This window comes from Pseudomonas sp. NFACC41-3, from assembly GCF_900109505.1.
In the GTDB taxonomy this organism is placed as follows: Bacteria; Pseudomonadota; Gammaproteobacteria; order Pseudomonadales; family Pseudomonadaceae; genus Aquipseudomonas; species Aquipseudomonas chlororaphis.
Genome location: NZ_FOAE01000002.1, coordinates 900818 through 956205 on the forward strand (window position 1 = coordinate 900818; position 55388 = coordinate 956205).

The following is a 55388-nucleotide window of genomic DNA, read 5'->3' on the forward strand; positions in this document are numbered from 1 at the left end:
AGGGGCTTACCCCTCGCGCAGTACTGTCAGTGGGCTGGCATTCAATGCCCGGCGTGTCCCGTAGACACCGGCACCGCCGATCAGCAGGGCACCGATAACAGGCAGGAGCAACAGCCAAGGATGTGGATGCCAGGGCAGGTCGAAGGCAAACCGATACAGCACCAGGCTCACCAGTTCCGATCCCAATGCGGCCAGTAGCCCGCTGACGGCTCCCTGCAGCCCGAACTCGATACGCCGGGCCCTGACCAGTAATTGTCGTTCCGCCCCCAGCGCCCGTAGCAGGGCGCCCTGACGAATACGCTCGTCCAGGGTGGCCTGCAGTCCGGAAAACAGCACGGCCATGCCGGCGGCGAGTACAAACAGCAGCACGTATTCCACGGCCAGGGTGACCTGGGCCAGGATACTGCGCAGTTGTTCGAGCAGAGCCTCCACTTGCAGGATGGTCACTGCCGGAAACACCCTGGACAACTCGACCACCTGCTGGTCATGACCCGCAGCCAGATAGAAGCTGGTCAGGTAAGTGGCGGGCAGATCCTGCAGCGTGCCCGGCTGAAAGATCATGAAGAAGTTGGGCTGGAAGTTATCCCAGTTGATTTCCCGCAGGCTGGTCACCCTGGCCTCGCGATTGACCCCTGCGACGCTGAATGTCATCTGGTCGCCGAGTTTGAGTTTCAGGCTTTCGGCCACCTGGGCCTCGACCGAGACGCCAGGCAAATCCCCTTCGGGCTGTTGTGCCCACCACGAACCGCTGGTGATCTTATTGCCCGCTGGCAGATCCGCGGCCCAGGTCAGGCTCAAATCGCGCTGCACGGCGCGATCGCCACTGGAGTCCTTGCTGACGATTTCCCGGACCGGTTCGCCGTTGATGCTGATCAGCCGCCCTGGCACTACCGGATACAGCGGCGCGGAAGGGGCGGAAAGCGCCACCAGCTTGTCGATGAAAGCTTGTTTGTCCGCGGGCAGGATATTCAGCGCGAAATAGTTCGGTGCGTTCTTTGGCAACTGGTTTTGCCAGGTGTCGAGCAACTCTCCACGTAACAGCGCAATCAAGGCCATCGACAGCAGAATCAAGCCGAAGGCCAGGGATTGCCCGGCAGCAGCCAAAGGATGCCGCAGCAGCTGGCCCAGCCCCAGGCGCCATGGCAGCGACGCCTTGGCCAGCAAGCGACGCAGACTCTGCAGGGCCAGCAGCAGTAATCCGCCCAGAACCAGGGCGGCAATGACGCCACCGCCGAGCAAGGCGAAGGTCAGCAGCAGATCCAGGCTCAGGCGCCACATGATCAGGCCCAGGGCCAGCAAGGCGGCGCCATACACCATCCAGGTGCTTGGGGGGATCGGCAGCAGGTCACGGCGCAACACCCGCAAGGGTGGGACACGCCCCAGCGCCGCCAGTGGCGGCAAGGCGAAACCGCCAAGTGCCACCAGGCCGGTGCCGATACCGGCGACAGCGGGAAGCAGCCCGCCAGGAGGCACATCGGTTGGTAGCAGGTCATGCAGCAGGTAAAACAGCCCAAGCTGGGCGAGCCAGCCGAGCAGCGCGCCGACGATGCTGGCCAGGATGCCGAGCAGGGCCAGTTGCAGGGTGAACAGCAGCATGGTTTCCCGGCGAGACAGGCCCAGGCAGCGCAGCAGCGCGCTGGCGTCGAAACGGCGGGAAGCGAAGCGCGCAGCGGACAGGGCAACCGCCACGCCTGCCAGCAGCACCGCCACCAGGCTGGCCATGTTCAAGTAGCGTTCGGCCTTGCCCAGGGCTCCGCCGATCTGGCGGTTGCCATCTCGGGCATCCTGCAGGCGCTGATTGGCCGCCAGGCCTGGCTTGATCAATTGGCGATAGGTTTCCAGGGCGCTCCCGGGACCGCGCCAGAGTTCCTTGTAACTGACCCGGCTGCCCGGTTGCACCACGCCGGTGGCGTTCAGGTCGCTCAGGTTGATCAGCACTCTGGGGGTCAGGCTATAGAAGTTGCCGGCGCGGTCCGGTTCGTAAGTCAGTACCCGGCTCAGGCGTAGGGTTTTCATCCCGACGTCGATGCTGTCGCCGATTTTCAGGTCCAGCGCGGTCAACAGTCGGGCTTCGACCCAGGCTTCACCCGATTGCGGACCACCGCCGGTTTCTTCCGTCGCGTAAGGGGCCGGGGCGCTTTTCAGTTCGCCACGCAGCGGGTAGGCATCGTCCGCGGCCTTGATACTGGAAAGCTGGATGCCATTATCGGTGGCGATCACACTGGAGAACTCCACCACCTGCGCATGTTGCAGGCCCAGTTCCCGACCGCTCTGTATCTGTTCGGGCCTTGCCGGAGAGCTGCTTTCAAGCAGCAGGTCCGCGCCGAGAAACTCCGTGGCGCGCAACAGCATTGCGCCGTTGAGGCGCGCACCGAAATAGCCGATGGCGGTGCTGGCGGCTACGGCCACCACCAGGGCGAAGAACAATACCCGCAGTTCTCCGGCGCGGGCGTCGCGCAGAAGTTGGCGAACGGCAAGGCTGAACAGGCGCAACAGCGGCAGGCGTGCCATCAAGGCTCCAGGGGGGCGACCAGCAGGCCGGCTTCAAGGCGGATCAGGCGCCGGCAACGATGGGCCAGGCGTTCATCGTGAGTGACCAGGACCAGCGTCGTGCCGCTTTCCTTGTTCAGATCGAACAGCAGGTCGCTGATGCGCTCGCCGGTGTGGCTGTCGAGGTTGCCGGTCGGCTCGTCGGCGAACAGCACGTCAGGTTCGGCGGCGAAGGCGCGGGCGATGGCCACCCGCTGTTGCTCGCCGCCGGAGAGCTGGCGAGGCGAGTGACTCAGGCGTTGCCCGAGCCCGACGCGCTGGAGCAGTTCGGTCGCACGCTCGCGGGCATCCCGGCGGCCGTCCAGCTCCATGGGCAACATGACGTTCTCCAGGGCATTGAGGCTGTCGAGCAGTTGGAACGACTGGAAGACGAAGCCCACATGCTCGGCGCGGATTCGGGCGCGCTGGTCTTCGTCCAAGGTGCTCAGGCTGCGACCGGCCAGGGTGACCTCGCCGCTGCTGGGCAGGTCGAGCCCGGCCAGCAGGCCGAGCAGGGTGGATTTTCCGGAGCCGGAACTGCCGACGATGGCCAGGCTGTCGCCTTTGTTCAGTTCCAGGCTGAGTTCGTGCAGGATGGTCAGTTCACCTTCCGCGCTGGGAACCACTTTGCTAAGGTTCCGCGCAGTGAGAATGCTTGCGCCCATGGAGAATCCGATGCGTGTGTGGTTTTTGAGTGCTGGCCTGGCCTTGATGTGCATGGCCCAGAACGCAGCGGCGGGTACAGTCCTGATCGTTGGCGATAGTATCAGCGCGGCTTTCGGCCTGGATACCCGGCAGGGGTGGGTGGCACTGCTCGAGCAACGGCTCAAGAGCGAAGGTTTCAACGATAAGGTGGTCAATGCTTCCATCAGTGGAGACACCAGCGCAGGTGGCCAGGCGCGGCTGCCGGCGCTGCTTGCAGAGCACAAGCCGGAGCTGGTGATTCTCGAGTTGGGCGGCAACGATGGCCTGCGTGGGCAACAGCCCACGCAATTGCAACAAAATCTTGCTTCGATGATCGACAGCTCCAAGGCCAGTGGTGCCAAGGTGCTGTTGCTTGGCATGCAGCTGCCACCCAATTACGGCGTGCGTTATACCCAGGCGTTTGCCGAGGTGTACAGCAAGCTCGCGAATGAAAAAAACGTAGCGCTGGTGCCATTTTTTCTGGAAGGGGTCGGCGGCAATCCCGAGCTGATGCAGGCCGATGGCATCCACCCTGCGGTCACCGCTCAGGGCAAGTTGCTGGAAAATGTCTGGCCGACGCTAAAACCGCTGCTTTGACGCTTTTCTACCGGCAGTGTTTCGGCTAATGTGGCGCCCCCGATTTGGAGCCCCCGATGCCGCGTCCCGCCTGGTCCCTGTTTGCCTACCAACTGATCGAGCCTGACGAACAGCTCGACCTGTTCGCCTGCCAGGAAGTCCGGGTGCACCTGGTGACGCGTCAGCTGGAGCTGGGCGGCTCTGCCGATCGCACGTTGTGCGGCACCTTGCTGCCCGCGCAACCGCGCTGGTCGAGTGTCGACCGGACCATTTTCCAGGACCAGCGCCTGTGTCCGTTGTGCCGGGCGATCCTCGAATCGCAAAAGCGCGGCACGCCACCGATCTGGCCAGAGTTGCGTTTCGAACTGTAAGGCAGCAAGTTCTCGCCCGGCTCCCTCCTTGCTGATGCAGCTGTCGCTCCCGCAGTCACGGGGGCGGGTGTACAATCACTTTTTTTACTCGTTGATCATGCGAAGGATTTTCCGGATGTTGCCGCGCTTTCCTGTCGTCACCCGTTGCCTGACGCTTGCCGCCTTCTGTGTGGCCGGCCCCGTTGCCGCATTGGAACTGCCTCTACCTCCACCGGGCGAAGATATCGTCGGTCAGGTACAGGTGATCAAGGCTAAGTACGAAGACACCTTTGCCGACCTGGGCACAACCTACGACCTGGGCTATTACGAGATGGTCGCGGCCAACCCGGGAGTGGATCCCTGGTTGCCGGGTGCGGGCACCGAAGTGGTGTTGCCGACGCGTTTCATCCTGCCGCCGGGACCTCGTGAAGGCATCGTGATCAACCTGGCTGAATATCGCCTGTACTACTACCCGAAAGGGCGGAACGTGGTGTACACCTTCCCCCTGGGTATCGGGCGGGAAGGCTGGGGGTCGCCGATCGCCCATACCAGCATTGTCGCGAAGACGCCGAACCCGACCTGGACTCCGCCAGCCTCGATCAAGGCCGAGCACGCCGCCGACGGTGACCCGCTGCCAAACGTGGTGCCGGCGGGGCCGGACAACCCGTTGGGACCATTCAAGTTCACCCTGGGCACGCCGGGCTACCTGATCCACGGTTCGAACAAGAAGTTCGGGATCGGCATGCGCACCAGCCACGGCTGCTTCCGGATGTTCAACAACAACGTCCTGGAAATGGCGAGCATGGTGCCGGTGGGGACATCGGTGCGCATCCTCAACGATCCGTACAAGTTCGGTATCAGCGCTGGCAAAGTTTATCTGGAAGCTCATACGCCGCTCGATGACAAGGGCAATCCGTCGGTCGTGGACAAGCACACCGCGGTGATCAACGCCTTGCTCAAGCGTGAAGACCTGGCCAATAACCTGCGGATGAATTGGGATGTAGTGCGCGACGTGGTGGCGGCCGAAGATGGTTTGCCAGTAGAGATCGCCATACCGACCAATGCACCGGTGGTATCGGCGGTGCCTATCGATATGCAGCAGTAACGGCTGGAACAGCAACCCGTCGATGCTTTCGGGCGTCGACGGGTTTTTTATTGCCACAAGAAGATCCGGGCAATAAAAAAGCCGACCCAATAAATGGGTCGGCTCGATAACAATCCCGAGGGATTATTACTTGCGGCTAGCTTTTTCCAGCATACGCAGAGCGCGCTCGTTAGCTTCGTCAGCAGTCTGTTGTGCTTTTTGAGCAGCAGCCAGAGCTTCATCAGCTTTACGGTAGGCTTCGTCTGCACGAGCCTGGGCACGAGCTGCTGCGTCTTCAGTTGCAGTCAGACGAGCTTCGGTTTCTTTGGATACGCTGCTGCAACCGGTAGCCAGAACTGCGGCCAGAGCCAGAGCAGAGAATTTCAGAACGTTGTTCATCGTGTTCCCCTTCAAGGACTTTCTATTAAGTAGCTATCTCATCCGAGTGATGAAATGGCCGGCGTACATACTACCCATTACTTGTAGTAAGTAAACTGACGTAGCGCAAGAAGCAAAAAAAATTCTAGGCGTTGAATCTTTTTCGAGCAACTTTTTATCGATCTGTATAAAAAATACGCAACCTTGTCACCCTGTTGGGAGGTTGCGCTTGTTAACCGAATCTGCCGTAGAGTCCCTTTGCACGGCGCTTGCGGAGTGTAGGCTCAAGTCTATCTATATCGACTCGTCTACACTTTTGTTCAGAATCTGTGGGGCGCCTCACGCATCTTTGTCCATGTTGAGGTGACTTTAAATGGGTGGGCTCGTCTTAAATCTCAACATCCGGCGATGTTCAGGTTGTTGATCCTCAGGCGGTTTGATCGAGCGTTTTGCATGTAGCTGGGAACAGGTCCGGGGAAGTATCGACAGCAAACTGGCCTGATGCCAGTATCTTGAACACAAGCGCCCTTGAGCATTGGTGCCAATGGTGCCTACTATTTGAAACGTGCTCGGTCATGCGAGAGCGGCAAGCTCTCCTCGGTGTCCAGACAGGCACGGGGTGGCGTAGTTGTTCCTTCGCCGGAAAAACATCGGTAAGGTAGGGGTCAGAATCCAAGACCCGCGAGGAGTAGTGATGAGCGAGGCGTTGTCCATCCACCATGACCAGGCTGGTCATCAATTCGAGACCAATGTGGACGGTCATCGTGCCTACCTGACCTATATGGACCTGGGTAAGCAGACCCTGGATATTTATCGGACGTTCGTGCCTAACGCGCTGCGTGGTCGTGGTATTGCCGCGGCACTGACCGAGCAGGCGTTGGAATATGCTGACCGTATGGGTTACACGGTAATTCCGTCGTGCTCATATGTGGAGCGCTATATGGAGCGCCATCAGCGCCACGCCGCGAAACTCTGAGCGGGGACGCCAAAAAAAAACGCCGGGCTTGGCCCGGCGTTTTTGTGTCTGCGATACGGGGTCAGGTACGAACCCGTTTTGGCAGGACGTCCTTGAGCTTGGCGTGCATGCTGCGCAAGGTTTTCTCGGTGCTTTCCCAATCGATGCAGGCATCGGTGATCGACACGCCGTATTGCAGTTCGGCCAGGTCCTTGGGAATTGCCTGGCAGCCCCAGTTCAGATGGCTTTCGACCATCAGGCCGATGATCGACTGGTTGCCTTCGAGAATCTGGTTGGCCACGTTCTCCATCACCAGCGGCTGCAAGGCCGGGTCCTTGTTGGAGTTGGCGTGACTGCAGTCGACCATGATGTTCGGCTTGATCTTTGCCTTGTTCAGCGCCTGCTCGCAGAGGGCGACGCTGACCGAATCATAGTTCGGCTTGCCATTGCCGCCGCGCAGAACCACGTGACCGTAGGCATTACCCTTGGTGGTGACGATGGATACGCCGCCTTCCTGGTTGATGCCGAGGAAGCGGTGAGGGCTGGAAACCGATTGCAGGGCGTTGATGGCAACGGTCAGGCCGCCGTCGGTGCCGTTCTTGAAACCTACCGCCGAGGACAGGCCGGAAGCCATCTCGCGGTGGGTCTGGGATTCGGTGGTACGCGCACCAATCGCCGACCAACTGATCAGGTCCTGCAGGTATTGCGGGGAGATCGGGTCCAGCGCTTCGGTGGCGGTCGGCAAGCCCATCTCGGCCAGGTCCAGCAGCAACTGGCGACCGATGTGCAGGCCGTCCTGGATCTTGAACGAGTCGTCCAGGTACGGGTCGTTGATCAAGCCTTTCCAGCCAACGGTAGTCCGTGGTTTCTCGAAGTACACGCGCATCACCAGATAAAGGGTGTCGGAGACTTCGGCGGCCAGGACTTTCAGGCGCTCGGCATACTCGTGAGCCGCCTTGATGTCGTGGATCGAGCACGGGCCGATGACGACGAACAGGCGGTGGTCGGTGCCGTCGAGAATATTGCGGATCACTTCGCGACCCTTGGTCACGGTGCGCAGGGCGGCGTCGCTCAGCGGGATGTCACGCTTGAGCTGGTCGGGAGTGATCAGGGTTTCGTTGGAGGCGACGTTAAGGTCGTTGATCGGTAAATCAGCCATCGTGTTACTCGTCAGGTCACGGGTGCCGGCCGCCAGCGATCCCCGCGCGGCGGTGCACAGCGGATTTAAGCGCGTCGGGGAGCCGAACCTTAGCGCGTTACACCGGGGCTCGACAATGGGCAGAGGCGGGTTTAATCCAGCGCTGGCTGCATAAAAGCCTGGTGAACCCGGTCATGGGAGAATTCGGCGGCGTGCTGTTCGACCCATTGCTGGGCCAGGGTTTCGATCTGTCGCTGCTCAGCCTGGGGCTCATGCAGGTGGCAATAGTGGGCGATCTGGCACACCTGCTCACTCATTCGGGCATGGAACAGGGTCTGTTCGTCGATGAAGGCGATCCCCACCAGATAGCCATGCTTGCGTCGCAGGCACCAGGCCACATAGCCGTTGTAGCGGGCGTTTTCACCCAGAGTGGGGATGCAGATTTCCAGTGCGGTGCCGCAACGCCAGGCGCGGTGATAATTGCAAGCCATGCCGCCGAGGCTGATAGTGTGCAACCGTTGACGCGAAATGCATGCGTGCTCGCGTAAGGTCATCTCAACCGGAACATCGTCAGGATGAGGAATGAAACGTCCCATGAACGCAGACTCCGAGTGTCGGCTATGTGACATTGTTTCCCCCAGTATAGTGGTCGAATTGGAGCTGACTGATTTCGATATCGATCAGCGGTTGTTGGCGATGAGCGGTGTTTCGCTGGTGATATTCACCAGCGCCGGCTGCGCCAGCTGTCGCTGGGCCAGGCAGCAGTTGCCCGGCTTCGATCTGCCGATCGAGCGGTTGTGCTGGGTCGATGCGGGAAACAATGGCGGCGCGGTCGAGCGTTATCAGGTGTTTCACTTGCCGGCACTGTTCGTGGTGCGCGACGGTGAGTTTTATGGGGCCTTGCAGTCGCGCCTGACACCCGGCGAGCTCAGCGAGCGACTGGCACAGGCGCTGAACCGAATTCCAGAGGAGTTGCCTTGATGGAAGCAGTCCACACGCCGCGAATCGGCATTATCGGTACCGGAGCGATCGGTGGTTTCTACGGGATGCTGCTGGTGCGAGCCGGCCTGGATGTGCATTTCCTGTTGCGCAGCGAGTTCGCCGCGGTCACCGAGCGGGGGTTGCAACTGCATAGCGCGGTGCATGGTGAGCTGACCCTGAACCCGGTCCAGGCCTATGCCAGTGCCGAAGACATGCCGCCCTGCGATTGGCTGCTGGTGGGAGCCAAAACCACCAGCAACGCCGAGCTGGCTCCGGCGATTCTTCGCGCGGCGGCTCCCGGCGCCAAGGTGCTGTTGCTGCAGAATGGCCTGGATGTGGAGGACGGCCTGCGCGACCTGCTTCCCGACTCGCTGCATCTGTTGGGCGGCCTGTGTTTTATCTGCGTGCACCGTGCCGGCCCCGGGGTGATCGAGCATCAGGCGCTGGGCGCGGTGAACCTGGGTTATCACAGTGGCCCGGCAGCGCAGGACGACTCGCAGCGCCAGGCGATAGTGGAAGAGGGGGCTGCGCTGTTCCGCAAGGCCGGTATCGGCTCCCAGGCCATGGCTAACCTGCAGCAGGCGCGCTGGCAGAAACTGGTGTGGAACGTGCCCTATAACGGTTTGTCGGTATTGCTCAACGCCAGCACCACGCCGCTGATGGCCGATGCCGACAGCCGAGAGCTGATTCAGGCCTTGATGCGTGAAGTGGTGCAAGGCGCCCTGGCCTGTGGTCACAGCATGCCGGACGGCTATGCTGAGCACTTGTTCAAGGTGACCGAAGGCATGCCGGACTATTGGCCGAGCATGTACCACGACTACCAGCACAAGCGTGCGCTGGAGTTGTCGGCCATCTATGCCGCGCCACTGGCCGCGGCCAAGGCGGTGGGATGCGCACTGCCGAAAATGGAAGCCTTGTATCAGGCGTTGAGTTTTATCGACCGGCATAACGGTTGATCGCAGCATCGAGGGGAGGGGATATGGCAAAGGGCTTGGGCGGTAAACTGGTGGTGGCGATTTCATCGCGAGCCCTGTTCGATCTCAGCGAGAGCCATAAGGTCTATCTGGCCGAGGGGGTCGAGGCCTACCGCAAGTATCAGATCGATCACGAGGAGGAATCCCTCGAACCGGGCGATGCTTTTCCCCTGGTGAAAAAGCTCTTGAGCCTCAATGCCAGCCTCGGCCGGGCGCGGGTCGAGGTGGTGCTGGTTTCGCGTAACAGTGCCGACACGGGCCTGCGGGTCTTCAACTCGATTCAGCATTACGGTCTGGATATTTCCCGGGCCGCGTTTGTTGGTGGGCGCAGCCCTTATCCCTACCTCGCGGCCTTTGGCTGCGACCTGTTTCTTTCCACCCACGCCGAAGATGTGCGCAGCGCACTGGACGCCGGGTTCGCCGCGGCGACCATTCTTTCCGGTGGCGCCCGACGCGCCGCCAGCGCCGAACTGCGGATCGCTTTCGACGGTGACGCCGTGCTGTTTTCTGATGAGTCGGAACGGGTCTATCAGCTCGGTGGCCTGGAAGCCTTTCAGGCCAAGGAACGCGAGTCCGCCCGCGAGCCGTTGCGTGGGGGGCCGTTCAAAGGCTTCCTCGCCGCGCTCAATCTGTTGCAGCGCGAATTCCCCGACGATGGTTGTCCGATCCGCACCGCCCTGGTGACGGCGCGTTCGGCACCGGCCCATGAGCGAGTGATCCGCACCCTGCGCGAATGGGATATCCGCCTGGACGAATCGTTGTTCCTGGGCGGTCTGGAGAAGGCCGCCTTTCTCGAAGCCTTCGCCGCCGATGTGTTCTTCGACGATCAGGCGGGTCATTGCGAACTGGCTCGCGAAGTGGTCGCCACCGGTCACGTACCCCACGGTATCAGCAACGAAACCAAGGTTTAGCTCAATGTTCACGGGCTTGCGCGGGACGTCGTAGTCGCCTTGGCACTGCTAAGCTGAATCAATCTCCGCCATATTGGCAGTCGAGGAGGTCATATGATTCGTTCGATGCTGTATGCCACTGACCTCGGTCTGTATGCGCCCTACGTGATGCAACATGCCCTGGAGCTGGCTCGAACATTCAATGCCGAATTGCACGTGGTTCATGCGGTGGAGCCCATGGGACTGTTTGCCGAGTCGGTGTTACAGAGTTATCTCGACGAACAGGCCCTGAATGAGTTTCACAGTCAGGGGCTGAGTACGGTGATGGCGAATATCGAGCAACGGGTGCTCGACAGCTTTCGCGAAGAGTTGGGGGAGGGTATGCAGGATCTCGCGCTGATTCAGTCGGTCAGGGTCTTTCAGGGGGACCCCTCGCACGTCATTCTCGAGCAGGCGTCGAAACTCTCTGTGGATTTGTTGATCGTAGGAAGTCACAGCCATGGGGCGGGCGGTGAAACTCCATTGGGCAGGACGGCAGCCAGGGTACTGCAACTGGCCAAGGTTCCGGTTTACCTGGTGCCCTTGGTACAGCGTCGGCGTCTCGGAGATATCTGACGCGGTTGTTGGAATTTTCTTAAGAAAAGTTCTAGATTTATTCTTCGAACCATTAATATAGTTATATACCGTCGCTGATGCCCGTGGCGTCTACCTGCTTTGAGGGATTCATATGAAGCTTCAACAATTGCGCTACATCTGGGAAGTGGCGCACCACGACCTCAACGTCTCTGCTACAGCCCAAAGCCTTTATACGTCGCAACCGGGTATCAGCAAGCAGATCCGCCTGCTCGAGGACGAGCTGGGGGTCGAGGTATTCGCTCGCAGCGGCAAGCACCTGACTCGCGTCACCCCGGCTGGCGAACGCATCATCACCACCGCTGGCGAGATCCTGCGCAAGGTCGAAAGCATCAAGCAGATCGCCCAGGAATTCTCCAACGAGAAGAAAGGCACCCTGTCGATCGCCACCACCCATACCCAGGCCCGTTATGCCTTGCCGCCGGTGATCAGCAGCTTTATCAAGCAGTACCCGGATGTGGCGTTGCACATGCATCAGGGCTCGCCGATGCAGATCGCCGAAATGGCTGCCGATGGCACCGTCGACTTCGCCATCGCCACCGAAGCGCTGGAGCTGTTCGGCGATCTGGTGATGATGCCATGCTACCGCTGGAACCGTTGCGTAGTGGTACCGCAGGGCCACCCGCTGACCAAGCTGCCGAAGCTGACCCTGGAAACCCTCGCCGAATACCCGATCGTGACTTACGTGTTCGGTTTTACCGGCCGCTCCAAGCTCGACGAAGCCTTCAGCCATCGCGGCCTGACGCCGAAGGTGGTGTTCACCGCCGCCGACGCCGACGTGATCAAGACTTACGTACGCCTGGGCCTGGGTGTGGGCATCGTTGCCAAGATGGCGGTCGATACCAAGCTCGACAGTGACCTGGTGGTACTGGATGCCAGCGAACTGTTCGAGTCGAGCATCACCAAGATCGGGTTCCGTCGTGGCACTTTCCTGCGTGGCTTCATGTGCGACTTCATCGAGAAGTTCGCGCCGCACCTGACGCGCGAAGTGATGGCCAAGGCCATTCAGTGCCACAACAAGCAGGAGCTCGAAGAGCTGTTCGACGGCGTCGAACTGCCTGTCCACTAAGTCGGGCTTACTTGACCTCGGTGACAGCGAACTGTTGCCGAGCGCCCGCGACGACGATCTCCAGTTCATCCCCCTCGAACTTGCCCAGCAGGCCTTTGCCCAGCGGTGAACGAGGGGTGATGACGGTCACCGGTTGCCCCACCACCTCTACCTTCAGTCCTGCCCCATCCGGCGCCAGGAACAGCCATTGTTCGTGGCCGTTTTCGTCTTCGAGGCCCAGCAACGCGCCAACCTGGATACCGACCTGCTCATCGTACGGGCGCAGGGTCAGGTTCTGGCAGAGCGCCAACGCCTGCCGGATTTCCTCGACGCGCCTGGCCTGGCCGGCGGCGAGATAGGAGGCCTCGAGCCCCAGGGTGTCGTACTTGTTTTCGGCAATGTTCTCTTCGTGAGTCGCCGCCTCATAGGCGGTCTGCGCCGCACGCTGGGCGATCTCCAGATCGCCACGGAGTTTGTCGAGAATCAGCTGGTGGACCGTAGACTTGTTCATGATCAATTGCAGAATTGCAGGACGTTGGCCCGGCTCTTTTCGCTCGGCGCCGTCTGGTCCTGTTGCAACCAGAACTGGCATTTCGGGTTGGACTGGTTGCGCAGGTTGCTGCGCGCATTATCCAGGGCCTGCTGCTGTTCGTTTTTACGCAGGTTTTCCTGGTACTGCTCGAACATGCGGTTGGGCGCTGCTGATTCCGCACTGGGCGGTTTTGCCAACTGTTGCACGGCCTGGGCGACGGGCGCCAATGGCTGGTCGAACAGAAAACGCCAGGCCAGCCAGCAGGTCAGGGCGATCGCCAGAAAACCCAGCCACAATCCCAGGGCAATACTGCCGCTGAGTTGAAGTGCGTTTACGCTGATACGTAATGATCGACGGGATGTCGGGCGATAGGGCATGGCAGCCTCCTGGCAGGCGGTGTCGGCAAGCTGCGATTGTCGCACGAAGATTATCGGCGTTGGCTCTTCTGTCTGTGGCCATTTATACGGACAATCGGCGCCTTTGCCAAATGGAGCCCGGAATGAAAGCCTCCTGGGATATTTTCTGCAGCGTTGTCGACAACTACGGCGATATCGGCGTGACCTGGCGGCTGGCCCGGCAACTGGTGGCCGAGCATCAGTGCGCGGTGCGGCTGTGGGTGGATGACCTGCGGGCCTTCGAGCGTTTGTGTCCGCCCATCGATATCGCCTTGCCTCAGCAATGGCAGGAAGGCGTCGATGTGCGTCACTGGCCAACCGAGTGGTCGCCGGTGGCGGCTGCCGATGTGGTGATCGCGGCCTTTGCCTGCCAGTTGCCAGCGGCTTATATGGAGGCGATGGCCGAACGTGAACATACCCCTTTGTGGCTGAACCTCGATTACCTCAGCGCCGAGGCCTGGGTGACCGGCTGCCACGGTCTGCCCTCGGTGAAGTTCAAGGGCGTGCAGAAGTACTTCTTTTTCCCTGGGTTCCAAGCCGGCACCGGTGGGCTGCTACGTGAGGCTGGATTGCTGGAGCGGCGCAGGGCATTTCAGCAGGACCCCCTGGCCCGGCAACGCTTCCTGGAAGGGCTCGGCGTATTTGCTGCACCTGGCGCGCGATTGATGTCGCTGTTCGCCTATGAGAACGCCGGCCTGGCCAGTTGGCTGCACGCGCTGGCTGCCGACTCGCGGGCTACCCATCTACTGGTTCCCGAGGGGCGGATCCTCGGTGACGTACAACACTGGCTGGGTGTCGAGGCGCTGGCGGCGGGTGCGGTGCAGGTCCGTGGGGCCTTGACGGTGCAGGTGCTGCCGTTCGTCCGACAGGAGGAATACGACCAGCTCCTGTGGTCCTGCGATTTCAACGCGGTACGCGGCGAGGACTCGTTCGTGCGCGCGCAGTGGGCCGGCCGGCCGATGCTCTGGCACATTTATCAACAGGACGAAGACATCCATCTGGACAAGCTCGACGCCTTTCTCGAGCTTTATACGCGGGGGCTGTCACCAGAGGCCAAGGCGGCGCTGATCGACCTGTGGCGGGCCTGGAATGCCGGAGGCGAGATGGCACAAGGCTGGAAAAAGCTGCTCGAACACTGGCCTGAAGTGGCTGCTCACGCCGAAAAGTGGTGTCTGGAACAGGGCTCGCAGCCCGATCTTGCTGCGGCGCTGGTGCAGTTTTACCTAAATTGGATATGATACGCGGCCTAGATTTTTGTAAATCCCATCCAAATTCGGATATTCGCAATGAAAACTGGTAAAGAACTCAAACCCGGTACCGTGATCCGTATCGACAACGATCCTTGGCTGGTTCAGAAAGCTGAATTCACCAAGTCCGGTCGTAACAGCGCGATCATGAAGACCAAGCTGAAGAACCTGCTGACCGGTTACAAGACCGAAACCGTTTACGGTGCGGACGACAAACTGGACGACGTGATCCTGGATCGCAAAGAAGCGACCCTGTCGTTCATCAGCGGCGACACCTACACGTTCATGGACACCACCGACTACACCATGTACGAGCTGAACGCTGAAGACATCGAAGCCGTTCTGCCGTTCATCGAAGAAGGCATGACCGACGTTTGCGAAGCCGTGTTCTTCGAAGACCGTCTGGTTTCCGTTGACCTGCCGACCACCATCGTGCGCCAGGTTGACTACACCGAAGGTTCCGCTCGCGGTGACACTTCCGGCAAGGTGATGAAGCCTGCCAAACTGAAGAACGGTACCGAGCTGTCGGTTGCTGACTTCATCGAAATCGGCGACATGATCGAGATCGATACTCGCGAAGGCGGTTCCTACAAAGGCCGCGCCAAGGTTTAAGCTTCTGCTTGAATCCTTAGCCACAAAAAAGCCCGACCATCGAGTCGGGCTTTTTTGTGGTTGAAGGTCCGGATGGCAAACTTACTTCAGGTGTTGCTTGAGCTCTTCGCTGGCCTGCAGCAGAGCCGAACGCACCGCGGGTACCTGGCTGACCACGTTGAGCAGGCCGTAGTCGTGGATCATCCCGTTGTAGCGCACCGAGGTCACGGTCACGCCGGCTTCGTCCAGCTTGCGGGCATAGGCTTCGCCTTCGTCGCGCAGTACGTCGGCGCCGGCCGTCTGGATCAGCGCGGGTGGCAGGCCCTTGAGCTGGGCGCTCGTGGCGCGCAGCGGCGAGGCGTAGATCTCGTTACGCTGCCGGGCATCGGTGGTGTAGTTGTCCCAGAACCACTTCATCATGTTTTTGCTGAGGAAGTGTCCCTCGGCATACTGGTTGTATGACGCCGTTTCGAAATTCGCGTCGGTTACCGGCCACAACAACAGCTGGAACCGGATCGCCGGCGTGCCCTTGTCCTTGGCCATCAGGCTGACCACTGCTGCCATGTTGCCGCCGACGCTGTTGCCGGCAACCGCCAGGCGCTTGCCGTCGACGTTGATTTCCCGGCCATGCTCGGCCACCCATTGGGTCGCCGCGTAAGCCTGATTGATCGCCACCGGGTAATGCGCTTCTGGAGACGGCGTGTAATTGACGAACACCGCCGCCGCCCCGGAGCCCACCACCAGGTCCCGCACCAGCCGTTCGTGGGTCGGGAAGTCTCCCAGCACCCAGCCGCCGCCGTGGAAGAACATGAACACCGGCAACGTGCCTTTCACCCCGGCCGGCCTGACGATGGTCAGGCTGATGGCCTGGCCGTCGACGTCGATGGTCTTCTGGCTGATATCCGCCTTGGGCAGCGTCAGCTTGACCCCGGCCTGGGCACCGACCAGCACGGCCCGGGCCTCTTTGGGTGTCATCTGTTCCATCGGCTTGCCGCTGCCGGCGTTCAAGGCGTCGAGGAACGCCTGGGTGTTGTGTTCGACCCCGCCTTCGACCCCGCCTTCGGCGAACGCCGTGTTGATGGACAGGGCGAGAAGGCTGCCGGTCAAGACCTTGCTGAAAGTGTTCATGTTCGTCTCCTGGGCGGTGCGGGCGCTGGCGCGCAGCTGGGTTAGACAGTCACGTGCAGACGTACGTCGACGTTGCCGCGGGTGGCGTTGGAGTAAGGGCAGACCTGGTGAGCCGCTTCGACCAGGGACTGCGCGTCGCTCTGTTCAAGACCTGGCAGGCTGATATGCAGGTCGATATCCAGGCCGAAGCCGCCAGGAATCTGGCCGATGCCGACGTGCGCAGTGATCGAAGCGTTGTCCGGGATCTTGCGCTTGCTTTGGCTGGCGACGAATTTCAGGGCGCCGATAAAGCAGGCGGAGTAGCCGGCGGCGAAGAGTTGCTCAGGGTTGGTCGCCTGGCCGCCGGCACCACCGAGTTCTTTGGGGGTGGAGAGTTTGACGTCGAGGATGTTGTCGCTGGAGACGGCGCGACCATCACGGCCACCGGTTGCGGTTGCGACTGCGGTATAGAGAGTTTGCATGGTGTGAGCCTCTTGGGTTTCGAATTTTTGCGCTAAATATTTGCGCGCTAAGTAAGTGCGAAGTAAATGTATCGCTCAAATATTTAGTGCGCAATATAAATTTTTGAAAAAAACTCGAAAATGCTTGCCAGCAGTCCATATTTTTTGGCTAAGCGAATGATTTAAATAATATTTTTATCGAGAAATTTTTTTCGTCGATACGCTGTTAGCGACATCGAAACAGAGAGAATCGCGAGCAAGCGCTCCTGCAGAAGGGCAGGGCGTGCTCGCGAGCGCGCCGTTAAAGGCTGTCTTGCAGATGGCCGCGCAGGTTCAGCAGGTCGGCCTGCAGTTTGCGCAGCTGCTCCAGGGTCAGGCCGCTGGAGCCGAGGATGCATTGGGGAATGCCTCGCGCCCGGTCATACAGGGCCCGGCCTTGCTCGGTCAGCTCGATGATCACCACTCGTTCGTCTTCGCGGCTGCGGGTCCGGCTCAGCAATCCCTCGGCTTCCAGGCGCTTGAGCAAGGGCGTCAATGAACCGGGATCGGTCAGCAGGCGGCTGCTGATCTCGCCGACGGTCAGGCCGTCCTGCTCCCAGAGCACCATCATTGCCAGGTACTGGGGATACGTCAGGCCCAGCTCCTGCAGCAGTGGTTTATAGACTTTGGTCATCAGCAACGAAGTCGAGTGAAGGGCGAAACACAACTGGTTATTCAGCAGCAGATCGTCGCATTTTTCCGGGGTGGAGCCTTTGGTGTTCATGGTCGGGCCTTGATCGATACTCGCCCTGAATCTAGCGGGCGAATCTTTAATGCGCCAGATAATTCTCACGAGCGCTCAGCCCATGGCGCTCTGCAGGGCCAGATCCCAGGGCGGAATCGGACTGAAGCGAGTCTTCAGGTATTCCAGCAACAGGCGGCTGCGAGCGTTGGTGTGCTGTTCCAGGCGCAAGGCGTAGATACCGGCGCTTTCCGGTTTGGGCAGGCCGGTTTCGCAGAACAGCGGCAACAGTTCCCCACGCAGCAGGTATTCGCTGGCCAGCCAGGTTGGCAGGTGGGCAATGCCCAGCCCGGCCAGGGCTCCGGATAGCAGGGCCTCGGCATTGTTGGCGCTCATGCGGATGCGTTGTGGGCGATGAGTCTGCAACTGCCCGTCCAGTTCGAAGCGCCAGGCGAACAGTGGGGCCAGGCCGTCCCAGTCCAGGCCGTCGTGCTGGCTCAGTTCGGCGGGATGCACCGGGGTGCCGCGCAGCTTGAGGTAGGCCGGGCTGGCGCAGGCGATGCGCACGATGCTCGCCAGTGAGGTTGCCACCATGCGGGTATCGACTCTTTGCCCGGCGCGCAGCACCAGATCGACCTTGCCCAGGTGCGAGCCCTGCATGTCGACGAAGCTGTCGATCAGGTGCAACTGCACATCCAGCCCCGGATAGAGCATCAGGAAATCGGCGATCGCTGGCGCCAGGTGTCGCCGGCCGAACGCCGCGGGAGCGTCGATGCGGATCAGGCCTTCCGGCGCGTGGCTCAAGGACACGGCTTCCGCCCGGGCCAGTTGCAGTTCGGCGACGATGCGCCGGGCGCGTTCGGCAAAGGCCTGGCCAGCCGCTGTCGCCACCACCGCGTGGGTGGTGCGCATGAACAGCTTGCTGCCGACCGCGCTTTCCAGGCTGTCGATACGCCGGGCCACCGCCGAAGGGGTCAAGGGATGCCGGCGCGCGGCGGCGGAAAAACTCCCGGCTTCCAGCACATCGAGGAACAGGCCGAGCTGGTCGGTGAGGACGTTGGGGTTCATGGTGGGTATTTGCTTGTGCGAATTTGGCAAAGCCATTGTGCGTTGCTGTGCGTTTCCGCACCAGAGCCGACTGCGTAGCATGCAAGGCTTGAGTGAGGAGAGCGGCGGTGATCGATTTAGCGATGTATGTGGTATTGGGCGCGGCGCTGGGCACGGTGGGCGGCTTGTTCGGGATCGGTGGAGGGCTGATTGCGATTCCGGTGCTGGGTGTGCTGTTCGGGCTGGACCAGCAGATCGCCCAAGGCACGGCGTTGGTGATGGTGGTGCCGAACGTGATGCTCGCGCTGTGGCGTTATCACCAGCGCAACCGGATCGAGGCACGGCATGCGCTGCCATTGGCCTTGATGGGCTTCTGTTTTGCCTGGCTCGGTTCGATCTGGGCGGTGGGCATCGATGCCCAGGTCATGCGGGTTGGCTTCGTTGCGTTCCTGGTGGCCTTGTCGGCCTACAACCTGTTGCGCATGTTCCTGGCCAATGCCCCGGCTTCGGCGCAGATGCGCTATCCCTGGCCGTGGCTCGGTGTGCTGGGTGCGGCTTCCGGGGCCATGGGCGGGTTGTTCGGCGTCGGCGGCGCGGTGGTTGCCACCCCGGTGCTGACCAGCGTGTTCGGCACCACACAGGTGGTCGCCCAAGGGCTGTCGCTGGCCCTGGCCCTGCCCAGCACCGGGGTGACCCTGGTGACCTACGGGGTGCATCAGGAGGTGGACTGGATGATCGGCCTGCCGCTGGCGGCGGGTGGGCTGCTGAGCATCAGTTGGGGGGTGAAAATCGCCCACGCGCTGCCCGAGCGAATGCTGCGCGGGCTGTTCTGCGGCTTCCTGGTGATCTGCGCGGTGATGCTCGCCTTTAAAGTTTGAAGCCTTCGACTATGTGCTCGGCCAGGCATTCGGTGATGGGCGAAGGCGTGTTGAGGTTGCGCACCAGCATGATGCTGGCCTCGGGCAGCAGGGGCAGATCTTCGGCGGCGCCCAGAATGCGCATGTCCGGGGTGATCAGGCTTTCCAGCTGCGCGGTGATCGCCAGGCCGGCGCTGACCACGGCCATCAGTGCCGACAGGCTGGAGCTGTTATAGGCGATGCGATAGTCGCGACCGGCGGCGTCCAGCGCATTGCAGGCCCACTGCCTGCAGAAGCAATCGCTGTTGAACATCGCCAGGGGCAGCGGCGTCTGTTCGTGGGGGCAGAACCCCTGGGCCTCGGCCCAGACGAAACGCTCCTTGCGCAGCAACTGGCCGATTTCGCTGCCCGGCTCGCGGGTGACGATAGACAGGTCCAGATCCTGGCGCAGCAGCAGTTGCTTGGACGACTCGCAATGCACCTCGATCTGGATCAAGGGGTAGGCCTGGGCAAAGCGCGACAGGATCCCCGGCAGAAAACGCATCACGTAATCGTCCGGCGTACCGATGCGCACGGTGCCGACCATGTGCGGCTCGCGCAGGGTGTTGAACACCTCGCTGTGCAGTTTCAGGATGCGCCGTGCGTAACCCAGCAGCACCTGGCCTTCGGCGGTCAGGCGTACTTGCCGGCCCTCACGCTGGAACAATTGGCGCTGCAGCACGTCTTCCTCGAGCCGCTTCATCTGCATGCTCACCGCGGACTGGGTGCGATTGACCTGCTCCCCGGCCTTGGTGAAACCGCCCTGGTCGGCGATGGCGACGAAGGTGCGCAGGACCTCGGTATCAATGCTTGGGTAGCTGGACAATTCATCAAACTCCGAGATGTATTGCATAAGAAACATTCGTTGGATTGATCTTAGCCCTGGGTGGAGACTTGAGCCATCCCCACTGGAGGGCAAGACGATGAAAGGTCAAAAAGGTTTTGTATTGGCTCACAGGTTGGCATGGCATGGTGTTTCCTTGCGGCATTTGCTGCAGAGGATTGTCCGCTGGCATGAGCTGCATCGTGAACGCAATATGCTGGCGGGCATGAGTGATGAGGCGCTGAAGGATATCGGCCTCAGTCGCGCGGATGTGGAGCGGGAGACCGTGCGGCCGTTCTGGGACGATCCGATGCACAAGTGAATGTCAAAGCGCTACACAAGCCACTTCTCACTGAGGTAGTTTGCGGGCAGACAAGGAGATTGCCATGCCCGCAGAACTGTCCTTTTCCCTTAAGCAGGCTCGGCGTCTGGCGCTGGCCGCCCAGGGTTTTTCCGGGCGGCCAGCGCCTGCGACGATCAGGCCCGCACAGCTCAATCGCCTGATCGCGCGCCTGGGCATCCTGCAGATCGATTCGGTCAACGCCCTGGTGCGCTCGCACTACCTGCCGCTGTTTTCCCGTCTTGGCGACTATCCCGCGCAACTGCTGGACCAGGCTGCCTGGAGCCAGGGCCGGCAACGCACGCTGTTCGAATACTGGGGCCACGAAGCCTCGTTGCTGCCGCTGTCGCTGTACCCGCTGATGCGCTGGCGCATGCAGCGGGCCAGCCAGGGGCAGGGGATCTACCAGCAGTTGGCGCGTTTTGGCCAGGAGCAGCAGGCGACTATCCGCCGGGTGCTGGCCGCGGTCGAGGAGCAGGGCGCCCTCGGGGCGGGCAGCCTGTCGACCCGCGAGGAACGCGCCGGCCCCTGGTGGGACTGGAGTGCGGAGAAGCATGCGCTGGAATGGCTGTTCGCCACCGGTGAGGTGACGGTCGCTGGCCGGCGTGGGTTCGAGCGCTTGTACGACTTGCCGGAGCGGGTGATCCCTTCGAGCATCCTGCAGCATTCGCCGCTCAGCGAGGCCGACGCCCAGCGCGGTTTGCTGCTGCATGCCGCTAGCGCCCTGGGCGTGGCCACCGAGAAGGATCTGCGCGACTACTTTCGCCTGGAGCCGGCAGACAGCCGGGCGCGCCTGGCGGAATTGCTGGAAGGCGGCGAACTGCTGGCCTGCGAGGTGGCGGGCTGGAAGCAAGCGGCGTATTGCCTGCCAGAGGCCAAGGTGCCGCGCAGCGTGCCGGCCAGCGCCTTGCTGTCTCCCTTCGATTCGCTGATCTGGGAACGCAGTCGTACCGAGCGCCTGTTCGATTTCCGCTATCGCCTGGAGATCTACACCCCGCAGCACAAACGGGTGTACGGCTATTACGTGCTGCCGTTTCTGCACCACGAACGGATCGCCGCGCGGGTCGACCTGCGGGCAGAAAGGGCGCAGGGGCGCCTGGCGGTGCATGCCGTGCATGAGGAGGATCAGGGGTTGGACGAGCAGGGGATGCAGGCACTGGCGAGCAGCTTGCGGAGCATGGCCGACTGGCTGGGGCTGGCCGACGTCCAGCTCAATTGCCCGAGGGCCAGCGCTCAGCGCTTGCGCGTGTTTCTTTGACCAGCATCGATCATCCAGTTTCCCCTGGATGATCAATGCTAGGAGTTCAACGCTTGACCTGTTTCAAGGTCTCGGCAATCAGGAACGCCAGCTCCAGCGACTGATCGGCGTTCATCCGTGGGTCGCAATGGGTGTGGTAGCGATCCGACAAAGCATCTTCGGTAATCGGCCGCGCGCCACCGATGCACTCGGTGACGTTCTGCCCGGTCATCTCGATGTGGATACCGCCGGCATAACTGCCCTCGGCTTCGTGGACCTGGAAGAACTGCTTCACCTCATTGAGGATCTGCGCGAAATCGCGGGTCTTGTAACCGCTGCTGGCCTTGATGGTGTTGCCATGCATCGGGTCGGAACTCCACAGCACCTTCTTGCCTTCGCCTTCCACCGCGCGGATCAGCTGCGGCAGGTGGTCGCCGACCTTGTTCACACCCATGCGCACGATCAGGTTCAGGCGGCCCGGATCGTTGTCCGGGTTGAGGATGTCGATCAGGCGGATCAGCTCCTCGGTGTTCATGCTCGGGCCCACCTTGACCCCGATCGGGTTATTCACCCCGCGCAGGAATTCGACGTGGGCGCCGTCGAGCTGGCGGGTGCGATCGCCGATCCACAGCATGTGCGCCGAGCAGTCGTAATAGTCGTTGGTCAGGCTGTCGCGACGGACGAAGGCCTCCTCATAGTTCAGCAGCAGTGCCTCGTGGGCGGTGAAGAAGCTGGTCTCGCGCAGTTGCGGCGAGCTGTCCATGCCGCAGGCGCGCATGAAGGCCAGGGTTTCGTCGATGCGGTCGGCCAGTTGGCTGTACTTCTCGGCCAGGGCGGAGTTGGCGATGAAGTCCAGGTTCCATTTGTGCACCTGGTGCAGGTCGGCAAAACCGCCCTGGGCAAAGGCGCGCAGCAGGTTCAGGGTGGCGGTGGCCTGGTGATAGGACTGCAGCAGGCGGTCCGGGTCCGGCACCCGGCTTTTCGCATCGAAACCGATGCCGTTGACGATATCGCCGCGGTAGGCCGGCAGGGTCACGCCATTGATGGTTTCGTCATTGGCCGAGCGCGGCTTGGCGAACTGGCCGGCCATGCGCCCGACCTTAACCACCGGGCAACCGGCGGCGAAAGTCATGACGATCGCCATCTGCAGCAGGACCTTGAAGGTGTCGCGGATCTTCGCCGCCGAGAACTCGGCGAAGCTCTCGGCGCAATCGCCGCCCTGCAGCAGAAAGGCACGGCCCTGGGTCACTTCGGCAAACTGGCGGCGCAACTCCCGGGCTTCGCCGGCAAACACCAGTGGCGGGTAGCTGGCCAGGGTCTGCTCGACCTGCAACAGGTGTGCGGCGTCGGGGTAGACGGGTTGTTGCTGGATCGGCAGGGCGCGCCAGCTGTCAGGGCTCCAGGGTTGGCTCATCACGGACTCGGGTGTTTTTAAGGTCGGACAGGCATGTTATCAGCAATTAGTGCGTGACCTGTTCCCGCCGGTTCGCGGACAATCGCGCCTTTCCCGCTCGGCGCCGAGCGGCCGGTTTATCGCGACGGCGAGGTTGAGCCCCGTCGCGGCTAGGAGAAGAGATGACTGAGGAGCGCGTCGAGCGCCTGCTCGCCGAAGTGCACGATGAGTTCGGCATGATTCGGGTACTGGAAGTGGCGGATTACCGCTTCCTCGAATTTGGCGATGCCATCGAGCAGAGCTGCGTGTTTACCGCCGACCCGAGCTGGCTGGAGTACGACTACACCCGCGCCATGCTGATCGGCGCGCTGTGCCATGAGCAGCCCGAGAGCGCGCTGTTTCTCGGCCTGGGCGCCGGCACCCTGACTCAGGCCTGCCTCAAGTTCCTGCCGCTGGACGATGTCGAGGCCATCGAGTTGCGCCCCGACGTGCCGCGCCTGGCTATCGAGTACCTGGGGCTGGATGACGATCCGCGTCTGTATATCCGGGTCGGCGATGCGCTCGAACTGCTGGACAGCGCCGAGTCGGCGGACCTGATTTTCGTCGACCTGTACACCGATGTCGGGCCGGGCGTCGGGCACCTGGCCTGGGGTTTCCTGGAAAACTGCCAGAAGCGCCTCAACCCGGGCGGCTGGCTGGTGATCAACCAGTGGGCCACCGACGATGGCAAGCCACTCGGTGCAGCCTTGCTGCGCGGGCTTTACCACCGGCATTACTGGGAGCTGCCGGTGAAGGAGGGCAACGTGATTCTGATCGTGCCGTCCGACCTGGAGCAGGGGCTGGACATGGACGGCCTGAGCGCCCGGGCCGAGGCGCTGGCGCCACGCCTGGGCTATTCGTTGCAGCCGTTGATCAAGTGCATCCGGCCGGCGACCTGAGTCGGCTGGTCGAGCGTATCTGTAGGCGCGAGGCTTGCCTGCGATAGGGCCTCGCATTCACCACGGGTTCAGACCGCTCAACATCCCTTGAACACCCCCGGGCGCTTCTCGACCATCGCTCGCACACCCTCCTTGGCGTCCTCGCTGTTCAACAGCGCCTTCACCAGCGGCGGCAGCCCCTGCGCTGCCGCGCTTTCTCCTTCGAGCCGGGCTTGTCGGGCCGACATCAGGGTCGCCTGAACCCCCAGCGGCGCCTGACAGGCGATCCGTTCGGCAAGGGCCAGGGCGCGGGGCAGCAGGTCTTCGCTGGCCATCACCTCCTGCACCAGCCCCAGGCGCAGGGCTTCATGGGCGTCGAATTCGTCGCCGGTGAGCAACCAGCGCATGGCATTGCCCCAGCCGGCGATCTGATGCAGGCGCAGGGTGGCGCCGCCAAAGGGAAAGATGCCGCGTTGCACTTCCAGCTGGGCGAAGCGGGTATTGCTGGCGCACAGGTTGATATCCGCCGCCAGCATCAGCTCGATGCCTATGGTCAGGCAGTAGCCCTGTACCGCGACTATCACCGGTTTGCTGACCCGTGGCCCGGCGAAGACACCCCAGGGATCGCAACCGCCGGCCGGCGCCTGCCAGCCTTCGGCGAGCTTCGCCCCGACGTTGGCCAGGTCCAGCCCCGCGGTGAAGTGCTCGCCATGGCCGAACACCACGGCGACCCGGGCCTCGCTGCTGGCCTCGAACTCGCCGTAGGCCAGGCTGAGTTGATCGAGCAGCTGCAGGTCGAAGGCATTGCGCTTGGCGACCCGGTCCAGGCCGATGAGGAAGAGATGACCACGCTGTTCACGGCTGACGCGACTGCAACTGGGCTGGCTCATGGGGCATTTCCTCGGACGGTAAAGAGTGTCTCGGACCGACGGTATCGGCCGGCAAGATGAACCGTTTAAGCGTCATCCCCCGACAGGCGTGGGCCTGTGCAAAATAGACCTTTGCCGGATTATCCGCAAAGCCTGTGACAACTAGGCATTCAGCGGGTTTTTCCGATAAAAAAAACTCCCTTTTTTGAGTAATTCCGGTATAGTGCGCGCCGGCCTTTAACCGGGCCTCGTTTAGGTGATGCAATTCCCCGAAGTCAGCTTCGGCTGCTTGTCCGCTGCGCGGACTATCCTTGACGTTCATTTCTTTCAATCGTTTTCGCAAATCCCCGCCGACAAAGCTGCCAGGGTGACTCTTGAGTCTTACACGGCATGCGCAGCTTTGGAGCATGGGTCTTTGCGGATGCACTTAGAGGCAGACCCATGACCCAGGAAATCGGCGGCTTCGCCGCTCTTGAACTTCATCCCAATATTGTCGCTGCAGTAGTCGCTACCGGCTATGAAGAGCCTTCGGCCATTCAGCAGCAGTCGATCCCGATCATCCTCGCCGGTCACGATATGATTGGTCAGGCGCAAACCGGTACCGGTAAGACCGCCGCGTTCGCCCTGCCTATCCTGCACCGCATTGATCCGTCCAAGCGCGAGCCGCAAGCTCTGATCCTGGCCCCAACCCGTGAGTTGGCGCTGCAAGTTGCAACCGCTTTCGAAACCTACGCCAAGCAAATGCCGGGCGTAACTGTTGTGGCTGTCTACGGCGGCGCGCCGATGGGCCCACAACTGAAAGCAATCCGTAATGGCGCACAGATCGTTGTCGCCACTCCGGGCCGTCTGTGCGACCACCTGCGTCGCGACGAAAAAGTCCTGGCTACCGTGAACCACCTGGTTCTCGACGAAGCCGACGAAATGCTGAAACTGGGCTTCATGGATGACCTGGAAGTCATCTTCAAGGCCATGCCGGAAACCCGTCAGACCGTACTGTTCTCGGCCACCCTGCCGCAGTCGATCCGCGCGATCGCCGAGCGTCACCTGAAGGACCCGAAACACGTCAAGATCCAGAGCAAGACCCAGACCGTTACCGCGATCGAACAGGCTCACCTGTTGGTTCACGCTGACCAGAAGACTTCTGCCGTTCTCAGCCTGCTGGAAGTGGAAGATTTCGACGCCCTGATCATGTTCGTGCGCACCAAGCAAGCGACCCTGGACCTGGCCAGTGCCCTGGAAGCCAAAGGCTACAAGGCCGCTGCGCTGAACGGCGACATCGCCCAGAACCAGCGTGAGCGTGTGATCGACTCCCTCAAGGATGGCCGCCTGGACATCGTTGTGGCGACCGACGTTGCTGCCCGTGGCCTGGACGTACCGCGCATCACCCACGTATTCAACGTGGACATGCCGTACGACCCGGAATCCTACGTGCACCGTATCGGCCGTACCGGCCGTGCCGGTCGCGAAGGTCGTGCGCTGCTGCTGGTGACTCCACGCGAGCGCCGCATGCTGCAAGTGATCGAGCGTGTAACCGGTCAGAAGGTTGCCGAGGTTCGCCTGCCGGACGCTCAAGCCGTTCTCGACGCGCGCATCAAGAAGCTGACCAACAGCCTGTCGCCGCTGGTCGCTGACGCTGAATCGACCCACGGTGATCTGCTCGATCGCCTGACCGCCGATATCGGTTGCAGCCCGCGTGCCCTGGCCGCTGCCCTGCTGCGCAAGGCCACCAACGGTCAGGCGCTGAACCTGGCAGCTATCGAGAAGGAACGCCCACTGGTGCCGAACAGCGCGCCACGTGGCGACCGTCCTGAGCGCTCCGGCGATCGTCCTGATCGCGGTGAGCGTGAGCGTCGCGCGCCGATGCCTCTGGCTGAAGGTCGTGCCCGTTGCCGTACCGCGCTGGGCGCGCGTGACGGTATCGCGGCCAAGAACCTGCTGGGCGCCATCCTCAATGAAGGCGGCCTGGCCCGCGAAGCCATCGGTCGCATCCAGGTGCGTGACAGCTTCAGCCTGGTCGAGCTGCCGGAGGACGGTCTGGAGCGTCTGCTGACCAAGCTGAAGGACACTCGCGTGGCCGGCAAGCAGTTGAAGCTGCGTCGCTATCGCGAAGACTGATCAGTGCTGAGCTGATTGGTTGAACGAAAAAATCCCCGCCTGGTGCGGGGATTTTTTTTGCCTGGGGGTTGGATCAGTTGTCGCATCGTGATGCGCCAGGCCCGGCAGTGGCATCAGCCGAAGCGATAGATATCCATGCCCAGCGCGCCCATGGTGAAGCCTTGATGGGCGATGCTGAAGTCGCCACCGGCGCTTCTGGCGAAGTACAGCGGCAGCAGGTGTTCATCGCTGGGGTGGCTGCGCACGGCATTCGGTGCCTGGCGACGGTAGTCGTGCAGCGCGGCTTCGTCGTTGGCGGCGAGCTTCTCGATCATCCAGTCGCGGAACGCCTTGGCCCAGGGCTCGATGCTTTCCGGGCCGGCGTGCCAATCCAGTTCGCGCAGGTTGTGGGTAATGCTGCCCGAGCCGATCAATAGCACCCCTTGTTGCCGCAGGCTGGACAGGGCATGGCCGACCTGGGTCTGCAGGGCTGGTCCAAGGCGACTGGGCAGGGAAACCTGAACCACCGGAATATCCGCCTGTGGGTACATCAGCGACAGCGGCACCCAGACCCCATGGTCGAACGGGCGCTGGTCGTCGAGCTGCGCCGGCAGGCCGTCGGCCCTGAGCAGCTGCGCCACCTGTTCCGCCAGCTCAGGCTGGCCGGGGGCGGGGTATTGCACGGCGAACAGCGCGGCGGGAAAGCCGCCGAAGTCATGCCAGGTTTGCGGTTGCGGGTTGCTGCTGACCCGCAGGTCCTGGCTTTCCCAGTGGGCCGACACCACCACTATGGCCTTGGGGCGCGGCAGCTCGGCGGCCAGGCGGGCGAGGGCCGGGCCGCTGGCGCCGGGTTCCAGGGCGAGCATCGGTGATCCGTGGGAGATGAACAGGCTAGGGAGCATGAATAAGGTCCTGAGCGTTAAGATGCACCATCTTCAATCAGACATTGATCTAAATCTAATATAAGTTTTTGTGGTTTTTGATCGAATTTCAGGGTGATTTATGCAGCCGGAGTTTTGGCACAAACGGTGGGAACAGAATCAGATCGGCTTCCATTTGTCCGAGGTTAATCCTTACCTGCAACGCTACTGGCCCCAGCTGGAGCTGGCGTCGGGTTCGCGGGTGCTGGTGCCGCTGTGCGGCAAGAGTCTGGACCTGAGCTGGCTGGCCAGCCAGGGTCATCAAGTGCTGGGTATCGAGTTGTCGGAGAAGGTCATCCAGAACTTTTTCAGCGAGCAGCAGGTGCAGCCGCAGGTCAGCCTTCGAGGTGGATTCAAGGTCTATGAGTACGGCCCGATCCAGCTCTGGTGCGGCGACTTCTTTGCCCTGCAGGCCACGGATGTCGCCGACTGCCAGGCTTTGTACGACCGCGCGGCGTTGATCGCCTTGCCGCCGCAGATGCGTGAGCGGTATGCGGCGCATCTGCAGTCCATCCTGCCCCAGGGCTGCCAGGGGCTGCTGATCACTCTGGATTACGACCAGACGCTGATGGCGGGGCCGCCTTTCGCCGTGCTCGATGACGAGGTCAAGGCCTTGCTCGGTAAGCGCTGGCAGCTGCGGGTCGAGGAGGTGCGGGACATTCTTGGCGAGAGCTGGAAGTTTCTCCAGGGCGGCGTGACCCGCCTCGAAGAACGGGTCTATCGCTTGCTGGCGCGCTGAGCCTCGGCCTTTTTCCAGGCCATGAAAAAGGGCGACTTGCGTCGCCCTTTTTTGTGTTTGCCAGCGTTATCAGCCGCGACGACGGCTCAGGGCGTCGATACGCTCTTCCAGCGGAGGGTGGCTCATGAACATGCGAGCCAGGCCTTGTTTGAGGCCACCGTTGATGCCGAAGGCATTCAGGGTGTCGGGCATGTGCACCGGCAGGCCCTGTTCCGAGCGCAGGCGTTGCAGGGCGCCGATCATGGCCGCGGTACCGGCCAGTTGCGCACCGGCTTCGTCGGCACGGAATTCGCGCTTGCGCGAGAACCACATGACGATGGCGCTGGCCAGGATGCCCAGGACCAGTTCGGCGAAGATGGTCGCGATGTAATAGGCGATACCCTGGCCTTCTTCGTTCTTGAAGATCACCTTGTCGACGAAGTTGCCGATGATGCGCGCGAAGAACATCACGAAGGTGTTCACCACACCCTGGATCAGCGCCAGGGTGACCATGTCGCCGTTGGCCACGTGACCGATCTCGTGGGCCAGCACGGCTTTCACTTCATCGGGCGAGAAACGCTCGAGCAGGCCCTGGCTGACCGCAACCAGCGCGTCGTTCTTGTTCCAGCCGGTGGCGAAGGCGTTGGCCTCGTAGGCCGGGAAAATACCGACTTCGGGCATCTTGATCCCGGCTTCGCGGGACAGTTGCTCGACGGTTTGCAGCAGCCATTGCTCATGACGAGTACGAGGCTGGGTAATGATCTGGGTGCTGGTGCTCATTTTCGCCATCCACTTGGAGATGAACAGCGAGAACAGGGAACCGGCGAAACCAAAGACCGCACAGAAAACCAGCAGCTGATTGAGGTTGAGATCAACCCCATTGGCCGCCATGAACCCGTTGAAGCCGAAAAGGCTCAGGGTGATGCTGGCAATCAGCACGACCGCCAGGTTAGTGGCCAAGAACAGCAGGATGCGCATCATGGTTGTAGAAATCTCCTCATGCTAAAGATGTAGCGTTCTGCGGGGTATATAAGGTGCGGCACCGGCCTATTCAACCGGGTGACTATTTCAAACTGTGTCCTGCAGGCTGATTTTAGACGCTTGCATGAGCTTTCTGTCGCAGTTGGGCAGCCACCGGAAGCCGAGCCGCACTTCAGAGGCATGCAACCACTGGGCACAAGGCGCAAGGCAAAGATACAGAAGGGTAGGCGTAGCAGGGAGTACAGAAGTGTTGCTGAATTAATCGCAGTGCGACCGGGGCGGCCGCACTGCGTCGCAAGGCTTACTGGCGATACGACTTGAGGAAGCTGCCGATACGGCCGATCGCCTGCTCCAGGTCATCGACCCGCGGCAGGGTCACGACGCGGAAGTGGTCCGGCCATGGCCAGTTGAAAGCGGTGCCCTGAACCACCAGCAGTTTCTCCGAGAGCAGCAGGTCCAGGACAAACTTCTCGTCGTTGTGGATCGGGCAGACTTTCGGGTCGATTTTCGGGAAGGCGTACAGCGCGCCCATGGGCTTGACGCAGCTGACGCCGGGGATGTCGTTGAGCAGTTCCCAGGTGCGGTTGCGCTGTTCCAGCAAGCGGCCTGGGGGCAGCACCAGGTCGTTGATGCTCTGATAGCCGCCCAGCGCCGTTTGAATGGCGTGCTGGCTCGGCACGTTGGCGCACAGGCGCATGTTGGCCAGCATGTCGATGCCTTCGATGTAGCTCTGGGCGTGGTGCTTGGGACCGGAAATGGCCACCCAGCCGGAACGGAAACCGGCCACCCGGTAGGACTTGGACAGGCCGTTGAAGGTCAGGCACAGCAGGTCAGGCGCCAGGGAGGCGGTGCAGACGTGCACGGCATCATCGTAGAGGATCTTGTCGTAGATCTCGTCGGAGAACACCACCAGGTTGTGCTGGCGTGCCAGTTCGAGCATGTCCAGCAACACTGCCTTGGGGTACACCGCGCCGGTCGGGTTGTTCGGGTTGATGATCACCAGGGCCTTGGTGTTCGGGGTGATCTTGGCCTTGATGTCGGCGATGTCCGGCCACCAGTTGGCCTGCTCGTCGCACAGGTAGTGCACCGGGTTGCCGCCGGCCAGGCTCACGGCCGCGGTCCACAGCGGATAGTCCGGGGCCGGGACCAGCACTTCGTCACCGTTGTTGAGCAGGGCCTGCATGGCCATGACGATCAGTTCGGAAACGCCGTTGCCCAGGTAGATGTCTTCGATGCCGACGCCTTCCACCTGCTTTTGCTGGTAGTACTGCATGACGGCCTTGCGCGCGCTGAACAGGCCCTTGGAGTCGCTGTAGCCCTGTGCGGTCGGCAGGTTGCGGATCACGTCCTGGAGGATTTCGTCCGGCGCTTCGAAACCAAAAGGCGCCGGGTTGCCGATGTTCAGCTTGAGGATGCGATGGCCTTCCTCTTCCAGGCGTTTGGCGTGCTTGAGCACTGGGCCGCGAATGTCATAACAGACGTTGGCGAGCTTGTTCGATTTGCTGACCTGCATGGCGATGTGTTCCCGAAAATGAACGATCCAGACGGTGAGTGAGCTACCGTACTGGGAATCCTGCGTTTGCACACAGGCCTGAAGCCTGGGTTCGCGGCGGCAAAATCCGTTTGAACCCGTGTAACACGGCTGCCAGACTGGCGTCTAACGAGGCGCAATCATACGTGCCGCCCGATCCGTGGAAAAGATACAGATCGGGCTTTTTCAGTTGCAGAGGAAGGACCATGGAAAAGCTGGAAAAAACCCTTGAAGAATGGCGTGCCATGCTCGATCCGGAGCAGTACAACGTGTGTCGCCTCAAAGGCACCGAACGACCGTTCTCGGGCAAGTACAACGCCACCAAGACCGACGGTGTGTATCACTGCATCTGTTGCAATGCGCCGTTGTTCGACTCCAGGGCCAAATTCGATTCCGGTTGCGGCTGGCCGAGCTTCTACGAGCCGATCGGCGAGAGCGCCATGGTCGAGATCCGTGACTTGAGCCACGGCATGATCCGTACCGAAGTGGTCTGCGCCAAATGCGATGCGCACCTGGGGCATGTGTTCCCGGACGGTCCGCCGCCGACCGGCCTGCGCTACTGCATCAACTCGGTGTGCCTGGACCTGGTTCCACGCTGACCGGAGCGGGCGGCCAAGGCGATTTTTCGGAATCGCTTTTCGATTTATTAAATTGCACACAATTTAATTGAGTACTACTTTTATCGGACCTTTCATTTTTCGGAGTCCGCGCCATGAGTGACACATTGCTGAACATTCCGTGTACCACCATCAAGGGCGAGCAAAAGACCCTGGCCGACTTTGCCGGCAAGGCCGTGCTGGTGGTCAACACTGCGAGCAAGTGCGGTTTCACCCCACAGTACAAGGGCCTGGAAGAACTGTGGCAGACCTACAAGGACCGGGGCCTGGTGGTGCTGGGCTTTCCCTGCAACCAGTTCGGCAAGCAGGAGCCGGGCAACGAAGGGGCCATTTCCGAGTTCTGCGAGCTGAACTACGGCGTCAGCTTTCCGCTGTTCAAGAAGATCGACGTCAATGGCGCCGAGGCGCATCCGCTGTTCGTGCAGCTGAAAAAACGCGCGCCGGGGGTACTGGGTTCCCAGGGTATCAAGTGGAACTTCACCAAGTTCCTGATCGGCAAGGACGGAGCGCTGGTCAAGCGTTTCGCCCCGGCCACCAAGCCTCAGGACCTGACCGGCGAGATCGAAGCCTTGCTCAAATGACCGACCTGTTCGCCGATTCGCTGAAACTCGACAGCCAGCTGTGCTTCAAGCTGTACGCCGCCTCGCGGGCCGTGGTGCGGGGCTACAAGCCGATGCTCGACCAGTTGGGGCTGACCTACCCGCAGTACCTGGTGATGCTGGTGCTCTGGGAATGGCAGGCCACGCCCCCCGAGCTGCCGACGGTCAAGGCGCTGGGGGAACGCCTGGCGCTGGATTCCGGGACCCTGACGCCGTTGCTCAAGCGCCTTGAACAGCTGCAACTGGTGCAGCGCCAGCGTTCGCCCCGGGACGAGCGCGAGGTGCACCTGAGCCTGACCGCGGCCGGCCTGGCGCTGCGCGATCAGGTGCCGCCGCTCAAGGCCGCGCTGTTGTGCGACAGCGGGGTCGACCTCGACGGCCTGAGCGAATTGCGCCATGGCCTGGACCGGCTGCTGGCCCAGGTCAAAGCGCTGTCGTAGTCGGCACCCAGAGGTCCAGCAGGGCAATCAGCTCTTCACGGCGGAAGGGCTTGGACAGGTAGTCGCTCATGCCCGCCGCTCGGCAGCGTTCGCGCTCCTCGGGCATGGCATTGGCGGTCAGGGCGACGATCGGCAGGTCCGGCCAGCGGCCGCTGCGGCGGATCTGTCGGCTGGCCTCGTAGCCATCCATCACCGGCATGTTGCAGTCCATCAGCACCAGGTCGAAATGCTGGTGCTCCAGCACGTCCAGGGCCTCGGCACCCTGGGAGGCGACCGTCACCTCGCAGCCGAGCTTGCTCAACATACCTTTGGCCACCAGTTGGTTCACCGGGTTGTCCTCCACCAGCAGGATGAAGGCGCGGCGCAGGGGCGCCAGGGTTTCCAGCTGGGTTTCGTTGATCACCGCGGTTTCGGCCAGCAGGGCCCGGCGCAGGGTCTGATACAGGGCGTTGCGCGCCAATGGCCGCGCCTGTTGCTGCAACGGCGCCAGGGCGCTGGCTTCTTCGCTGGGCAGGAAACTGCCGTAGGCGGTGACCAGCAGAATCGGCGCGCTGATACTCGGGCGCAGGCCGAACAGGCATTCCGGGCAGTCGGTGATCAGCAGGTCCGGCTTCTGCCCGAGCAGTGACTCATCGAGATCGCAGCGCCGATACTCCAGCCCCCAGAACGGTAACTGCACGCTCAACAACTCGGCCAGGCCGCTGCCTTCGGAGGTAATGGCCAGTATCTGGCCGTGCAGCGGCGGCGGTGGGCTGGCTGGCGTGTGGCAGGGCAGCGGCAGGTCGGCACAGAACTGGCTGCCGAAACCCACTTCCGAGCTGATGCTCAGGCGCCCCTGCATGGCTTCGCAGAGGTTGTAGGTCAGGGCCAGGCCCAGGCCGGTGCCACCGTATTGCCGGGTGATCCCGGCACCGGCCTGGGTATAGGGCTGGAAGATCTTCACCTGGGCCTCGCGAGCGATCCCGATACCGGTGTCGCAGACTTCGATCCTGACCCCGTCCTCGAACGTACGCAGGCGCACATCGACACGGCCGAAGCGGGTGAACTTGAGGGCATTGGACAGCAGGTTGCTGACGATCTGCCGCACGCGCGTGGGGTCGCCGAGGACCAGGGCCGGAAACTCCGGCTCGATCAGGCAGGCCAGCTCGACGCTCGGCGCGGCGTTCTGCGACAGCAGGTTGGCGGTGTCTTCCACCAGTACCCCGAGATCGAAGGGGATGCGCTCCAGCTCCAGCTGGCCGGCGTCGAACTTGGACATGTCGAGAATGTCGTTGAGCAACTCCACCAGCACTTTGCCGGAGTCGTGGGCGATCGACAGTTGCTGGCGTTGTTCGGCGTTCAGCGGGCTGTCCAGCGACAGGGCGATCATGCCCAGCAGGCCGTTGAGCGGCGTGCGGATTTCATGGCTCATGTTGGCCAGGAAGGCGGCACGCGCCTGGGCCATGTCGAGGGCGGTGCTACGGGCGACTTCCAGTTCTTCGTTGGACTGGCTCAGCCGGTCGTTGATCGCCTTGAGCTCGGTGGTGCGCGCCGAGACGATGTTTTCCAGCTGCCCGAGATAGTCGGTCAGGCGGTTTTCGGCATTGCGCCGTTGCTGGATCTCGGTGGCCATGTTGTCGAACTGCTGGTTGGCGACCTTGACCAGCACGCCGATCTCGTCCTGTTCGTGGCTGGGCGGGAAGTCCAGCCGGCTCTGGTCGGGGCTGCGCGGGTCGCGCCCGCTGAGTTCGCGAATGACGCCGACCAGGGGTTTGGTCAGCATCACGTAGAACAGCGCCAGCAGCAGCCCGGTGAGGATCAGGCTGCGCACGAAACCGTTGATCAGGGTGATTTCCGCACGGCGCAGGAAGCGGCTGCCGAACGAGTAGGTGTCGACTTCCAGGTGCAGGACGCCGAGGGATTCCGAGGGCAGGTGATCGAGGTACAGGCGGTCCTGGAACTCGCGCTTGGCGCCGAACAGGAAGTCGCTGAGCATCCGGTAGGAGCTTTGCTGGGCCGGCCGGGTGACGTTGGCCAGCAAAGTGTCGTTGTTGTCGATCAGCCGGGCGCGGATGATCGCCGGCGAGCGCAGCAGGCCGAGGGTCAGCTCCTGGGCGAGCTCGGCGTCGATGTTGTAGGCGATACGCGAGGCCGGATTGTGGCTGATTTCCAGGAGCGCGTTGATTTCCCGGTTGATGGAGGCATCTTCACTGGCATAATCGATGCCGATTTGCAGCAGACTGAGCGCCGTCCCCAGGACAAAACCGACCAGCACAGTGAGCCTGGCTTGCTTGTAAGACAGGCGGTTGGTGAACTTGATGTCCATGGGGTGTTGAACCAATTTCCGTTTCCCTTCGCTGGGCAAGCATAGCTGATCGTCAGTGTGTGCCGGCAGGGCCCGGCGCCGTTCGCCTGCGGTAGACCAGGCATGCGCAAGGTCGTTGCGTCTGCGTGCCACATCATTACTGGGAACCTGCCCGAGGAGAAGTCGTGGAATCTCGATTGAATGCTTTTCTTGAGCGCGCCGATGCGGTTCTGGCGCGTATCGAGCCGCTGTTGCCCGCGCCGCGACAAGCCATCGACTGGACCCAATGTCTGGCCGCGCGCTGGCAGCGTGAAGGCCGCAGCGGTTTCCTGCTGCCGCTGGAGGTCAGCCTGGACATGCGCCTGTCCGACCTGATCGGGGTCGACAACCAGCGCGACCAGCTGGGGCGCAATACCCGGCAGTTTCTCGACGGCCTGCCGGCCAACCACGCCTTGCTGTGGGGCTCGCGCGGCACCGGTAAATCGTCGCTGGTTCGCGCGCTGCTGGCCGAGCATGCCCAGCATGGCCTGCGCCTGATCGAGATCGAGCGCGATCACCTGGCCGACCTGCCGCGGGTGGTGGAGCAACTGATCAAGCTGCCGCAGCGTTTCGTGCTGTTCTGCGACGACCTGTCGTTCGAGTCGGGCGAGGGCGACTACCGGGTACTCAAGAGCGTGCTCGACGGCTCGCTGGAGCAGGCCCCGGACAATGTGCTGCTGTACGCCACGTCCAACCGCCGGCACCTGGTTCCGGAGAAGGAAAGCGACAACGAGAACTGGAAGCGCGTCGATGGCGAGTTGCACCCGAGCGAAGCGGTGGAAGACAAGATTGCCTTGTCGGACCGTTTTGGCCTGTGGTTGTCGTTCTACCCCTTTACCCAGGAGCACTACCTGAACGTGGTCGAGCACTGGATCGGTGAGTTGGGAGGCAAGGCCGGTCTGCAATGGCAGCGTGACGAAGCCCTGGACATCCTCGCCGTGCGCTGGGCCACCGGCCGTGGCAATCGCAATGGTCGCTGCGCGTATCAGTTCGCGCGCTACTGGGTAGGTTTGAAGTTGTTGGAGCAAAAAGCATGATCGATCTGCAGAACACCGGCAAAGGCCTGGACGGCTATGCCTTGCTGTGCGCCCAGCTGGAATCGTTGCTGGCCGACGAGCGCGATTTCATTGCCAACGCCGCGCAATTCTCGGCGTTTCTGTTCAACCAGCTGGATGACTTGAACTGGGCCGGGTTCTACCTCAATCGCAACGAGGAACTGGTGCTCGGCCCGTTCCAGGGCCAGATCGCCTGTGTGCGCATTCCCTTCGGTCGTGGTGTGTGCGGCGCGGCCGCGGCGAGCCTGCAGACCCAGCGGGTCGAGGATGTGCACGCGTTCCCCGGGCATATCGCCTGCGACAGCGCTTCCAATAGTGAACTGGTGGTGCCCCTGGTCAAAGAAGGGCGGTTGATCGGCGTGCTGGACCTGGACAGCCCGAAAATCGCCCGCTTCACCCTCGAGGACCAGGCCGGCATCGAGCGCCTGGCGGCGATCTTCCTGCGCCTGACCGACTGCTGAGCCTCGTCAGTCCCTGAGCCCGGCCTTGCCCAGCACGGCCTCGGGGTCTACCCCGTCGATCTGCTGCGGTTCCATGAAGCGGTCGGCGTACTGCTGGTAGATCCCGGTCTGGATGAACAGCTCGAACAGTTCCGGATCGATATGGGCAGTGCGGCACATGGTTGCCATGATGCCCAGCGCTTCGCTCAGAGTCTTGCCCTTCTTGTAGGGGCGATCCGCCGCCGTTAGCGCTTCGAAGATATCGGCGATTGCCATCATCCGCGCCGGTAGGCTCATCTGCTCCCGTTTCAGCTGCTTGGGATAACCGCTGCCATCCATTTTCTCGTGATGGCCGCCGGCGATCTCGGGAATGCTGCTCAAGTGGCTGGGGAAGGGCAGGTGGTTGAGCATCAGGATGGTCTGCACCATGTGATGGTTGATCACGTAGCGCTCTTCCCGGGTCAGCGTGCCTTTGCCGATTTTCAGGTTGTACAGCTCGCCACGGTTGTACTTGTAGGGCGGCACATCGAGCTTGAAGCCCCAGGGGTTGTCCGCCGGGATCAGCTCGGCGGGGTTGCGTTCGATCAGATGCTCGGGCTTGTCGGCCAGCAGCTGTTCGGTGACCGGCAGGGTCGGTGCCGGTGTGCATTGCTGGCGGTGGTTTTCTTCCCATGACACGCCCAGGCGGTCGTCCAGGGTGCGGCTCCAGGTGCGCCGGGCAATGCTTTCCAGTCGTTGCAGATCGGCCTCGGCCATGGCTTCGTTACCGAGGTTGCAGCGGGCGATAAAGGCAAAGTCGTCGTCCAGTTCTGCCAGGCCGGCATCGCGGATCGCCGCCAGCGAAGCGTCATCGCCACCCTGGGCGCGGGCCTGCCAATAGTCGATCCAGAGATCGCGCTTGAGCACCTCGACGCGGGTGCGGATTTCATGGATGCGGTCGTTCAGGGTTTCCAGCTTGGTGGCCTTGTCGACCACGTACTCGGGGGTGGTGATCTTGCCGCAATCGTGCAACCAGGCGGCGATATGCAAGGCCTCCCACTCATCTTCGCTGGGCTGGTAGGCGCTGAACGCCGGCTGCTGGCTGGCCGCGGCGGCCTGGGCCAGCATCAGCGTCAGCGCCGGCACTCGCTGGCAATGCCCGCCGGTGTAAGGGCTCTTGGCGTCGATCGCCCCGGCCAGCAGCTGGATGAAGGCGTCGAGCAATTGTCTTTGCCGGTTCTGCAGGCGCTGGCTGTCGATGCTGACCGCCGCGGCGCCGGAAACCGCCTGCAGGAACGCGACGCGGTCCGGGCCGAGTTTTTCCAGGTCGGCTTCCTGGCCGCTGTCGGCCAGCAGTAGCACAAGGATGCCGACGGTTTCGTTGTGGCGATTGTGCAGGCGGATACCGATCAGGTGCACGCTGGGGCAGTTCATCGCCAGCAGCACGCCTTGCAGGTCGGCCGCCTGCTCGAACCCCAGGGTCGTGACCAGGCTCTCGCCGTTCGCCAGTTGCCGCAGCCATGCGGGGCTTGCCTCGTGCTGGATGTCCTGGCTGCGTACATCGAACGCCTGCAAGTCCTGGACAACATCGGCGATGATCAGGCCGTGGGGCTTGAGGTTCATGCCATCGTTTTCGCGCAGGTAGATCAGCCCGGCCTGGGCCTGGCCGATCTTCATGGTTTCAACCAGCACCCGTTGCAGCAACGGGTCGAAGCGGGTTTCCGCGGAAAGGCTGGCGGTGATCTCGAAAAAGCTGGCCAGGGTTTCCTTCATGCGGGCCATCGACACGCTTAACTGGTCGATTTCCAGCACGGGCGAGCGGCGCGTCAGCGGGTAATCGAAATCGAAACTGCGGATGGCATCGGCTTCCTGCACCAGGGCGCGCAGCGGCCTGACCAGCACGCGCGAGGTCAACCAGCCGAGCGGCAGGCACAGCAGCAGAATGCCCAAGGTGATGAGCGCGCCTTGCCAGCGCATGCGATAGGCGTCCGCCAGCAGCTCGTCCTCGGGCACCAGCAGCGCCAGCTGTAACCCACCGGGTCCACCTTCCTGCAGGTGCCGGCTGGCAACTATCCATTGGCGATCCTTGAGTTGCAGGCGATTGCCCTGGGCCTTGCCTTGCAGCAACGCGTCGAGAGCCGGGTTCAGGTCATTGGCGCGGATCAGCCGGGCGCTCTGTTCTTCGACGATCAGGCGACGGCTGTCCGGGTAGGCCACGGCATGGCCATTGCCATCCACCAGGGCGATTTCGGTGCTGGGCGTGACCCGATGCTTGGCCAGGGTCGCCGAGAGTTGTTCCAGGGTCAGGTCGGCCCCGATCACCGCATGGTTGCCGCTGCGGCGGGCGAGGGTGGTGCCGACGTTGCGGGTCGAAAAAAAGACGTAGGGCTCGGTGGTGATCTGATCGGTGTCGTCCTTGGCGCCCGCAAACCAGTTGCGGGCGCTCGGGTCGTAGGATTCCTGGGGATTGTCGCGGCGGCTGACGGGGCCGAGGCTGGCGTCGTAGAACAGCGACTGCGAATGCAGTTGCCCGGTGTGGCGGTCACGTTCGATGCTCCAGACTTCGTAGGCCGCGGCTTCAGGGGCCTGGCGAGCTTGTTTCAAAGCCTGGGTGCGCAAGGGCCGGACCATGAAAAAATCCCCATCGGCATAACCCACATAGAGTGAGGCCAGGTCGGGGTTGTCCTTGAGCGATTGGCTGAAAGGCCCAAGCAGCGCCAGGCGTTGCTCAAGGTCGCCGGCCTGGATGGCCGGGTTGCCCACCAGCAGGCTGAGCAGATGGCGAATCGGTTCGTAGGTCGCTTTCAGGTCCAGTTGCACGTCCTGTTCGATGCGCTGGAACAGTTTTTCACTGCTGGAAAGGATGATGCGGGTGGTCTGCTGGTAATTAAAAACGCCCAGCACCACACCGGTCAGCAGAAGCAGGCAGGTGAACATCACGCTGATATGCACATGGAGAGGAAATCGGCGTTTATCGAACGACAGCGTGCTTGGCATTGCAGCTCTCTCCAGGGGGCGCGTGATGCGCAACTCAACGTTTGAGCATAGTTAAGGCAGGTGCATTGCGCTCAGGGGAAGCAGCTCCGGGGGGCGTTGCGAATTGCATTGCCATGAGGCGTTTGGGGCCGACTGACAGAATAGTGGCTTTTTGATATTTGTCTGGCAACTAGCCGCCCCACAAGTTGCTGCGCTGGTGATGGGGATCAGGTCGTGGCCGGGCTGTGCTGTTGATCGATTTGCCACAGCAGGGCCCGTTCGAGCTTGAGCATGGCCTGTTCCAGGGCGGTTCTGCGCTGCAGCAAGGTTTGTCTGTCCGCGTCTTGCAAAACAGCCTGCTCAAGGGCTTCGCACTGCGCTTCAAGGTCTTTTGCCTGCACCATCAGGGCCGAGCCCTTGATCTTGTGGGCGAGTTCCGCCAGTGCCTGGAGCGGGGGCTCGCAGGGCAGGGCCATCAGTTGCTGGCGGTCCCGGTAGCTGCAATGCAGTAGTTCGGTAAGGATGCGCAGGGCGAACTGCGGTTTGCCGCGGGACAGGGTGCGCAGCGCCTTCAGGCTGAACACGCCATTCCAGGGCCGCGGTTGCAGGCCCGCCAGTTTATGGCTGAGGGTCGCCAGGCCGACAGGTTTGAACAGGCAGTCGTCGATGCCGGCCTGTTCGCACTGCTGCCTTTCGCGCGGCCTGGGGCTGGCGGTCACCCCCAATACCCGGCAAGCCGCACGGGACTCCAGGCGTTCATGCTCGCGGATGGCGCGGACCAGGTCGTAGCCGTGCATGCCCGGCATGTTGCAATCGACGATGAGCAAGTCGAAGAACCCCTTGCACCAGAGCTCGAAGCCTTGCTCGACGTCTTCGGCGGTGCGGCAACGGTGCCCGAGAAAGTGCAGTTGTTCGCTCAGCAGCAGGCGGTCCGCAGCATGGTCATCGATCACCAGTACGTTCAAGGCCCGGGTGGCAGGGGCAATGAGTGGCTCGACGAGGGGCGCGGGTTTTCGCGCTGGCTGACAGGCCAGCGGCAACAGGACCCGGACTTCCGTGCCTATGCCCGGCTGGCTGGTCAGTTGCAGCGTGCCCTGCATGAGCTCGCAGAGGTGGCGGCAAATGGTCAGGCCCAGCCCGGCGCCGTCAGGTCTGGATGGGGTGCGAGCCTGGGCCTGGAAGAAGGGTTCGAACAGCCTGTGCTGATCCTGCTCGTCGATGCCGATGCCGCTGTCCGTCACTTGCAGCATCAGCCGCACCTGTTGCGGCTGCGTGGCCGCTTGCAGGTCGAGATGGATTTTGACCTGACCCTGTTCGGTGAACTTGATCGCGTTGTGCAGCAGGTTGCCCAGAACCTGCTTGAAACGCAGTGGGTCGAGCAGCACATCGACCGGCTCGACGCTGGAGTGGAAGGTCGGTAGCAGCTTGAGGTGTTTCTTCCAGGCCTGGCTGTCGAACTCCCTGACGATGGATTCGACAAGGGCGCGCGGCTCGAGCCATTCGGGCGCCAGGTCCAGGCACCCCGATTCGATGCGGGCGATATCGAGGGTGTCGTCGACCAGGTCCTGCATCGCCCGGGCCGCGCGATAAGCCATTTCAATGACCGGACGATCCTGGGACTGGCTGTCGGTGCGCTGCCGCAGCAGTTCCAGCGCACCGATCAGGGCATTCATGGAGCGGCGCAGTTCGTGGCAGGTACTGGCCAGGAAAGCGCTTTTCGCCAGGCTGGCCGCTTCGGCCTGTTGTAGGGCGGCCTTGAGGCCGTCGCTGAGCCGATGGCGTTCGCTGATATCGACCCAGCCGCCGATGATGCCCTGGACCTCGCCGTTCGCGTCCCGGTAGGGCAGGACCCAGTGCTGGACGGTCAGCTCCTCTCCGTTCAGGCGCAGTGGCCGGTCACGCAACAGCGGGCTGTCTTGCGCCATGACGCGCTGGTAGTCGGAGTGATAGGCGCGGGCCTGCTCGGGATCGTCCAAAAGTCCCTGCAACAGGCTTTTGCCGATGACCTCTTCGCGCCGGGCGGCGAAGCTTTCCAGGTAGCTGGCATTGCAGCTTTGCAGCAGGCCCTGGCGGTCGCGCACGTAAGTCGGATGAGGCACGCCGTCGATCCAGACCTGCATGAATGCAAGCTGATGCCTGAAGTCATGGGTGGCCTGTTGCTGCTGGGTCAGTCGCCGGTGCAGCCAGGCATTCCAACCCAGGGACGCCAGCAGCGGCACGCCGAGCCCCAGGCCTGTGAGCAGGAGCAACCCGCGATGGCCGTTATCGAGAGGCGGGGCGGCGGCCGATTCAAGACAAGGCGCGGTGTCAGGGCACTGAGGGAGGGATGTCTTTGCCAACTCTGGTTGCCCGGCCTCGACCAGGCCAAACAACAGAAACAGCGAAACTGCCGTGGCCGTCAGGGTTAAATAATAAAGAATGGGTTTGAACATCCTGTTTCTCACACCAGTTCGTGACGTTGTGCCAACTCGATAAGTTCCGCCATGGAAGTCGCGCGAAGTTTGTGCATGATTCTTTTTTTATAGGTACTGACGGTCTTGCCACTGAGAAATATGCTGTTGGCTATTTGCGTACTGGTGCTGCCCTTGGCAAAAAGTTGCAACACCATCAATTCCCGATCGCTGAGCAACATCAAGCGGCTCAGTTCGTTGTTTGTCGTTTCATCCTGACGCGGCGTTTGCAGGGCATGGCTCGGAAAGTAGTTGTAGCCGCACAACACCGCCTTCATGGCGCTGAGCACTTCGCTCAGGTCTTCCTGCTTGCACACATAGCCGCAGGCCCCGGCCTGCATGCAGCGCGCGGCGAACAGGGCCGGCGATTGTGCCGTCAGCACCAGCACCCGCAAGGACTTGTCCAGGGCGCCGAAACGCAGCAGCAGTTCCAGCCCGTCGAGCTTGGGGATGCTGATATCGAGCACGATCAGGTCCGGCATGCTGTCGCGAACCATTTGCAGGGCATCGACACCGTTATCGGTTTCGCCGACGACTTTATAACCCTCATGTTCCAGCAACATGCGGATGGCCAGTCGGATAACGGGATGGTCGTCGATGATGAAAACAGAACTCATGGTCAAACCCGTGGAAATAAATACAGGTCTGGACCTTAGCGCAGGCAGGACAGTGGATATATGCGGGTTAAGGCGGGGTTGGGGACAATAAGGCAGTTCTTACATGAAAGACGGTTTCGGATTACAGCGGTTTTTCAGTTGAAAGTAGGAATGAGTATCCAGCCATGTAAAAGGTAAGGAGATATTGGCGGTTTAGTGCACTTTTTCGCAGGGCAATAAAGGGCGCTGAGAAGAGAAGGGAGCCGGGCAAGGCTGCCCCCCGTTCATGGGGGGCAGCCGCTTACGGAGCGCTTGCCTCAGGGCGCTTTCTGATCGATGCCGGCCTGCAGCAGCTGGCTGTCGCTATGGCCGCCGACGCGCAGCGGCCCCAGGTTGAACGCCTGGTCATTGCGGGTGGCGTCGTCCTGCTTGCGGGTCAGCTCATCCTTGGCGCCGAGGACCAGGTTGACCGGCGACTTCGACAGGTTGAGCCCGACGTCGGCGCGGTAATCCGTGCCCGCCAGCGCGGTGCTCTTGACGGTCGAGCCGCCGAGGTCGACCTTGCCTTCGCTGGCGCCGATCCGCGCGCCGCTCAGCTGGGTTTCACCCGACACCTGCAGGTTGACCCCGCGGCGGCCGCTGATGCCAGAAGCCTCTGCCACGCTGTCCTTGCTCTGACGGCTGACATTCAGGTTCAGGGTCGGCGTGTAGGAGGTGTTGCCGCTCTTGTCGCCGAACAGCACGCCTTGCGCGGTGTTGGTCAGCTTGCTGCCAGCGCCGGTTTTCTCGCTGACGGCGTAGCTGTCGCTGGTTTTCGGCCAGACCCGTTCCTTGAGGCTGGAGAAGCGATCGCCCAAGGCTTCGGTTTTGTCGGCGAGGTAGCTCTTGGCTTTGTCCACGCCGCGACCGAAGGCGCCCTTGGGTTCCGGGTTGACGTCATAGCTGCCGCTGCGGGTGAATTTCTCGCCCAGGCGTTCCTTGGCGATTTCGGCCTTGTTCACCAGGTTGTCCTTGGCCGCAGTCAGGCGCTCGGTGCCTTTGTCGACGACGTTTTCCAGTTTCTCGCGGTGCTTGTCGAAACCGCCTTCGGCCTTGGCCTGCAGCTTGTCCTTGAGCGGGCCGGTCTGTTTGGTCAGCTTGTCGACCACGCCAGGCTGGTTCTTCTCCGCGTCCAGGCGGGCGTCGAGGTTGACCGTGGTGCTGCTGAGCTGGTCCTTGCGGCTCTCTACCTTGAGATCGCCACCGATCCGCCCATCGACCTGATTGGCGTCGATGCGCGCCCCTGCCAGATGGGTGTCGCCGTTGCTATTGAGCGTCACCTGGTCGGCCTTGATCAGGCTGTTGTGCTGGGTGCTGCTGTGCAGTTGCTCGACGTCGATCTTGGCCCGGGCATGGATACCGCGATCGGTTTTCGGCGAGTCGTGTTCTCCAGCGTCGGCGCGGGTGGTCTTGCCGCCATTGCCGCCGGCGCCCAGGGTCAGGCCCCAGTTGTTGTGGGCCTGGGTGGACTGCGTCGACTCCTGGTAGATCCCGCCCTGGTCGGCGCTGAGGGTGACACCCTTGGCCTCGACCTGAGTGCCCTGCAGATGTAGCGCGGTAGTGCTGTCGGAGCCGCTGGCGAGTGTTACCTGGCCATTGCTGTGCAGTTGCCCGCCGGTCTGGTTCTGGTCCTGTTCCGAGACCCGGCCGATGTTGAAGTTGGCGCTCAGGTTGGCGCTCTTGCCGCTGCTCTGCTCGCTGCTGGTCTTGCTGGCGCCGCCCGTCAGGCCGCCACCGAGGTTGCTGCCCTGGCTGCTGTGGGTGTCGACCGCGGCCTGCAGGTCGAGTTTGCCGCCGGCGTTCAGGTTGATGTCGCCGGTCTTGGCGGTCTTGCTGCCGATGGTGGTGCCCTGGAGGATCAGGTCGCCGCCGCTGGTCAACTCGACCGGGCCCTTGCCCTGGATAGCCGCGACCCGCGCCTGGCTGTCCTGCTGATCCAGGCGCTTGTGGTCCAGTTGTACGCCGGCGCCGAGGTTGAGGTTATTGCCGTTGGCGCCCGGTGCGCTGCCGACGGTGAGCGAGGCATCGCCGCGCAGGCTGGAGTCGCTGCTGCTCTGCCGGTCATTGGCCTGGTTCAGCGCCAGTTCGCCGCCGCTGTGCAGCTTGACGCCGGCGTCGCCGCCATCGAACCGGCTGCCTTCGTACTGGCCATCGCCGTTCAGCGCGATATCCACGCCCTGTTTGCCGACATAGCTGCCGACCACCGCCTTGCTGCTGTCGCTGCGCTTGTCGCTGCTGCCGCCAGCGCCGCTGCCACGCACGTTCACGTCCTCGCCGGTGGTGGTGTAGACCCGCACGCCGGCCTTGGCGTCCAGCGCCTGCTCGCTGCTGCTGTGGGTATCGCTGGCGGCCTTGGCCACCTGGCTGCCGGCGTCGATCTTCAGCGCGCCTTGAGTCGCCTCGTAGCGGCTGCCTTCATCCTGCAGCTGGCCGGCGACCTTGACCTCGACCTGGCCACCCGTGAACTGGCTGACCACCGCGGTGCTGCCTTGCTCGGTGCGCTGTTTGTTCTGGTGGCCGACTTCCACATCCAGGCCAACATTGGGTTGTTCCAGGGCATCGAGCAGGCCCGGTTGATGGAACTTGCGCTGGGCCACGCCTTCGATGGCTTTTTCCACCGGGCGGGTCAGGCCCTTGTGTTCGACGTTGGCGCCGATATCGGCGCTCCAGGTGTTTTCCTTGTGGCTGGTGGACTCGCTGTCGCGCGCCGCGCGGTTGTCGACCTGCTCGGCCTTCACCAGCAGCTTGTCGCCGGCCTTGACCTGGGCACCCTCGGTCACCAGGGTGTTGCCGGCCTTGATGGTCAGGTTGCCGCTGGCGGCGATGCCGGTGGTGTTGGCGGTGCTGCTGTCATGGGTGTCCTGGGTGCTGCTGTGGGCGAACTCCACACCGTTGCCCGCGCGGTCCAGGCCGCCGGTGTAGTAGAAACCGCCGCCGGTGGTGCGGGTGTCGGTGCTTTCGGTCTTGCTGTCGTGATCGGCCAGCAACTCGACCTGCTGGCCGCTGAGGCTGGCATCGCCTTGGGTGGCTTTCAGGTCGCCGCCCTTGATGCTCAGGTTGCCCTTGGCAGCGACTTCCAGGCTGCCGCCGCTGAGGCTCGAACCCTGTTGTTGGGTGTCGCTGGTCTTGACCGTTTTCTGCTGGTCTTCGTAACGCACGCCGGCACGGTATTGCCGGGTGCCCGGGGCATTCTCCTTGGCGTAGGCGTCGAAGCCACGGGTGTGGGTCGTTTTTTCGCTCTGCGTAGTGTCCTGCGCCGAGTCGATCTTGATGTCGCCGTCGGCCTTGGCTTCGAGCTTGCCGGTCGCGGTCACTTGCGCGCCGCTGATGGCGATGTCCTGGGTGCTTTTAAGCTCGAGGTTGCTGTCCGAGCGCAGGTCGCTGGTGACGGTGGTGCTGTCTTTGCGGTTCTGCCGGCTTTCGTCCTTGGTGATGCCGAAGAACTTGCTGTCCTTGCTGTAGCTGTTGTCGTGGGAGCGGTCCTGCACGCCGTCGATGATCAGCGAGCCGTTTTCGCTGATCACGCTGGCCTGCTTGCCGCCACGGGCCTGGCTGCCGCTGATGCGGACTTCGTCGGCCTTGACGATCAGGTCGCCCTTGGCGTTGACCTTGCTGCCCTTGTTCAGGGTCTTGCCCTTGTCGCCGTCGCCGTTCTTGCCGAAGAAACTACCGCCGACCAGGTCGCCGGAGTAGGACTTGTCGTTGTTGCTCTGGGTGCGGCTGGCGCTGGTGATGTCCACCTGGCGCCCGGTCAGCTGGATATTGTTGCTGGCCAGTTCGGCGCCCTGCAGTTGCAGCTGCTTGCGACTGGTCAGTTGTAACTGTTCTTTGGCCTCCAACTGGCTGGTGATACTGCGCTGTTCGCTGCTGGACTTGTCCCAGTCGGCTTTCCACAGGTGCTTGCGGTGCCGGCCCTGGTCGCGTTGTTCGTGGGTTTCGGTGGCGGCGGTCAGTCGCAGGTCAGCACCGCTGTCGACTGTCAGGTTGTTTTTGGCCTTGATCTGGCTGGCCTGGATTTCGGTGTTGGCGCGGGCCTTGAGCTCGGCATCGCGGCGGGCGGTCAGTTGGTTGCCGTGTTGACGGCTGTCGCTGTCGGTCAGGGTGCGGTCGTAGGTTTCCCAGGTGATGCCGATGGTGCTGTTGTGCCACTGCTCGCGCTTTTCCTGGAGCTTGCGGCTTTCGATGGCGCTCAGGGTGAGGTTGCGCCCGGCGTCGAGCTTGATGTCGCGAGCGCTGACATCGGTGGCGGCGAGGCTCAGGTCCTGGCCGCTGCGCAACTGCACGTCGCCCTGGCTGCTGTGCACGCCGGCACGGGTGGCGTCGAGGCTGTCGGGCCTGGCCTGGCCGCTGATGTGCAGGTCGCCGGCGGACGCGATATCCACCCCGTCGCGACCTTTGACCTGCACCGCGCCGACCCGCACGCCCGCGCCTTCGGCGGTGCTGACAATGTTGATGCGCCCGGCCTGCATGGCGCCGAACAGGCTGGCGTCGATGCGCTGCTCCTGGGTGTTAGCGGCCGGGTCGGTGCTCAGCACCTTGCCGCTGGCCGGGTCCACGCGGTTGCGCCCGACGGTGAGGTTGAGCTGGTCGCCGGCAGTAAGGTCGCCCTGGCTGTCGATGCGCGGGGCGATCAGGTTGATGCTGCCCTTGGCGTTGCTCAAGCCTCGGCCCTCGACCGTCAACTGACCCTTGGCGTCGCGGGTGCTCAGGGCTTGCAGCTTGCCGTCGTTGAGCTCGGGGCGGCCGACCAGCAGGCTGGCGTTCGGCGTATTGATGAAGCTGCCGCCGTTGACCGAGATGCCGTTGGGGTTGGCCAGCACATAGTCGGCGGCGCGGCCGAAGATCTCCTGGGCGCCGTTGAGCGCCGAGGCGTTGCGGCTGATCACCTCGTTGAGAATCACGCTGGCGTCCTGGCCGTGGAACTGCGGGTTGGCAGCCAGCTGCCCGGCCAGTTGCGAGGCGCCGGCTTGCAGGGCGTTGTTCAGCACCACGCCCTGGCGATCGACGTTGTAGTCGAGGAACTGGTTATGGGAGAGCCCGGCGCCGTTGGGCGCGACGATGTTGACGATAGGCACGCCGTTCTGGTTCTGCAGCTGCGGGATACCGCCCGGGCCCGGGGCCACGGTGATGCCGCCGGCCAGCGCCTGCGGCAGATGGGAGACCAGAAGCAGGCTGGCGATGGCCAGGCGCAGTTTGCCCCTGGGGGACAGGTGAAACACAGATGTGTTGTCGGGCATAAGAAGTTCTCTATGTGTGGGCCGAGTGGCAGTGCGCGTTGTTCGTTGCAACGCTGCTGTGGTGTTCAGGCTCGGCTGTTTTTTTCAGGCTGATGCACGGTTCGCGGAACCTCAGATCTGCACACTCAGGCGGGTCAGCCAGGTGGGCGATTCATGGTGAAAACGCTCGGGTGTTTCCAGGCTGTGCTGGTAGTCGACGTCGACTTGCAGGTTCTTCCAGCTCAGGTTCAGGCCGATGCTGGCGCTGCTCAGGCGCTCGCTGCTGGCGCCTTCTTGCGCCTTGATCCGGCCGTGGTCGAAGGCCAGGCGCGGGGTCAGCTTGACCGGCAGATCGTTCTGCAACGGCAGGCGCAGGGTGTTGCGCCAGATCCCGCCGATGGCGCCCGAGGCGCTGTTTTCGCGATAGCCGCGCACGGCGGAGTCGTCGGTGCCTAGCAGTTGTTCGATGGCCGGCAGCGGGTCGGGGCTGTACTGCAGCGACAGCTGGCTCTGCCACTGCCAGGGCTGGCTGCCGAGGCGGCCATTGCGCCATTGGCTGAGGCTGGCGCGGTACTTGCGGAACTGCGCCTGCGGCAGGTTTTTCTGCACCTGTTGCGAGTCGCGGTCGGCGCCGAACCAGGTCAGGCCCTGGGCATAATTGACGTCGAGGTTCCACACCGCGCTGTCGAGCCAGAACAGGTTGAGCCCGGCTTCGGCCACGGTCAGGGTCGGGCTCTGGATGCCCAGGCGGACCTTCTCCAGGTAGCTGTCGACATCCTTGTGGGCCAGTTGCAGGTTGGCGCTCAACTGGTGGCCCTGGTCGCGCCACAGCACGCGGTCGGCGCGCAGGCTGAGCAGGTCGGTGCGCCCGCTGTTGTAGAAGGTCACGCTGCTGAGCTTGAACGGCGCCCGGTACTCGGCATGGCTGGCGAACAGGCTGTAGGTCCAGTAGCCGTAGGGGATCGAGTAGAAAACGCTGGCGCTGCGGCTGTAGCGCGGGCCGTGATTGAGGGTGTCGCTGAAGTTCAGGTTGAGCGCGTCGTTGAGTTGCAGCGGGCTGTCGAGGCTCAGGTTGACGGAGTTGCGATCGCGCCCGGTACTGGCGCTGCCGAGGTTATCCACACCCAGCCCCAGGGCCCAGCGCGAAGCGCCGCTGCTGCGCGAGCGCAGGATGATCCGCGAGGCGCCGGGCTGGCTGCCGGGGGCGATATCGGCGGTCAGGTCCAGGGAGCGCAGGCGATTGAGCTGGTCCAGGCCCTGTTCCAGGTCGCGCAGGTTCAGCGGTTCGCCGAGCATGCCGGGAAAGGCCCCGGCCAGGGAAACCGGCAGGCTCTGGTCGGCCAGTTCGACGGCCTCGACATACCCTTCGTCGACCACGATATCCAGCGAATGGCCGGCGGCGGGGGCGCTGCTCAGGTAAGGGCGGCTGGCGATGTAGCCGGCCTCGACATAGATCCGGGTGATCTGCGCCAGCAGGCGGTTGATCCCGTTCACGCCCATGCAGGGCGCGATATAGGGTTCGAGCTGGCGGTTCAATTGGTCTTTCTTGAACAGCGTGACACCGGCGATCCGCGTGCCGCTCAGGGCCCAGCACTGTTCATCCTCGCCACCGTGGGCGGTTTCGGCGGGAGTTACCGCCGGCGTACCGAAGCTGCCGCGCTGCAACTGGCGCTGGCGCTGTTCCAGCTGCAGTTGTTGCAGGTCGCGCTGTTGCTGTTGCTGCAGGCGCAGGGCTTCCTGACCCGGTTGTGGCATATCGGCGGCGGCCACGGGCAGGGCCCCGGCCAGCAGCGAGAGCAGCAACCAGCCGCGCAGGCCAGGGTGACAGCTTGGGTGACTTGAGGACGTATAGGGCACTCGACATCCTTAATAGTGGAAAACGGATGAGGAAGTGCGGGAACAACTTATCGACACGGATTCATTCCGTGTACTCACTTCCATTTTGACGCTTGAGTCCTGAGCGCGCTCTTTGTTACAGCGGGGGGTGAAATTATTTTGCAAATGCCTGCTGAACTAACAGGTGAAGCCGAAGTTTTAATGTGGGTACTTAGTTCGCTTGCTATTTGTTTTTGCACCGATCATTCGGGCAGGGTCATGAAAGGGGAACGATCTGTGGCGGAGTGAAATTAATCCTGGTTAACCCATTAGGGTTCGAGACTAGCGGAAACGATAAAGTTGATTTGTACGGAATTTGTAATCGTGGGGCATCCGTAGGGGCCTTGTGCTGCAAGGGTTTCTGCCTGAAGGCTAGGCAGATGTATCGAAAGGTAAAGGTAGGATGTTTGGTTGTGTCGTTAACGATCTGTTTAATTCAGCCTAGTTGGCTTGCTTGTCGGGCTGTATGTATCGGTCAATATCGCTAGTTATAGAGCAAGTGCTCTAGGTGGGTGCGGGTGCGTGGAATATTGTCGATCTGGATGGCGTCTGGCGAACTTGCTGGAAGTGAACGGCACTCTCAATACAGTGTGAAGTGGCCGGGATTTCAAAGTTGAAGTAACGGCGGTGGCCGGTTACTGCCTGAGAAGAGACCCGGGGAATTTCTTAGTTGTCGACTCACGAGAAACCGCTCGAACGGCCACCTCGATAACGCGAGATAGCCGCTCGACGGCGGGTCATTGCGGGCTGGAACGCCCGGTCATTTCCCGGGCCATTTCGCTGGCGTAGCTGTCGGTCATGCCGGCGATGAAGTCGATCATGCGCAGGAAGGATGCATGCAGCGAGCCGTTCGGATCCGGCGCGTTGTTGCCCAGCAGGTCGAGAATCCGCCGGTTCTTGAACGACGGCGTGCGTCCGCCGTGCTGTTCCAGCGCGGCGCCGCAGAACGAATTGAGGAGGATTTCCAGGGTGGTGTAGGCACCGATCTCGTGCAGGGTCTTGCGCTTGTCCTGGAAAATCTTCTTGCGCGCGATGTCCTTGGCATTGAGCACGCAACGCTTGGCCGGGCCGTGCATGTGCTCCACCAGGTCGCCCGGCAGGGTGCCGCTGAGCAGGGCGTCCTGCTGTTCGACGAAGGCCCGGGCGGCGGCGTTGGTCAGGTGCTCGATGGCCTTGCCGCGCAGGATCGCCAGCTTGCGCCGGCGCGAGTCCCGCGGGCCGAGCTGGCGATAGGTTTCCGGCAGGTCGTCGCCCACCAGCCCGAGCAGCAGCGACTCGACTTCGGCATAGTCGAGCAGCTCCATCTCCAGCCCGTCCTCGAGGTCGATCAGGGCATAGCAGATGTCATCGGCGGCTTCCATCAGGTACACCAGCGGATGGCGGGCCCAGCGTTGTTCCTCGAGTTGCGGCAGGCCGAGCTTGGTGGCGATCTGTTCGAGCAACGGCAACTCGCTCTGGTAGCAGCCGAACTTGTGCTTCTTGTAGCCCAGGGAGTCGGCGTGGCGCGCGGTCCAGGGGTACTTCAGGTAGGTGCCGAGGGTGGCGTAGGTCAGCCGCGTGCCGCCGTCGAACTGGTGGTATTCCAGTTGGGTCAGCACCCGGAACCCCTGGGCATTGCCTTCGAAGTTGAGGAAGTCGTTGCGCTCGTTTTCGTGCATGGCGTCCAGCCAGCCGCGCCCGGCGGCCTGCTGGAACCAGTGGCGGATCGCGTCTTCGCCGGAGTGGCCGAACGGCGGGTTGCCAATGTCGTGGGCCAGGCAGGCCGATTGCACCACCATCCCCAGGTCGCTGGGTTCGCACCACTCGGGCAGGGCGTCGCGAATGGTCTCGCCGACCCGCATGCCCAGGGAGCGACCGACACAGCTGACTTCCAGGGAATGGGTCAGGCGCGTGTGGATGTGGTCGTTGCTGGACACCGGGTGCACCTGGGTCTTGCGGCCCAGACGGCGGAAGGCACCGGAGAAGATGATGCGGTCGTGGTCCTTGTGGAAGGGGCTGCGGCCCAGTTCTTCAGGGCTGTGCAGCGGCTTTCCGAGGCGTTCGCGGGTAAGCAGGGTATGCCAATCCAAGGCGGGGTCTCTCCGTCGAATGACTGATGGGCTAGCTTCCCGGTTCGCGCCAGCGCCTGCAAGGGGAACAGGTTGAATAACGGGGCCGACCACGCACGCCACTAAAGCCCCGCGGCATCGATATCGATCAACAGCAGGCGCTGGCCATTGTCGAAGAACTGCCCGGCGGTCAGGCAGTACTGGTTGCTCGTGGCGTCGCGGTAGGTGTTCGACAGGGTCAGCCGCCGCTCGTCCCAGCCTTCGGCCAGCAGGTGATAGAAGTACGGGCGCCACGACCAGTTGTGGCCGACGTAGCTGTGGTCGGCCTGCCAGCGGTCGTGGCGCCATTCCAGGTTCGGCGTCAGCTGGGTGCCGTGGCGATCGCATTGATAGAAGCGCAGCAACCAGGGAAAGGCATCCAGCTGGGGCAACCGTTCGATCGGAGCCCGGGCCTGGGCCCAGTCCTGCAGCAGGGCCATCAGCTCCGCGAGTTGTTGGCGCATCTGCATCAGGCGTCCGCGCTCGGCCAGTTTCTGTTGCACATAGCGCTGGCGCACCCGGGCAAAAGGCGCGACGAAAGCATCGCTGGCGAAGAACGCCTGCTCGGCCCGGGCAAACAGGAAGCCCTGGACATAGCGCGAGCCGCATTCCAGGGCGAAGTTGAGTTCGGTTTCGCTCTCGACCCCCTCGGCGATGATCCAGCAGCCGGTTTTCTCGGCCATCTGCGCCAGGGCCTTGACCACGTCGCTGCTGGGCCCGCCACGGGCCGCGGCCTGGAACAGGCGCATGTCGAGCTTGAGAATGTCCGGTTGCAGGGCCAGCACCCGGTCGAGCTGGGAGTAACCGGCGCCGAAGTCGTCGATGGCGATCCGCACGCCGGCTTCGCGGTAGCGCGCCACCACTTCGCTCAAGCGCTGGCTGTTACCGCTCAGTTCGGTGATTTCGAAGACCACGCGCCGCGGATCGACGCCCTGTTGCTGCAATTGCCTGAGGCTCGGCAAGGGCTGGCCGGCGCGCAGGCGGCTGATCCAGCGGGGCGAGATGTTGATGCTCAGGAACCAGTCGGCGGGCGCTTCATGCAGGCGGCTCAGGGCGTCGGCGCGAATCAGCCGGTCGAGCCGCCGCAGGGCGCTCGAGGAGGTCCGGGGATCGTTGAACAATGGGCCGACCGACAGCAGTTGGCCGTTCGGTTGGCGCAGGCGGCCCAGGGCTTCGACACCGGCAATACGGCCGGTGGCGGTGTCGATGAAGGGTTGAAAGCAGGCAAGCGGTTGCCCGTCGATCACGGGGCCTCCTTGGTTGATCTTGTTGATCCTGGCGCTGCGCCGACGCAACAGGCAGGCACGACCCGACCTCTCGTGGGAGAGGCCGGGTGCGCAGCTATTGCGGGAATGATTGCAAGAATGCAGCCAGATGGCGGCTCAGTGCTTGTTCGAAGAACCTTGCATGACCAGCTTGATCAGCGGCAACAGGCCGGCGCTGAGCCGCACCAGCCGGGCGAAGCTTCTGACGCTGCCGCTCTTGGCGCCTTTGCCGGTGAGAAACCCCAACAGGGTCACGGCAGCCACGCCCCACAACGGCGCGTGCTTGATGCCCAAGCCCTGTTGCCAGCTCTGGCCAAGGCCCCGGACCCGCTGCAAGGGTTGCAGCAACTGTTGGGATTCGTGGCGGATTTCCTGGCGGTGCATTTCCATGCGCAGGCGGATCAGCGCCTTGCGCATCTCGCGCCGGGAGTTGGTTTGCGGGATGTCAGGCAGGCTCATGGCAGCAGGCGCTCCCTGTCGTTGGCCAGCTCTTCAAGGGTGGCGTGGAAGGGCGAGGACTCGTCGAAAATCGCCGCCTTCAGGCGCAGGGCGCAGAACAGCGCCGCCAGCGTATAGAAGACGCACAGCCCGATGATGGCGGTCAGGCGATAGGTGTCCCAGAACAGGATCAGCACCAGCGCCGACAGGCCTATCAACAGCAACAGGGCGAACACCAGGGCCAGCCCGGCGAACAGCAGCAGGCTGACGGTTCTGGCTTTCTGTTCCTGCAACTCGATGCCGAACAGTTCGACGTGGCTGTGCAACAAACCCAGGAAAGCAGCGCCCAGGCGCCGCGTTGAAGAGCCTTGGCCCGCCGTGGAGCCGGATTCACCGATAGCCATATCAGCGCCGGGTCGCCAGCAGGCCGATCAGAAAGCCCACGCCCGCCGCGATGCCCACTGCTTGCCAGGGGTTGCTCTGCACATAGTCTTCGGTGGCGGTGACTGCCGCCTGGCCGCGTTCGCGCAGCGATTGTTCGGTCAGTTGCAGGGTCTCGCGGGCGCGCAGCAGGCTGTCGTGAATCTGCGTGCGTAATTGGTCTGCCTGGTCGCCAGCCAGGGTGGCGGTGTGTTCCAGCAGACGTTCCGTGTCACTGACCAGTGCCTGAAAGTCCGCCATCAGTGTTTCTTGAGCTGTCTTGGTGGTTTTGCTGGCCATGGTTATCTCCGTAGTGGCGTTCTGAAGGGTTCGAGTATGAGCCTTGCGCGAAGGTTCAGTGCAATTGTCTGGTACAGCTTTTGCTTTGTCCTGGTGCGTAAACACGGGTGGTTGCGCCGAAAGCGCGCAGGATGCGGTGCCTGGCAGCTAAAACCTTACCCTAAAAAATCAACACTTATGGAAACACCCCGAGCGATACATCCCTCTCGCAAAAGCATCGCGCCAAAATGGGTCGTAATACCTGGGTCGACAGGACCTTCGGTGCCAAGTTGGTGCAAAAAAGCGTTCGAGCGGCTCGTGGCTTTTTCCTGAATATCAGGTCTGCCCATTCCATGGAAAATCTGCAAAGCGCTGTGGACACTCTGGTCCATGGTTCCAATACCCTGTTCATCCTCATCGGTGCGGTCATGGTCCTGGCCATGCATGCCGGCTTCGCCTTTCTCGAGGTGGGCACGGTGCGCCAGAAAAACCAGGTCAACGCCTTGTCGAAGATCCTCAGCGACTTTGCGGTCTCGACCCTGGCCTATTTCTTTATAGGCTATTGGATCTCCTATGGCGTCAGCTTCCTGCAACCGGCGGCGGTGATCAGTGCCGATCACGGCTACGGGTTGGTGAAGTTCTTCTTCCTGCTGACGTTCGCCGCGGCCATCCCGGCGATCATTTCCGGCGGCATCGCCGAGCGTGCGCGGTTCGTCCCGCAGCTCTGCGCCACGGCGCTGATCGTGGCCTTTATCTATCCCTTCTTCGAAGGCCTGGTGTGGAACGGCAACTATGGCCTGCAAGCTTGGTTGCTGGCGAGCTTCGGCGCGGGCTTCCATGATTTCGCCGGCTCGGTGGTGGTGCATGCCATGGGCGGCTGGCTGGCGCTGGCCGCGGTGCTGTTGCTCGGGCCGCGCAACGGTCGTTATCGCGACGGCAAGCTGGTGGCGTTCGCGCCGTCGAGCATCCCGTTCCTGGCCTTGGGGTCGTGGATCCTGATTGTCGGCTGGTTCGGCTTCAACGTGATGAGCGCGCAGACCCTGCAGGCGGTCAGCGGGCTGGTGGCGGTGAATTCGCTGATGGCCATGGTCGGCGGCACGGTGGCGGCGCTGATCGTCGGGCGCAACGACCCGGGCTTCCTGCATAACGGCCCGCTGGCCGGGCTGGTGGCGATCTGCGCCGGCTCCGACCTGATGCATCCGGTGGGCGCGCTGATCACCGGGGCGATTGCCGGCGCGCTGTTCGTCTGGTGCT

At 62.5% G+C, this 55388-nt stretch carries 51 protein-coding genes and 1 pseudogene (1 of these 52 cut by a window edge); 23 read left to right on the top strand and 29 right to left on the bottom strand.

Going from position 1 to position 55388, the window contains the following annotated elements:
- Positions 1-6: 6 nt before the first annotated feature.
- Together BMY68_RS13605 and BMY68_RS13610 are read right to left on the bottom strand one after the other, a co-directional pair.
- A complete protein-coding gene (locus BMY68_RS13605; protein ID WP_085531712.1) occupies positions 7-2511 on the bottom strand; it encodes an ABC transporter permease in 2505 nt (834 codons plus the stop codon).
- On the bottom strand, positions 2511-3194 hold the full coding sequence (locus BMY68_RS13610; protein WP_009044966.1) for an ABC transporter ATP-binding protein: 684 nt from the start codon (positions 3192-3194) through the stop codon (positions 2511-2513). Before BMY68_RS13610 ends, BMY68_RS13605 begins: the two co-directional genes overlap by 1 nt.
- 10 nt (positions 3195-3204) lie before the next feature.
- Between BMY68_RS13610 and BMY68_RS13615 the strand changes: the two genes are divergently transcribed.
- The 3 genes from BMY68_RS13615 (at position 3205) to BMY68_RS13625 (ending at position 5244) form a co-directional block, all read left to right on the top strand.
- Positions 3205-3810, top strand: a complete 606-nt coding sequence (locus BMY68_RS13615; protein ID WP_009044965.1) for an arylesterase — start codon at positions 3205-3207, stop codon at positions 3808-3810.
- Between the two features lie 56 nt (positions 3811-3866).
- Positions 3867-4160, top strand: coding sequence for a hypothetical protein (locus BMY68_RS13620; protein WP_007931378.1), 294 nt, complete (start codon positions 3867-3869; stop codon positions 4158-4160).
- Between the two features lie 115 nt (positions 4161-4275).
- Entirely contained in the window at positions 4276-5244 is a 969-nt protein-coding gene (locus BMY68_RS13625; RefSeq protein WP_009044964.1) for a L,D-transpeptidase family protein, read from the top strand.
- Positions 5245-5370: 126 nt separating this feature from the next.
- Here BMY68_RS13625 and oprI read toward each other — a convergent pair whose 3' ends face one another.
- Positions 5371-5622, bottom strand: coding sequence for an outer membrane lipoprotei OprI (oprI, locus tag BMY68_RS13630; RefSeq protein WP_003448337.1), 252 nt, complete (start codon positions 5620-5622; stop codon positions 5371-5373).
- A gap of 673 nt (positions 5623-6295) precedes the next feature.
- On the opposite strand from oprI, the gene BMY68_RS13635 reads away from it, so the two are divergent.
- Positions 6296-6577 carry a GNAT family N-acetyltransferase gene (locus BMY68_RS13635; protein ID WP_007931380.1) on the top strand — a complete coding sequence of 94 codons (282 nt, stop codon included), beginning with the start codon at positions 6296-6298 and terminating at the stop codon, positions 6575-6577.
- A gap of 61 nt (positions 6578-6638) precedes the next feature.
- Here the strand turns inward: BMY68_RS13635 and BMY68_RS13640 are convergent, their stop codons facing one another.
- Together BMY68_RS13640 and BMY68_RS13645 are read right to left on the bottom strand one after the other, a co-directional pair.
- On the bottom strand, positions 6639-7715 hold the full coding sequence (locus BMY68_RS13640; RefSeq protein WP_009044963.1) for a 3-deoxy-7-phosphoheptulonate synthase: 1077 nt from the start codon (positions 7713-7715) through the stop codon (positions 6639-6641).
- A gap of 131 nt (positions 7716-7846) precedes the next feature.
- Complete coding sequence (locus BMY68_RS13645; protein WP_009044962.1) at positions 7847-8290, bottom strand: pilus assembly protein PilZ; 444 nt, start codon at positions 8288-8290, stop codon at positions 7847-7849.
- Here BMY68_RS13645 and BMY68_RS13650 point away from each other — a divergent pair.
- From BMY68_RS13650 to cysB, 5 genes are all read left to right on the top strand, one after another.
- Complete coding sequence (locus tag BMY68_RS13650; protein ID WP_085531710.1) at positions 8289-8675, top strand: thioredoxin family protein; 387 nt, start codon at positions 8289-8291, stop codon at positions 8673-8675. The two genes, BMY68_RS13645 and BMY68_RS13650, sit on opposite strands and share 2 nt — an antisense overlap.
- Positions 8675-9631, top strand: a complete 957-nt coding sequence (locus BMY68_RS13655; protein ID WP_085531708.1) for a putative 2-dehydropantoate 2-reductase — start codon at positions 8675-8677, stop codon at positions 9629-9631. The genes BMY68_RS13650 and BMY68_RS13655 overlap by 1 nt, the downstream gene beginning before the upstream one ends.
- A gap of 23 nt (positions 9632-9654) precedes the next feature.
- Positions 9655-10560, top strand: a complete 906-nt coding sequence (locus BMY68_RS13660; RefSeq protein ID WP_007931385.1) for a 5'-nucleotidase — start codon at positions 9655-9657, stop codon at positions 10558-10560.
- 93 nt (positions 10561-10653) lie between these two features.
- A complete protein-coding gene (locus tag BMY68_RS13665; RefSeq protein ID WP_007931386.1) occupies positions 10654-11154 on the top strand; it encodes a universal stress protein in 501 nt (166 codons plus the stop codon).
- A 112-nt stretch (positions 11155-11266) separates the two neighbouring features.
- Positions 11267-12241, top strand: a complete 975-nt coding sequence (gene cysB, locus BMY68_RS13670) for an HTH-type transcriptional regulator CysB (RefSeq protein ID WP_007931387.1) — start codon at positions 11267-11269, stop codon at positions 12239-12241.
- A 7-nt stretch (positions 12242-12248) separates the two neighbouring features.
- Here cysB and BMY68_RS13675 read toward each other — a convergent pair whose 3' ends face one another.
- Both BMY68_RS13675 and BMY68_RS13680 read right to left on the bottom strand, forming a co-directional pair.
- Positions 12249-12731 carry a GreA/GreB family elongation factor gene (locus tag BMY68_RS13675; RefSeq protein ID WP_062825078.1) on the bottom strand — a complete coding sequence of 161 codons (483 nt, stop codon included), beginning with the start codon at positions 12729-12731 and terminating at the stop codon, positions 12249-12251.
- 2 nt (positions 12732-12733) lie between these two features.
- Positions 12734-13129 (bottom strand): hypothetical protein, encoded by a 396-nt coding sequence (locus tag BMY68_RS13680; protein WP_085531706.1) that lies wholly within the window; start codon positions 13127-13129, stop codon positions 12734-12736.
- Between the two features lie 122 nt (positions 13130-13251).
- Here BMY68_RS13680 and earP point away from each other — a divergent pair, with 122 nt between their 5' ends.
- Entirely contained in the window at positions 13252-14385 is a 1134-nt protein-coding gene (earP, locus tag BMY68_RS13685; protein ID WP_085531704.1) for an elongation factor P maturation arginine rhamnosyltransferase EarP, read from the top strand.
- A gap of 48 nt (positions 14386-14433) precedes the next feature.
- Positions 14434-15006, top strand: coding sequence for an elongation factor P (locus tag BMY68_RS13690; protein ID WP_007931398.1), 573 nt, complete (start codon positions 14434-14436; stop codon positions 15004-15006).
- An 81-nt stretch (positions 15007-15087) separates the two neighbouring features.
- On the opposite strand, the gene BMY68_RS13695 is transcribed toward BMY68_RS13690, so the two are convergent.
- The 4 genes from BMY68_RS13695 to BMY68_RS13710 form a co-directional block, all read right to left on the bottom strand.
- Entirely contained in the window at positions 15088-16113 is a 1026-nt protein-coding gene (locus BMY68_RS13695) for an alpha/beta hydrolase (protein ID WP_085531702.1), read from the bottom strand.
- Between the two features lie 41 nt (positions 16114-16154).
- Positions 16155-16574 (bottom strand): organic hydroperoxide resistance protein, encoded by a 420-nt coding sequence (locus BMY68_RS13700; protein ID WP_009044954.1) that lies wholly within the window; start codon positions 16572-16574, stop codon positions 16155-16157.
- A 280-nt stretch (positions 16575-16854) separates the two neighbouring features.
- On the bottom strand, positions 16855-17316 hold the full coding sequence (locus BMY68_RS13705; RefSeq protein ID WP_085531700.1) for a MarR family winged helix-turn-helix transcriptional regulator: 462 nt from the start codon (positions 17314-17316) through the stop codon (positions 16855-16857).
- Positions 17317-17391: 75 nt separating this feature from the next.
- Positions 17392-18342, bottom strand: coding sequence for a LysR family transcriptional regulator (locus BMY68_RS13710; protein WP_062825083.1), 951 nt, complete (start codon positions 18340-18342; stop codon positions 17392-17394).
- Positions 18343-18449: 107 nt separating this feature from the next.
- Between BMY68_RS13710 and BMY68_RS13715 the strand changes: the two genes are divergently transcribed.
- Complete coding sequence (locus BMY68_RS13715; RefSeq protein ID WP_009044951.1) at positions 18450-19199, top strand: sulfite exporter TauE/SafE family protein; 750 nt, start codon at positions 18450-18452, stop codon at positions 19197-19199.
- Here the strand turns inward: BMY68_RS13715 and BMY68_RS13720 are convergent.
- Positions 19189-20043, bottom strand: coding sequence for a LysR substrate-binding domain-containing protein (locus BMY68_RS13720; protein ID WP_162136185.1), 855 nt, complete (start codon positions 20041-20043; stop codon positions 19189-19191). The genes BMY68_RS13715 and BMY68_RS13720 overlap by 11 nt on opposite strands.
- 97 nt (positions 20044-20140) lie before the next feature.
- Here BMY68_RS13720 and BMY68_RS13725 point away from each other — a divergent pair, with 97 nt between their 5' ends.
- Together BMY68_RS13725 and BMY68_RS13730 are read left to right on the top strand one after the other, a co-directional pair.
- Positions 20141-20362, top strand: coding sequence for a DUF1127 domain-containing protein (locus tag BMY68_RS13725; protein WP_009044950.1), 222 nt, complete (start codon positions 20141-20143; stop codon positions 20360-20362).
- Between the two features lie 64 nt (positions 20363-20426).
- Positions 20427-21638, top strand: coding sequence for a winged helix-turn-helix domain-containing protein (locus tag BMY68_RS13730; protein ID WP_085531698.1), 1212 nt, complete (start codon positions 20427-20429; stop codon positions 21636-21638).
- A gap of 46 nt (positions 21639-21684) precedes the next feature.
- Here BMY68_RS13730 and BMY68_RS13735 read toward each other — a convergent pair whose 3' ends face one another.
- The gene (locus BMY68_RS13735; protein ID WP_007931431.1) at positions 21685-23031 is read right to left on the bottom strand and encodes a class II 3-deoxy-7-phosphoheptulonate synthase; all 1347 of its coding nucleotides are present in this window, start codon (positions 23029-23031) and stop codon (positions 21685-21687) included.
- A gap of 161 nt (positions 23032-23192) precedes the next feature.
- Between BMY68_RS13735 and BMY68_RS13740 the strand changes: the two genes are divergently transcribed.
- Complete coding sequence (locus BMY68_RS13740; RefSeq protein WP_009044948.1) at positions 23193-23948, top strand: spermidine synthase; 756 nt, start codon at positions 23193-23195, stop codon at positions 23946-23948.
- Between the two features lie 77 nt (positions 23949-24025).
- Here BMY68_RS13740 and BMY68_RS13745 read toward each other — a convergent pair whose 3' ends face one another.
- Both BMY68_RS13745 and BMY68_RS29895 read right to left on the bottom strand, forming a co-directional pair.
- Complete coding sequence (locus BMY68_RS13745; RefSeq protein WP_009044947.1) at positions 24026-24817, bottom strand: crotonase/enoyl-CoA hydratase family protein; 792 nt, start codon at positions 24815-24817, stop codon at positions 24026-24028.
- On the bottom strand, positions 24783-25118 hold the full coding sequence (locus tag BMY68_RS29895) for a hypothetical protein (protein WP_175510547.1): 336 nt from the start codon (positions 25116-25118) through the stop codon (positions 24783-24785). Before BMY68_RS29895 ends, BMY68_RS13745 begins: the two co-directional genes overlap by 35 nt.
- Before the next feature lie 85 nt (positions 25119-25203).
- Between BMY68_RS29895 and BMY68_RS13755 the strand changes: the two are divergent.
- Positions 25204-26911, top strand: a pseudogene (locus tag BMY68_RS13755) (DEAD/DEAH box helicase).
- Between the two features lie 113 nt (positions 26912-27024).
- Here BMY68_RS13755 and BMY68_RS13760 read toward each other — a convergent pair.
- Positions 27025-27792 carry a DODA-type extradiol aromatic ring-opening family dioxygenase gene (locus tag BMY68_RS13760; RefSeq protein WP_085531696.1) on the bottom strand — a complete coding sequence of 256 codons (768 nt, stop codon included), beginning with the start codon at positions 27790-27792 and terminating at the stop codon, positions 27025-27027.
- 100 nt (positions 27793-27892) lie between these two features.
- Between BMY68_RS13760 and BMY68_RS13765 the strand changes: the two genes are divergently transcribed.
- Positions 27893-28549 carry a thiopurine S-methyltransferase gene (locus BMY68_RS13765; protein ID WP_085531694.1) on the top strand — a complete coding sequence of 219 codons (657 nt, stop codon included), beginning with the start codon at positions 27893-27895 and terminating at the stop codon, positions 28547-28549.
- A 69-nt stretch (positions 28550-28618) separates the two neighbouring features.
- Here the strand turns inward: BMY68_RS13765 and htpX are convergent, their stop codons facing one another.
- Positions 28619-29509 carry a protease HtpX gene (htpX, locus tag BMY68_RS13770; RefSeq protein ID WP_007931437.1) on the bottom strand — a complete coding sequence of 297 codons (891 nt, stop codon included), beginning with the start codon at positions 29507-29509 and terminating at the stop codon, positions 28619-28621.
- Between the two features lie 301 nt (positions 29510-29810).
- Positions 29811-31022 (bottom strand): pyridoxal phosphate-dependent aminotransferase, encoded by a 1212-nt coding sequence (locus BMY68_RS13775; RefSeq protein WP_007931438.1) that lies wholly within the window; start codon positions 31020-31022, stop codon positions 29811-29813.
- 224 nt (positions 31023-31246) lie between these two features.
- Between BMY68_RS13775 and msrB the strand changes: the two genes are divergently transcribed.
- The 3 genes from msrB (at position 31247) to BMY68_RS13790 (ending at position 32696) form a co-directional block, all read left to right on the top strand.
- On the top strand, positions 31247-31639 hold the full coding sequence (msrB, locus tag BMY68_RS13780) for a peptide-methionine (R)-S-oxide reductase MsrB (protein ID WP_007931439.1): 393 nt from the start codon (positions 31247-31249) through the stop codon (positions 31637-31639).
- A 113-nt stretch (positions 31640-31752) separates the two neighbouring features.
- The gene (locus BMY68_RS13785; protein ID WP_007931440.1) at positions 31753-32238 is read left to right on the top strand and encodes a glutathione peroxidase; all 486 of its coding nucleotides are present in this window, start codon (positions 31753-31755) and stop codon (positions 32236-32238) included.
- Complete coding sequence (locus BMY68_RS13790; RefSeq protein WP_062825088.1) at positions 32235-32696, top strand: MarR family winged helix-turn-helix transcriptional regulator; 462 nt, start codon at positions 32235-32237, stop codon at positions 32694-32696. The genes BMY68_RS13785 and BMY68_RS13790 overlap by 4 nt, the downstream gene beginning before the upstream one ends.
- Here BMY68_RS13790 and BMY68_RS13795 read toward each other — a convergent pair.
- Positions 32680-35001 (bottom strand): hybrid sensor histidine kinase/response regulator, encoded by a 2322-nt coding sequence (locus BMY68_RS13795; RefSeq protein ID WP_085531692.1) that lies wholly within the window; start codon positions 34999-35001, stop codon positions 32680-32682. The genes BMY68_RS13790 and BMY68_RS13795 overlap by 17 nt on opposite strands.
- A 164-nt stretch (positions 35002-35165) precedes the next feature.
- On the opposite strand from BMY68_RS13795, the gene BMY68_RS13800 reads away from it, so the two are divergent.
- A complete protein-coding gene (locus BMY68_RS13800) occupies positions 35166-36056 on the top strand; it encodes an ATP-binding protein (RefSeq protein ID WP_085531690.1) in 891 nt (296 codons plus the stop codon).
- Positions 36053-36535, top strand: a complete 483-nt coding sequence (locus BMY68_RS13805; RefSeq protein WP_085531688.1) for a GAF domain-containing protein — start codon at positions 36053-36055, stop codon at positions 36533-36535. The genes BMY68_RS13800 and BMY68_RS13805 overlap by 4 nt, the downstream gene beginning before the upstream one ends.
- Before the next feature lie 6 nt (positions 36536-36541).
- Here BMY68_RS13805 and BMY68_RS13810 read toward each other — a convergent pair whose 3' ends face one another.
- From BMY68_RS13810 to BMY68_RS13855, 10 genes are all read right to left on the bottom strand, one after another.
- Complete coding sequence (locus BMY68_RS13810) at positions 36542-39490, bottom strand: HD domain-containing phosphohydrolase (protein ID WP_085531686.1); 2949 nt, start codon at positions 39488-39490, stop codon at positions 36542-36544.
- Between the two features lie 206 nt (positions 39491-39696).
- Positions 39697-41718, bottom strand: a complete 2022-nt coding sequence (locus BMY68_RS13815; protein WP_239694094.1) for an ATP-binding protein — start codon at positions 41716-41718, stop codon at positions 39697-39699.
- Positions 41719-41909: 191 nt separating this feature from the next.
- A complete protein-coding gene (locus tag BMY68_RS13820; RefSeq protein WP_009044936.1) occupies positions 41910-42536 on the bottom strand; it encodes a response regulator transcription factor in 627 nt (208 codons plus the stop codon).
- A gap of 296 nt (positions 42537-42832) precedes the next feature.
- A complete protein-coding gene (locus BMY68_RS13825) occupies positions 42833-47791 on the bottom strand; it encodes a hemagglutinin repeat-containing protein (RefSeq protein ID WP_085531682.1) in 4959 nt (1652 codons plus the stop codon).
- Between the two features lie 111 nt (positions 47792-47902).
- Entirely contained in the window at positions 47903-49525 is a 1623-nt protein-coding gene (locus BMY68_RS13830; protein ID WP_239694095.1) for a ShlB/FhaC/HecB family hemolysin secretion/activation protein, read from the bottom strand.
- Between the two features lie 857 nt (positions 49526-50382).
- Positions 50383-51714 carry a deoxyguanosinetriphosphate triphosphohydrolase gene (locus BMY68_RS13835; RefSeq protein ID WP_007923253.1) on the bottom strand — a complete coding sequence of 444 codons (1332 nt, stop codon included), beginning with the start codon at positions 51712-51714 and terminating at the stop codon, positions 50383-50385.
- Positions 51715-51815: 101 nt separating this feature from the next.
- Entirely contained in the window at positions 51816-52979 is a 1164-nt protein-coding gene (locus BMY68_RS13840) for an EAL domain-containing protein (protein WP_062825096.1), read from the bottom strand.
- Between the two features lie 135 nt (positions 52980-53114).
- The gene (locus BMY68_RS13845) at positions 53115-53456 is read right to left on the bottom strand and encodes a hypothetical protein (RefSeq protein ID WP_007923255.1); all 342 of its coding nucleotides are present in this window, start codon (positions 53454-53456) and stop codon (positions 53115-53117) included.
- On the bottom strand, positions 53453-53839 hold the full coding sequence (locus tag BMY68_RS13850) for a phage holin family protein (protein WP_009044932.1): 387 nt from the start codon (positions 53837-53839) through the stop codon (positions 53453-53455). The genes BMY68_RS13845 and BMY68_RS13850 overlap by 4 nt, the downstream gene beginning before the upstream one ends.
- 1 nt (position 53840) lies before the next feature.
- Entirely contained in the window at positions 53841-54155 is a 315-nt protein-coding gene (locus BMY68_RS13855; protein ID WP_007923257.1) for an ElaB/YgaM/YqjD family protein, read from the bottom strand.
- Between the two features lie 332 nt (positions 54156-54487).
- Between BMY68_RS13855 and BMY68_RS13860 the strand changes: the two genes are divergently transcribed.
- Positions 54488-55388, top strand: partial view of an ammonium transporter gene (locus BMY68_RS13860; protein ID WP_085531678.1) — the 5' portion only. Its footprint extends 308 nt past the window's final position; 901 of the gene's 1209 nt are visible here — the first part of the coding sequence; it begins with the start codon at positions 54488-54490; the stop codon falls past the right edge of the window.

What these genes read in the sequence shown, in the direction of transcription:
- BMY68_RS13605 (WP_085531712.1), bottom strand. Translation starts at nt 2,511, where the DNA reads ATGGCACGCCTGCCGCTGTTGCGCCTGTTCAGCCTTGCCGTTCGCCAA.
- BMY68_RS13610 (WP_009044966.1), bottom strand. Translation starts at nt 3,194, where the DNA reads ATGGGCGCAAGCATTCTCACTGCGCGGAACCTTAGCAAAGTGGTTCCC.
- BMY68_RS13615 (WP_009044965.1), top strand. Translation starts at nt 3,205, where the DNA reads ATGCGTGTGTGGTTTTTGAGTGCTGGCCTGGCCTTGATGTGCATGGCC.
- BMY68_RS13620 (WP_007931378.1), top strand. Translation starts at nt 3,867, where the DNA reads ATGCCGCGTCCCGCCTGGTCCCTGTTTGCCTACCAACTGATCGAGCCT.
- BMY68_RS13625 (WP_009044964.1), top strand. Translation starts at nt 4,276, where the DNA reads ATGTTGCCGCGCTTTCCTGTCGTCACCCGTTGCCTGACGCTTGCCGCC.
- oprI (WP_003448337.1), bottom strand. Translation starts at nt 5,622, where the DNA reads ATGAACAACGTTCTGAAATTCTCTGCTCTGGCTCTGGCCGCAGTTCTG.
- BMY68_RS13635 (WP_007931380.1), top strand. Translation starts at nt 6,296, where the DNA reads ATGAGCGAGGCGTTGTCCATCCACCATGACCAGGCTGGTCATCAATTC.
- BMY68_RS13640 (WP_009044963.1), bottom strand. Translation starts at nt 7,715, where the DNA reads ATGGCTGATTTACCGATCAACGACCTTAACGTCGCCTCCAACGAAACC.
- BMY68_RS13650 (WP_085531710.1), top strand. Translation starts at nt 8,289, where the DNA reads ATGAACGCAGACTCCGAGTGTCGGCTATGTGACATTGTTTCCCCCAGT.
- BMY68_RS13645 (WP_009044962.1), bottom strand. Translation starts at nt 8,290, where the DNA reads ATGGGACGTTTCATTCCTCATCCTGACGATGTTCCGGTTGAGATGACC.
- BMY68_RS13655 (WP_085531708.1), top strand. Translation starts at nt 8,675, where the DNA reads ATGGAAGCAGTCCACACGCCGCGAATCGGCATTATCGGTACCGGAGCG.
- BMY68_RS13660 (WP_007931385.1), top strand. Translation starts at nt 9,655, where the DNA reads ATGGCAAAGGGCTTGGGCGGTAAACTGGTGGTGGCGATTTCATCGCGA.
- BMY68_RS13665 (WP_007931386.1), top strand. Translation starts at nt 10,654, where the DNA reads ATGATTCGTTCGATGCTGTATGCCACTGACCTCGGTCTGTATGCGCCC.
- cysB (WP_007931387.1), top strand. Translation starts at nt 11,267, where the DNA reads ATGAAGCTTCAACAATTGCGCTACATCTGGGAAGTGGCGCACCACGAC.
- BMY68_RS13675 (WP_062825078.1), bottom strand. Translation starts at nt 12,731, where the DNA reads ATGAACAAGTCTACGGTCCACCAGCTGATTCTCGACAAACTCCGTGGC.
- BMY68_RS13680 (WP_085531706.1), bottom strand. Translation starts at nt 13,129, where the DNA reads ATGCCCTATCGCCCGACATCCCGTCGATCATTACGTATCAGCGTAAAC.
- earP (WP_085531704.1), top strand. Translation starts at nt 13,252, where the DNA reads ATGAAAGCCTCCTGGGATATTTTCTGCAGCGTTGTCGACAACTACGGC.
- BMY68_RS13690 (WP_007931398.1), top strand. Translation starts at nt 14,434, where the DNA reads ATGAAAACTGGTAAAGAACTCAAACCCGGTACCGTGATCCGTATCGAC.
- BMY68_RS13695 (WP_085531702.1), bottom strand. Translation starts at nt 16,113, where the DNA reads ATGAACACTTTCAGCAAGGTCTTGACCGGCAGCCTTCTCGCCCTGTCC.
- BMY68_RS13700 (WP_009044954.1), bottom strand. Translation starts at nt 16,574, where the DNA reads ATGCAAACTCTCTATACCGCAGTCGCAACCGCAACCGGTGGCCGTGAT.
- BMY68_RS13705 (WP_085531700.1), bottom strand. Translation starts at nt 17,316, where the DNA reads ATGAACACCAAAGGCTCCACCCCGGAAAAATGCGACGATCTGCTGCTG.
- BMY68_RS13710 (WP_062825083.1), bottom strand. Translation starts at nt 18,342, where the DNA reads ATGAACCCCAACGTCCTCACCGACCAGCTCGGCCTGTTCCTCGATGTG.
- BMY68_RS13725 (WP_009044950.1), top strand. Translation starts at nt 20,141, where the DNA reads ATGAAAGGTCAAAAAGGTTTTGTATTGGCTCACAGGTTGGCATGGCAT.
- BMY68_RS13730 (WP_085531698.1), top strand. Translation starts at nt 20,427, where the DNA reads ATGCCCGCAGAACTGTCCTTTTCCCTTAAGCAGGCTCGGCGTCTGGCG.
- BMY68_RS13735 (WP_007931431.1), bottom strand. Translation starts at nt 23,031, where the DNA reads ATGAGCCAACCCTGGAGCCCTGACAGCTGGCGCGCCCTGCCGATCCAG.
- BMY68_RS13740 (WP_009044948.1), top strand. Translation starts at nt 23,193, where the DNA reads ATGACTGAGGAGCGCGTCGAGCGCCTGCTCGCCGAAGTGCACGATGAG.
- BMY68_RS13745 (WP_009044947.1), bottom strand. Translation starts at nt 24,817, where the DNA reads ATGAGCCAGCCCAGTTGCAGTCGCGTCAGCCGTGAACAGCGTGGTCAT.
- BMY68_RS29895 (WP_175510547.1), bottom strand. Translation starts at nt 25,118, where the DNA reads ATGAACGTCAAGGATAGTCCGCGCAGCGGACAAGCAGCCGAAGCTGAC.
- BMY68_RS13760 (WP_085531696.1), bottom strand. Translation starts at nt 27,792, where the DNA reads ATGCTCCCTAGCCTGTTCATCTCCCACGGATCACCGATGCTCGCCCTG.
- BMY68_RS13765 (WP_085531694.1), top strand. Translation starts at nt 27,893, where the DNA reads ATGCAGCCGGAGTTTTGGCACAAACGGTGGGAACAGAATCAGATCGGC.
- htpX (WP_007931437.1), bottom strand. Translation starts at nt 29,509, where the DNA reads ATGATGCGCATCCTGCTGTTCTTGGCCACTAACCTGGCGGTCGTGCTG.
- BMY68_RS13775 (WP_007931438.1), bottom strand. Translation starts at nt 31,022, where the DNA reads ATGCAGGTCAGCAAATCGAACAAGCTCGCCAACGTCTGTTATGACATT.
- msrB (WP_007931439.1), top strand. Translation starts at nt 31,247, where the DNA reads ATGGAAAAGCTGGAAAAAACCCTTGAAGAATGGCGTGCCATGCTCGAT.
- BMY68_RS13785 (WP_007931440.1), top strand. Translation starts at nt 31,753, where the DNA reads ATGAGTGACACATTGCTGAACATTCCGTGTACCACCATCAAGGGCGAG.
- BMY68_RS13790 (WP_062825088.1), top strand. Translation starts at nt 32,235, where the DNA reads ATGACCGACCTGTTCGCCGATTCGCTGAAACTCGACAGCCAGCTGTGC.
- BMY68_RS13795 (WP_085531692.1), bottom strand. Translation starts at nt 35,001, where the DNA reads ATGGACATCAAGTTCACCAACCGCCTGTCTTACAAGCAAGCCAGGCTC.
- BMY68_RS13805 (WP_085531688.1), top strand. Translation starts at nt 36,053, where the DNA reads ATGATCGATCTGCAGAACACCGGCAAAGGCCTGGACGGCTATGCCTTG.
- BMY68_RS13810 (WP_085531686.1), bottom strand. Translation starts at nt 39,490, where the DNA reads ATGCCAAGCACGCTGTCGTTCGATAAACGCCGATTTCCTCTCCATGTG.
- BMY68_RS13820 (WP_009044936.1), bottom strand. Translation starts at nt 42,536, where the DNA reads ATGAGTTCTGTTTTCATCATCGACGACCATCCCGTTATCCGACTGGCC.
- BMY68_RS13825 (WP_085531682.1), bottom strand. Translation starts at nt 47,791, where the DNA reads ATGCCCGACAACACATCTGTGTTTCACCTGTCCCCCAGGGGCAAACTG.
- BMY68_RS13830 (WP_239694095.1), bottom strand. Translation starts at nt 49,525, where the DNA reads ATGCCACAACCGGGTCAGGAAGCCCTGCGCCTGCAGCAACAGCAACAG.
- BMY68_RS13845 (WP_007923255.1), bottom strand. Translation starts at nt 53,456, where the DNA reads ATGAGCCTGCCTGACATCCCGCAAACCAACTCCCGGCGCGAGATGCGC.
- BMY68_RS13850 (WP_009044932.1), bottom strand. Translation starts at nt 53,839, where the DNA reads ATGGCTATCGGTGAATCCGGCTCCACGGCGGGCCAAGGCTCTTCAACG.
- BMY68_RS13855 (WP_007923257.1), bottom strand. Translation starts at nt 54,155, where the DNA reads ATGGCCAGCAAAACCACCAAGACAGCTCAAGAAACACTGATGGCGGAC.